We start from the raw sequence: 57,671 nt of genomic DNA on the forward strand, positions 1-57,671 counted from the left end.
ACAAACAATTCGTAAAATGCTTCTACCAAAAGGTTTGACGCTTTCCCGCGCTGCATTTTCCAATGTTTTTCATAACAGGTTGTATGCGGGCAGTATTGTGATTAAAGCGGACAAGGCAGAAGCGGAAATCGTGGTCAAGGGGGTACATGAAGGTTTGGTGTCAGAAGAGTTGTTTGCGAAGGTTCAAGTGGTAGCCCGGGGAGAAAAGGAAAGCCACGGTAAACCGAAAACCGCTAAAGAGGAATTGCCATTGCGTGGGTTTTTAGAATGCCCAGTATGCGGAGGTAATTTGACGGGCAGTGCTTCCCGCTCCCGAAACGGTGTAAAGCATTTTTATTATCACTGTCAAAAGGGATGCCCGACACGGTTTAGGGCGGATGTTGCCAATGATGCGTTTGATGAGTGGCTTGCAACTGTGAGCCTTAAACCGGAACATACAGAAAACTATATACAATTGTTTGAGTCGATGTTTATGAAAGATGATGATGAAAGGAAAAAGCATCTTGCGCGTATTACTAATGAAATCGCAAAAACAGAAGACTCTTTGGTAAAGCTTGGTCGGCTGTATGTTGAAGGCAAAGTGGACGATACCGATTATGAAAACCTCAAGTCTTCTTATAAGGACGAGATCGCCAAGTTGAGGTTGGAGAAAGAAGAGCATGAAATTGACGTTTCTGAAACGATTAAAGGTATGGAGTTTGCGTTTTCTGTATTGAGCAATCTGCAAAATTTATGGAGGGAACTTGACCTTGAAGGCAAGCGAATATTGATTGGTTCGATAATTAACGGAAAGCTACTTTTTGATGGTTCTGAGTATCGAACCAAACCAGAGGGCTTATTTATAAAAGAAATGGCTGCCATTGCTGACAGCCATTCTTGTTCAGTAGCGGGAGCTGGACTCGAACCAACGACCCCCGGGTTATGAGCCCGGTGAGCTACCACTGCTCCATCCCGCAATATTAAATGGAGTGCAAAAGTATAACTAATTACCGACCTTTGCAACTTTACTTTAAAAAAAATGTCACATGACACACAAAGCAGGGTTTATTAGTATCATTGGAAAGCCCAATGTGGGCAAGAGTACATTGATGAATGCGCTGATTGGCGAGAAGCTCTCCATCATCACTCCCAAGGCGCAAACAACGCGTCACAGCATTATGGGCATCATCAATACCGATGATTACCAAGTAGTGTTTAACGACACCCCGGGAATTATTGACCCGCAGTACGGTTTGCAAAAAAGCATGATGCGCTTTGTGGACGAAAGTCTTGAAGGGGCTGATGTAGTTTTATACATTGCTGAAGTAGGTGAAAAAGAAATTCCTGCTGAGGCTTTGCAGCGCTTACAAAAAACAGCTTCGCCGGTAGTATTGGCCCTGAACAAGATTGATACGCTTGGCCAAGAAGAGATTGTACAAAAGACTGAGTATTGGAAGGGGCTGTTTGGCTTCAGCTCAATCGTACCAATCTCTGCGCTTAATAAATTTAATACCCAAGCATTGCTTGAAGAACTGGTGCGTTACCTACCCGTTTGTCCCCCTTACTACCCTAAAGACCAACTGACAGATAAACCTGAAAAGTTTTTTGCCGCCGAAATTTTGCGCGAAAAAATATTTTTCAGGTATAAGAAAGAAATCCCCTACTCTACTGAGGTTGTTATTGAGCAATTTAAAGACGAGCCCGAGCTATTACGCATTAGCGCAGTGATAATGGTAGAACGCGACTCACAAAAGGGCATTTTAATAGGTGAAAAGGGACTTGCGCTTAAAAACACAGGAACGGCAGCCCGCAAAGAAATGGAGAACTTTTTTGGTAAGAAGGTGTTTTTGGAAATGTTTGTGAAAGTGAAGGAAAAATGGCGCGACACTAAAAGTGCTTTGAAAGAATTTGGATATGATGATTAACATTCAACAAAAAAGCCACCCTGCAAGCAGGGTGGCTTTTCGTTTATATAGTGTTACTATTACTTTAAATACACTTTGCTTATTTGCATTCCTGCACTACCTGCCACTTTCACAACGTAATATCCGGGCACTGTTTGCAACTCAGGTAACATTGCTGTTTGGCCTGCGTGAGCATCAATAACACCCTTATATACTGTTTTACCTAACAAGTCGATTACTTCTACAGCAAGAGTTTCGGTAGTTGTAGTACCTATACTAATGGTCGTCCCGTTTGAACCTATAAAGAAATCCGCAGCCGCTGATTCCTCAACCGCAGTTGTACTTTTCTTGCGGATGTGCAACACAAAACGTTCAGCAATATCACCGGTTTCAATATCAAACGTAAAGGCACCTTTTGCTATATCGTATAGTTTTCCGCTTAGTTTATCCTCAAGATAAACCTCAACACCCCTTTCTATATTTTCCAAAGCAGCTGTCAGTTGATGTTTTCCTGTACTTGCTGTCGAAACAGCTATTGGTAGGTCAATACCCTTTTCAGGAATATCACTCCATACATCTCTGTTCAACCTTTTATCGTCAGAAACAATATAGATGCTTGGGGCAGAGGGGTCATTCATTTTCTTAAACCCATCCAATGCATCAAACCCATTTTGGGCTGCACTATCAGTAAAAAATTTTGCCTTATCGGTAACACCTGTTTTCAGGTTTTTAAGACTTAATTCAACGAAATTTTCTACTGAAACTGTTTTATCAAAAAAGTTTGACCCAATAGCCACATTTCTGCTGCTGTTAGGCAAGGTTACGCTTACATTGTTTGATGAAACTTTGATAGTAAAGGCGGTGAAAGGAGGCACTACACCATCGTTTATATTATCATAAGCAGTGTAGGTGCCTGTATTTTGATCATAAAAATAAGCCGCCGTTCCTTGTATGTTTGCTATTGAACCATCCCAATAAAAGCCTGTAGGCCACGGATTGCGTATTATATGCCAACCTGATGTATCGTTGTTACTGCCTGTGCTTGTTAATCCTGATAATGTATAGTTTGAAGTACCTTGATAAGTACCTGTAATATCTATAGTAAGCGGCAAATTTGAGTTGCGCAGATAAACTGCAAAACCGCCAGCATCCATACTTTGAGATAAACCACTGGCTGCAGTCCAATGCGGTGCCGAACCTGACTCATCAAACCTGAACACATTAGCATAATTTGGATCGGGTGTGCTAAAATACAACGGCACATCATCGTTTATTTGCGCCAATGTTGCGCCGCTCACAGGTGAGCAAATAGACCTCCAACCGGCACCACCGCCTCCTATGTAATACTCACAGGTGATGTTGCCTGATATAGCTCCGTTTAAGCTGCCACCGGCTCCTATCTGACCGTAACTGGTTGCCGAACTTGCTCCTAAAGTAAGTAAACTATTGGTGGTTAACGTTGTGCTGCTCGACACTCTAAGAATGCCTTCAAACTCAAACGCTGTGCCGTATAAGTTTGCTGTACCCGATTTGTAAAACTCAAGGTCGCCATTGCTGCTTCCTAAACCATTGCCGTAATTGTAAAAATCGCCGTATACTGAAACTAAGTTACCTGAGGTAACAGTTAAATTATAACCGCTATCCACCCTTAGGCTGCGACAAGTAAATGATCCGGGAGCGGTGTTAGATTGAATAATTACATCCATAGTTGATGAAACCGTACCTCCCCACGAACTACCGTTCCAACTCAGTCTTAAAGGAATTGCAGTTGTTTGCGGAGTATTTCCTATTGTCCAGTTAGCTTTGTTATTTATCACAGTTTTATCAAGACTAAGAATATTACTTGTCATGACTATATTCTCTCTTTTAACCAAACTCGAATCCATTCGGATTGCACTCACGCCACTCACCAAAGAGTCGGGCAATTCAGATTGAAACAACCCGGATGCAGAGGCGGTCCCGTCCCAATTAGCGTCAGAGGTTAATCCGGTAATGTAATTTAGATGAATGCCTGCCAAATATCTTGTAACCGTCAACCTGTATGTTGAAGAAGTATCGATGCTGGTAATACCCTGAAAAGCGAACACTTGATCAGTTCCACCGTTATGGTTTAAGGATAGCGCAGTACCGGTTACAATGGTTCCGGTAGAGGCATTTGCCAAACCACCAGCATTTGAAGCTGCGGCAGTTGAACTCCAAAATTTTATTATTGTGCCTGCGGGCAACGCACTTGATGCTTCCCATATAAACACATACTCGTTTTTATTGCTGGTTAATATATTATACCCGTTTGCATCCTTATAGCATCCGTCAGTAAAGCCAATTTGTGTGCCTGATGTAATACCTTTAAGCAATACGATTGCAAAAGTATCAGCAGTGCTGTTATTCATCTGGCAGCTAACAAAGGCAACATCACCGGCATACAACGATGTTTGCGCTTTAACGCCGAAGGAAAAAAAGGTTAAAAATGTGGTTATTGCCCAAAATGACAATTTTTTTAACGAGTAGGTGTTGATATTCATTTTTAGCGATAATTAAAAATTTAAAATTACTGCTTATAAATTTTTAATCACTTTTTCACTTCTAACACACCATGTTAACAACACAAATACTGATTACTATATAGTACAATATAACTCATACTAAAAATATTTTTTAAAATAATTTACTAAAAAATAATAAATTTTTATACTGCAGCAGCCTCACGCAGACGCTCATAGTTGCGCTTCACCTCACCTGATATAGGCACTGCATTGCCCTCATCATCAATACGTACAAAAGTAATATGAGTAGTACATACCACAACTTCCTCGCCACCGTAAAAATTACGTTTCCGCGCCTCAATTTTCATGGTTACAGAAGTATTACCAATTGACAATACATCGCCATAAATCAATATTTGATATCCAAGTTTTACAGGACGTTTAAACACTACTTCATCGATTTTGACGGTAACCATATTTGGGGTATTACATACATCGGCAGCCATTGATGCTGCGGCTTCGTCTATCCACGACAGCATATTCCCTCCGAATAAATTACCGTGAATACCGAGGTCACGGGTCATACAGATTTTTTGCGTTATCAGTTTCATTTTTGTACTAATTTTAAATGTGATTGTTGGAAAAATGACCCTTAGCGAGATGCAACAATGCCCATAGCAGGCATATTTGCTGTGCTTATCGTTTTTTTGAGGGCCGGCTGAAAAAGTGAGTTATCAGCAACAATGCGCACAATGCCAACAGCACACTGCACGATGGGCCGCATGGCGTTTTCGTGAGTTTAGATGATATGTATTGCTGTTGTTAAGCATTTATAAATGCGTTGCTTTTTCTTATAAAAGAGCTGCAAAGCTAAGCACAAGTTTTTATATAATGAAAGAACCGGCAATTAAATTCTGTTAACACAACAAAAAAGGGAGTGTTTTGCGACACCCCCTTCGTCGTTAAAATTATGGAACGGAAACAACTTATAACTCAATTGTAATGAATGGATCCCATTGGAAATAACCAATTACTGTACCTTGTTGGTTTAGCACTTGGAACGACCATGAGTATTGTACACTATTGCAAGCTTGCAAAGCAGTAGTTTGCCATGCTGAACTGGTGTAGGCAATAGGTGTAGCAGTGGTTGGATTTGTAGGGTTATTGATATACAAGTTTACGGCAAGCGGGAGACAAATGGGTTGTGTTACATAAGTACCGATTGCCGCAGATTGGAAATTGTACAAAATAGAACTAAACTCAACACCGGCACCGGGGTTGGTAATTGTCCAACGGATGTTATCACCCACATCGCACTGGATGGTAAGTTCTGATTGGGCTTGCTCGTTTACAACATAGCAATCTTCAGTAATCATAAACACATACACATCTGATTGTGAATATGAGCCCAATGAGGTAGGAGCATTTAATGAGCCGGCAGGCAATTGGCCATTGGCAACTTTGGCAGCTAACGTGGCTGCATCAACAACGCATAGAATATCGATAGTATTAGACATAACTTTAAATTTTTGATAGTTAGTTCTTACTCGTAAGGCTTTTCAGAATCCGCCCCAACAGTTACTTGGTTGGTCAAGCCCGTGTTTTTTAGAAATGGTACGGCAACATTTAATTGAATTACGTGCACATAAACAGGGGGTCAGCCTTTTTCAAACCCAACTTGTATTTATTATAATCAAATGCAAGTTGGAGTAAATACATCCGTTAAAAAACAGTAGTTGTTACTGTATTGATAAACAGATACTTTTACGGGTAAGCCCTACTAACAAATAAGTGTTACGATGTTATGCAGTTACGCAGTTATCGTGTTATTTTTGTTACGCACCGCACAAGGGCTTGCGGGGTTTTGTCTGTATAGCAGACGGTTACGGGTTTCAAAGAACTTTTAGATACGTAGTAATTGGAAACGGACATAAATGAAGAAGTCCCGATTTCTCGGGACTTCCATAACTTTTTTATACGAAGGTGATAATTGAAATACAGCCCATCTGTGTGTGAAATTTGTAGGCACAACTCATAATGCAATTTACTTTTTCTAAGTTACAAACTAGCGTATTTGCCCCGCGCTCTCGCAAGTCTGTCGCGCAGGCTGTGCGGCAGCGACTTGTGAGAATATGTAAAATAAGTTTGTAACTTATTCATTCTTTTAAAGTAAAACAATATGCTCCCGATTTCTCGGGACTTCCATAACCTTTTTATACAAAGGTGATAATTGGGACAATACCGTTCGCTGGTAACCGCCTGTATGTAAAACGCTTTTAGCTGTTCGGCTGCATCCCATAGGTACTTTCGGTCAGTATCGCTTTGGGTAATGCTGCTGTTTACATTAAAATTAAAATACTGTAGTAAGTGCGGTAAGGTTATACCGTCTTAAACAAACCAATATTTTATTATCCACCAATGGCGTCTTTTATACTTTAACTCATATGATTCCCATTCTTTTGGAAGTTTACTATTTTGCTTAAAACTCTTATAAACAAGATTTGGGTCATAAAGCGTAATAATACTATTTCCCGATAACATTTTTAGATTCAAAATAAAATCAGAGTAAGACTTTGTCCGAAAGAGCCTTTTAGTACTTATATCAAAAATACACCACCCAGTATATTTAACTATAATACCGTTCGTTTCTGAACAATGAAGTAAAATATAATTTTGAACAAGGCCTATAGAATCAATTCCATTTATATCAGACAAGAGATTATTTGTATATTTTTCTTGTATAAACCAATTATCATCATTCTTAAGAGAATTTAGAACAATTGGCTCAATTAATGGTATTTGTTTCAAATCACCATCAGAAGAATACTCATAAAAACCCTTAAAAAATAGGGTGTATAAAATAAAACCAATTGAACATATAATAATTAAAGTCTTAAGTATTTTCATTTTAAACTTATTTTACATATACGGAATATGAGGCATCAAATTCAACACGCGTTTACATATTAGAATTTCCTCTAAACTGTGAATAATAAACCGTTCCCGTGACAGCACAACAAATATTACAGCCCCCCGCTCTCGCAAGTCTGTCGCGCAGGCTGTGTGGCAGCGAATTGTGAGAGCGGGGGACTTCCATAACCTTTTATACAAAGGTGATAATTTGGAATATAGCTTATCAACCTGCACCTTTTTGACATATCTCCATAATATTTATTACATGATTACCATAATGAGGCCAAATTTGTTTGAACAGAGTAGAATCCGTATCATATCTCCTTCTTTGAAGTCCTCTTAAAACTCTACCATTTTCCGTTTCTTGTAAAGAACAACACTCCGCTGCATAACCTATCAAAATGGATATAATATCAAAGTAGTTATCCTGAATATAACTTATCTCCAACCTCCTAAAAGTGCTATCATAAGTTCTCGCATCCCTTACAAATTTATTACCATAATAAATCCAATCAGATTCACAATTCTTATTAATATACTCCTTTACCTCCAACAGAGCTTTACAATTCTTGTGTTGTTTAAAAGCCTCCCTAATGTCACTTTTAGAATATACATTAGAAAAAAACTCATACAGTCCAGCATCCAGGTTAACTGAGTCTCTCGGTTTTCTTAAGCCAAAAATCTTAAAATATTTATAGTTACTTTTATCAAAATCTTCGTAAATGTTTATTGCAATGAGATCTCTCAATACGAAAAACGATGTTATATTTTCGCTTCTCAGATAATCTAAATAAATAAATGTCTTTAGCGTATCCCCATTTTCTTCGAACCGATAACTTTCACTATACCTGCTGATTGTTTTTGATATTTCTTCGATTTCTGCATTTGACTTCCAGTTACATCCGATGAAAATAATCAGAAAAATAATTAACACTTGCTTTCTTAAATAAACCATCATCGCTTTTTTATTAAACTAAATAATACTCCCCATACCTCTCGCAAGTCTGTCGAGCAGGCTGTGCGGCAGCGACTTGTGAGAATATGTAAAATAAGTTTGCAACTTATTCATTCTTTTAAAGTAAAACAATATGCTCCCGATTTCTCGGGACTTCCATAACTTTTTTATACAAAGGTGACAATTTGGAACACGACCCTACCCTCTATTCAATTTCTAAACTATATTCAATGTTCAACTTTCGAAGAATATATAAAATCAAAAGAACATTATTTGCGGAGGCAAATTTTTCAATTTTATTTATTTCACAAATTCCATTTAAGTAATTTACTTTAACATCTATTTCCCATCGAAAGTATGGTGCCCAAGATGACTCTGAAACATCGGATATTCTACGAAAAAGAAAAACTATTGAATCATAACCCTCAGCACTAATTCTTGTTTTTATAATTTTCTCATGGGTATTTATTACAAAAACAATATCTCTAAAGTGCCAGATTAGCTCTTTGACAAAATACCACAAAAAATACATTAATATAAGGACACATAAAACAGAAATAAATAAATTTATTCTATATATAACAACCAAATACAATGAAAATGCAATAAAAATCAAACTACCGGCTAACAAAATCATTGAAATAAGAAATTTATGCTTTCTTTTGGTAAACGTCATTAACGTCTCCTGGAATTGAATTTTTGTATCAGGCATTTTTACTTCCATATCAATCCGTTTTAAGTTTTTCTTTTACCTGGTTTTATTTAGATCTGTATGGAAGTTATCTAACGCTTTTATTACTGAACCTCCCCCCGCTCTCGCAAGTCTGTCTCGTAGGCTGTTTGGCAGCGAATTGTGATAGCGGGGGACTTCCATACCTTTTATACAAAGGTGATAATTTGGAATATAGCTTATCAACCTGCACCTTTTTGACATATCTCCATAATATTTATTACATGATTACCATAATGAGGCCAAATTTGTTTGAACAGAGTAGAATCCGTATCATATCTCCTTCTTTGAAGTCCTCTTAAAACTCTACCATTTTCCGTTTCTTGTAAAGAACAACACTCCGCTGCATAACCTATCAAAATGGATATAATATCAAAGTAGTTATCCTGAATATAACTTATCTCCAACCTCCTAAAAGTGCTATCATAAGTTCTCGCATCCCTTACAAATTTATTACCATAATAAATCCAATCAGATTCACAATTCTTATTAATATACTCCTTTACCTCCAACAGAGCTTTACAATTCTTGTGTTGTTTAAAAGCCTCCCTAATGTCACTTTTAGAATATACATTAGAAAAAAACTCATACAGTCCAGCATCCAGGTTAACTGAGTCTCTCGGTTTTCTTAAGCCAAAAATCTTAAAATATTTATAGTTACTTTTATCAAAATCTTCGTAAATGTTTATTGCAATGAGATCTCTCAATACGAAAAACGATGTTATATTTTCGCTTCTCAGATAATCTAAATAAATAAATGTCTTTAGCGTATCCCCATTTTCTTCGAACCGATAACTTTCACTATACCTGCTGATTGTTTTTGATATTTCTTCGATTTCTGCATTTGACTTCCAGTTACATCCGATGAAAATAATCAGAAAAATAATTAACACTTGCTTTCTTAAATAAACCATCATCGCTTTTTTATTAAACTAAATAATACTCCCCGTACCTCTCGCAAGTCTGTCGCGCAGGCTGTGCAGCAGCGACTTGAGGGAATACATCTATACAGCCCATCTGTATTGTGAAATTTGTAGGTACGGATCATATAATGCAAATCACTTTTTCTAAGTTACAAACTTAGTGTATTTGCCCTATGAGTCTCTGTCGCAGTAGACTGAGCTACCGGCTTGCGAGGGCGAAAGAAATTATCCAGCGATACCACCTCTGAAAGAGATGGGAAATATCTTTTTATTGTTGACATTACTTAATTAAATTTTTTACTTAACCTTAGTACCATAAAGAGGGGGCTTTTGCAGGAACTCTTTCCATAATAGTAAAACACTCTTAAACTCTTGAAGAGTATAACTTTCGTAGGGGCCACTACTATAATCTTTATCATCCCATATTTTACACCCGTAGGGTCTATCTCACAACTTACAAAATCTATTGAAAGCAGGGGGCTTACAAGGGGGGATATTATTTATGCTTTCATCAACCAAAATAATTAGCTCATCTACATCCTCAATTAAAGGAAGCATGCTCAAGAGTGTGGTAATTCGCCTTTCGCCGTCAGCATATTTTATAATAGTATTATTGGGGTTAATAGTACTTTTAAATTTGATACCAAGTTGTACTATAATATTACTCATGTTTTTAATCATGAAGATTCTATAAAAAATTATTGTTACATTTTTTGGAAATTCAACGGGGGTGTTTTCAAAAAATTAATCCACTCCTCCAAAATTCTCTTGTAATCATTGATAGGAATTGTATATACATCATTAATCGTTACGTTTGTTGTAGTAATTTCAACTGATGTGTCATTAAAACTAATCTCCCTTTGATATGCTTGATTCGTTAAGGCTCTATCGATTTCTTTAAGTACTTGCATGAAATGTCCCTCATCAAATGATCCACTAAGATGATAAGCTATGTCAGCAGCGAGGGTTGCGTCAGGAGCGAAGCATTGCTTATAATTTTTACCATTTGTAATAACATTACTAAAAGCTAAATTGTATTGTTTGATAATTGTGTTCATATTTTATTTATAAACGACATCCACTCTAAAACAATTTTTTCGAAATCATCCGTAGGTAATTGTTCATCTGGAAAAGACCAAGAACCCCCTTTATCTGTATATACAAATTTTGTATTATTGATGTCAATGTAGGCTATAATACCAGTGTCGGATGATATTTGAATATATATCTTCGCAATAGTTATTGTATTAGTTTTAACTGAATCAATTTGATTAATAATAAATTCTTGAATGTCATCTCCGAGTATATAATCACTCAAAAACTGACACAAAGTGGGTTTTAATTTGCTTTCACAAAAACTAAAATTTATGCCGCTGACAATTTTTTTATAAAAATTAACTTGATACTGTTTTAATATATTACTCATAAATTTCCTATTGATTAAAGTTTGGAAGCAATGGATATGACATAATGTCTTCAACACCATTAACATATAGTATTTTAAATATGCAAAATGCCCCCGCTCTCGCAAGTCTGTCGCGCAGGCTGTGCGGCAGCGACTTGGGAGAATCAACACAATAAGTTACAAACTTATTCTTTCCGTGTAAAGTAAAATTTTGTTTGAAGAGATGTTGTTAAAACGCTGCACCAGCACAAATAAAAAAGCCTTTCGAGAATTTCTTCTGAAAGGCTTGTCTTTGTTTGTGGTACCAGCCGGGATCGAACCAGCGACACAAGGATTTTCAGTCCTTTGCTCTACCAACTGAGCTATGGTACCTTTTTTTGGGGAGTGCAAATGTAAGTGTTTTTTCAAAGTTGCAAAACATTTTTTTGCTTACTGCTTTTTTATCATCTTTGAAGTCGGTACCAACCGCGTAAATCCTTATGCAAATTGTTTCGCAACTTATTTTTGCCCTTGCCCTTGGTGCAGCTATATATACGTTTTGGCGCAACGTAAGTAAAATACGCCGCAACATTTTATTGGGCAAACCATTAGACCGCACTGATAATCAGCGGGAAAGAATTACCACTATGCTTAAGGTGGCCTTTGGCCAAAGCAAAATGGTAACCCGTCCCTTGGCAGGCATCATGCACTTGTTTGTTTACATAGGCTTTGTGCTGATAAACATTGAAGTGCTAGAAATTATCATCGATGGGCTTGCAGGTACTCACCGTGTTTTAATGGAACCCTTCGGTGCCGTGTACACAGCTGCCATTGCCTTCTTCGAGATTTTAGGCGCATTGGTATTGATTGGCTGCGTGGTATTTCTTATCCGCAGGTATAGCGGCAAAGTACCCCGCTTGAATATGCGCGAGCTTGACGGATGGCCGTTTAAAGATGCCACTTACATATTAGCAATTGAGATTGTATTAATGCTGGCTTTGTTTGTAATGAATGCTGCTGACACCCATTTTCAGGCACACAGCTCAATGCCCATAAGCGGACTAATAGCCCCGCTATTTGCCAATATGGATGCCGGAACAGCTGCCGGAATTGAGCGCGCCGCATGGTGGTTTCACATTTTAGGAATATTTGTTTTCTTAAACTATCTGCCCTACTCAAAACACTTTCACATTATACTGGCATTCCCAAACACCTACTTTTCACAACTTACTCCAAAGGGTCAATTCACCAACATGGAATCAGTAACTACCGAAGTTAAACTGATGATGGACCCTTCGGCGGCACCTCCTGATAATTACGAACCTCCTACAAGTTTTGGTGTAAAGGACGTTACCGACCTGCATTGGAAAAATCTGATGGATGCCTATAGCTGCACCGAGTGCGGACGTTGCACATCAGTTTGTCCGGCAAATGTTACAGGTAAATTGCTTTCTCCACGCAAGGTGATGATGGACACTCGCGACCGCTTGGAAGAGGTAGGCAAAAACATTGATAAAAACGGGCAGTTTGAAGACGATGGTAAAAACCTGCACAGTTATATCAGCGAAGAGGAACTTTGGGCTTGCACCACTTGCAATGCTTGTGCTGAGGCTTGCCCCGTAAACATTAACCCTGTTGAGATTATTTACGGTATGCGCCAGTATTTAGTGATGGAAAAATCACAAGCGCCTACCGAACTGAACGGTATGTTTACCAATCTTGAAAACAACGGTGCTCCTTGGCAGTTCTCACCATCTGACAGAGCTAACTGGACACAGGAAGTATAAACATGAAAGCTCAACTGTATATATTATCAGTACTCTGTGCTTTTGTTTTCTTTTCATGCAAGAAAGAAAACGAAAACGCCACAGTTTGGTATTATTACAGCGAGTTAGATTGCAACCTTACTCCATTTATAGTTTCCAATGATTCATTGCAGAATTTTGAAAACTGTAAAGGTTTCTTACAAAACAACGGCATAGAGGTTTTAAACGGCTATCCGCGCAACCACGGCCCGGGGCGTGCAATACTTGCCTGCGGTGGCCCGCGCCATTTTGGGTTTACCCATTATGTGCTGATACATAAAAAAGATATTGACAAAGCGGTTTCATTAAAGCTACAGCCAATGGCTGAGAGCGATTTATAATAGAGATATGAGCGAACCAATACAAGTGAAAACGATGGCCGAAATGGCCGCAATGGGCCAAGCACCCGAAGTATTGTTTTGGGTGGGTTGTGCCGGAAGTTTTGACGAGCGTGCCCAAAAAGTAACCAAGGCATTTGCCAAACTGCTGCACCATGCAGGTGTAAAGTTTGCAATACTTGGCCAAGAAGAAACCTGCACTGGCGACCCTGCCAAACGTGCCGGTAACGAGTTTTTGTTTCAAATGCAGGCAATGACCAATATTGCTACGCTTGAGGCTTACGGAGTGAAAAAAATTGTTACTGCATGTCCGCATTGTTTCAATACCCTTAAAAACGAATACCCTTCGTTGGGCGGAAACTACGAGGTAATGCACCATACATCGTTTTTGCAAGCCCTTATTAATGAAGGCAGACTTACTATTGAAGGCGGTTTGTACAAGGGCAAAAAAGTTACTTACCACGACAGCTGTTACCTTGGCCGTGCCAACGGCATATACGAAGCTCCGCGCAGTTTGCTGGAGAAACTGGATGCCGAACTGATAGAAATGAAACGTTGCCGAACCAACGGTCTTTGCTGTGGTGCAGGCGGCGCACAGATGTTTAAAGAAGCAGAAAACGGCAATAAAGAGGTGAATATTGAGCGAACGGAAGATGTATTAGAAACCAAAGCAAGCGTAGTTGCTTCTGCTTGTCCGTTTTGTATGACAATGCTTCGTGATGGCGTGAAACACGCTGAAAAAGAAGCTGATATACAGGTATTAGATATTGCCGAACTGATTGCACAAGCAAAAGATTTATAAAATCTTTTTAGGCGGCAACACCGTAAGTATCATCATTACTTATGAGAGTGAGCCACCACATACCGAATTTTCTTTTACTTGTTTTAAAAAACAGTATCCTCTGCTTTTGTGCAGTGTTTTCTGCTTGCAGTGATGGTGACAGTAACTATGTTATCCCCCAAACCACAGATACATTGGTAAAAAAACCTGTTGCTGATGCTGCACAACTGCAAATGGAACCGATAAACGCATCAGCACTGAAACCAAAGCCTACCCCGGATTCATTACAAGGTTTTATAAAGTATATTATCCCTAAAGGGGCGCAATTCAGCCAACAGAACACGCCTACTTTGGTAAACGAAGACAGTTTGGTGTTTGAGGTAATTTTTGACAGCTCTGCCATTTACACAACGGTTGAGCCTGAAAACCAAGCCGACATTAACAAACTATTCGGGTTTAGCGATTGCAGCACACTGCATCATGAAAACAGTGCCCGCTTTGGCTGGAGGTATTACCAAAACAAGCTCGAGCTGCTTGCCTATTGTTACAGCAATGCAGCATTGGCTTTTAAGTCCGTAAGCAGTATTCAAATCAATAAAAAATATACCTGCACCATAGTTGCTAAAGCAACTGAGTATGTTTTTTACCTTGAGGGAAAGAATCCGATAAGTATGCAGCGCGGATGTGCTGAAGGATTGCAGTTCCGTTTGTACCCTTATTTTGGCGGCACAGAAGCTGCCCCACACGAGGTTTCTATTCTTATAAAAAAAATCCACTAAGTAATGGGTTGCATCTAAAAAGAACCCATAACACTTATAGAGTTTCCACACTACTTGGCCATATTGCCATCAAGGATGATAATAGTGAGTATCAACATTAGTCTGAATATAAAACTTAGGACTTTAAGAGTAACGTTCCGAATGGTTTAAAACCATTCGGAACGAACCATTACAAAAGATTCGGCTTTATGCCCGTGGGTGTGGTAGTTATGAGCGTGTCGCTATTGAGTCAGCACCTCCCCTATTTGCTGAGCAAATTAATGCTTGCACCCCTCCTGTTTAATACTCACGCAAATCTATTCAATCACCAATTTTTTGCTATATACCTCGTTGGTGCCAATCACTTGTATTGTGCAATAGTAAACGGCAGCAGGCAACTGTATCGCCATTTCATTAACAACACCTGTTTCAAAAGCTACCTTTTTACCCAACACATCATATACAGACACATTAAGTATATGTCCCAAGGGATTACTAAAACCCAGCGCATTTGAAGTTACGGGATTGGGGAAAATGTCAACCGTTGGGTTTGCCACAGCAGTTACACCAGTATTATTGTTACTTTTTAACAAAATCTCACCACTTAGTGTTCCAATCAGTGTCTTACCATTACGTGCCGACAATGAAAATGCCGACAAACCGGAAGGGAAAGAAGTATCTGCATTCCATGTCAAACCCCTGTTAGTAGTAATTAATGGCTTTGTGAATGTTAACCCTACCACATATCCGATATTAACTGTAGGAAAGCTGATAGCTGTCGCCAAGGCTCCGCTGGGACCTGCCACCACCGGATACCAGTTACTACCACTATCAATAGTTTTCAAAATTTCGGAGCCGTCGTATGTTAGCGCAAACCCAACTGATGCACTCGTAAACAATATATCTGCTATTGTATTTCCATTGCTAAGTGCCGACATATTTACCGGCTGCCAGTTTTGGCCTCCGTCAACTGTTTTCCTAATCTCTGTAGCTCCTGAAAACCCAACTGAATCATTAATAAAAAACAACGCTGTTGATGCCGCCAAAGAAGGGGTTGAAACAGCATTCCATGTTTGTCCGCCATCATTTGTAGCTGCAAACGAATTTCCCGAGCCAACTCCCCCTGTAGCATACCCAATATTTGCCGAAGTAAAAAACACGTTTGATACACCCTGGCTCATCGCAGATGATGAAACATCAGTCCAGTTTTGGCCGCCATCCGTTGTTTTTAATAAGTTAGGATTGCCTGTAATATCCGTACGACCGATAAACCCTGTATTAGCATCCAAAAAATGTACAACCTCAAAATTAGGGTCAGTAACCGATATATTCGGTGTCATATCCGTCCATGTATTTCCCCCATTGGTACTTTTCAAAAAAGTACTGTCGCCAACAGCATAAACAACTAAATCGTTTACAAACTGAATATCGTAAATAGCTTGGTTGCCTGTGTAAACAACGTTCCACTGACCAAAAGACATGATAGTGAGCAAAAGCCCGCAAAGCAGTAATGTGTATTTCATAGTTCAAAAAAAATGTACCATAGCAGACCGCTCAATATCACGTAGTGTTGCAGCTTGTTGTAAAAAGACACTAATATGACACACTAAATACTACCAACAGCTTTAGTACCTTTGTATCATTATGCATCATTTTCCTCCGCAATCAAAAGTTTGGGTATATATGGCCGACAGGCTTTTTACTGATGCCGAAACCCAAGCCCTTACAAACGCTATAGCCGATTTTACAGCCCAGTGGACGGCCCACAACATGCAACTGAAAGCTACCGGACAAGTATATTTTAACCGTTTTATTGTACTACTGGTTGATGAAACCCAAGCAGGTGCCAGCGGCTGCTCAATTGATAAGTCGGTTCATTTTATAAAGCAGATTGAAGAAAAACTAGGCGTATCATTATTTAACAGGCAATTGATAGCTTACAAAAAAGGAGAAGACATTAATACCTTTTTATTGGGCGAAGTTGATAAATACGTGGCAAACGGCGAACTGACACCCGAAACGGTGTTTTTTAACAACACAGTAACCACCAAACAACAGTTTGATGAGCAATGGCAGCAACCCATTGCCCAAAGTTGGATGAAACGCTACCTACCCACCCAAACCACATAACCCTGAAACGCACCGGATTTTATATACTACTGGTTGCCCTGCACCTTGCATTATTTTGGCAGGTGAAAGACTTCCCATTTTTGGGAGACAGTATTCCCAGCAACCTGTTTGCCGCTGAGAATATTTACAATCACCATTTCGGGACAGTGTGGAACATTCCCGAGGCCGACCCCGGTCACGGCACATTATACCCCGCATTCATTGCCTTAATGTGGCTTATCTTCGGTAAAAGCTTATGGGTAACCCATTTAGTACAAATTGTGGTAGGATTGGCTACTTGCCTTATCGGCTATAAAATAGCCCGCAAAAACTGGGGTGAGAGTACCTCGCAGTTTGCAGTATTGTTGTTTAGCATATCACCGTTATACGTTGGGCAATTGATAGGCGCATCGTTACAGTTACCGCTCACGCTGGCTGCCCTTTCTGCCTTTTACTTTTGGCAGCAAAAAAAACACCTTGCATACGCCATAAGCCTTTGCCTAATGATGCTTTGCCATTTACAGGCTGCATTTTTGCTGTTATTCTTATTCATTCACGATGCCGCATTTTTCTACATCGAAAACGGCTATAAGCTTTACCTGCGTTGGTTTTTTATGCGCTGGTGGATATACGCGCTACCCTTTGCTGTATTTTTAATTTGGGGCATACTGCACCAACAACACAGCGGCTGGGCATTTAGTTCTCCCAACTACTTGCGCGAAGCCCCCTCGTTTAAAGGGTTAGTGTACAACATAGGCATTATGGGCTGGAGAGTTATTGATTTTGGCTACCTGATACCTTTTGCCGTTGTAATTGCTTTCATCATCAAGCGGCGCAAAAAAATATACTTGGGTGATGCCAAAGTCCAAGCCCTTATCTCTTATGTGTTAATGTTGCTAATTGTAGGTGGCGGCATTTGTATTGTATTTGCCCACCCGCCTATACACCGCTACTTTTTGCCAACAACCTTACTGCTACTAATACTATTTGCAGCCATTTTAGAAGAGATGAAGCCCTTATCGGCCAAAATTTGGGCAACCGTAGCGGCAATTGCTTTAGTGGCAGGCAACTTTATGTATTACCCCGGCAAGTGCATGGGCGATGCAAACCTTGCCTATTTACCTCTATTTAAATTAGAAGAAAAAATCGCGGCTGATTTCCCAAAAAATACTGTCTTTTATACCTACGCTCCATTAAGTTATCCTAGCTCCATCCGTTATATGGACAGCGCCAAAGGCCCTGTATTTAAAGGCCTGTATAATAAACCATTGGATAGTGCAACCTATGTTTTGCAAAGCTGTATGAATTGTGAATTTAGTGCCCGAGAAAAAGAAATACTTAAAACATGGCACGGAACATCGTACACAGCAGGAAATGTATTTGTAAACATTTATGCAAACCCCGCTAAAGTGCCACAAAAACCAAAAGGCTGGCAATTACGCCAACCTTCAGCTGCTGAGATTTGGTTGCAGGATGCTAAAGAAAATTTACAGTAACATTTCCCAATGCCTTAACTTTTTTTAACTACCTAACTGTTATGGTGATCCATAAACAGCACCTCTTCACACCCGTGCAAACCCGTATATCAACAGTTACAAAATTCCAAAAAACTATTGAATATTATTTATTAAAAATTGCAAACGGGGCATTTATTTTTTGCAGTTTATGCAATTATTTATTTGCTCCACAATTAAGTAGTGCATTATAATAGTTTGTGTATTTTTGAAACTAATGGAAGGCGATAAAAAAATACTGCGCTTTTGGTATGCCTATCTGGTGTTCTTTTTTGGGTTTGCCTTGCTAAACCTTGACCGAATACCTGTTGCGTGGCTGGATGAAACCTTCGGGCTTGACCCGGCTGTGAATTTGGTACGTGAGGGCAGCTACACATCAAAAATATGGGCACACCCCGGCACCGAAGAAGTGTTTTTGGCCTATATGCCCTTTATACAGCTATACAACGCCGCTTTTTTGACCTTTTTACCTGCTGAAATTTTTTGGGTACGTCTTCCCTATTTATTGGCTTTTGCCATTGCCCTGTTTTACTTAGTCAAAATTTACCGTGGCCCCATGCAACTGGGACTTTTATTCTCCCTCGGGTTGGCTTTCGTTTTTATGAACGACAAAGGCGTGTATGAATCCATGCGCAGTTTCCGCAGTGAGGTATTAGAGCTGATGCTAATGGCACCGGCCATCTATTTTTTCCTGCAAAATAAAAGACCGGTATGGGTGTCCTTCTTACTTAGCATGGTTTTTTTAACGCACCCCTCGTTATGGGTATGGGTTGGGGTATTAATGCTTTACTTGTTTTTTACGGTGGATGCCAAAAACAAAGTGTTTATCAGTACAGTATTTGCACTCCCAATTCTTGCTTTTTTAACCTACGCTGATTTTGATTTTGCAACGCTAAAATCGCAACTGATTGACCACGGCGGCGAGCACATGGCCAAAGGAAATGTATTTGTAGCACACATTTGGGAACGTTACTGGCCGTATTATAAACTACAACCGTGGATGGTAATATTACCCGTTTTTATAACCATTTACTGTGTTTATATTATTTACAAAGATAAAAGCATCAAACAACGCCCTTTAGAGGTCGCTTTTCTGCTCACCTCGGTGTACTGGTTGTTTATCCTTGCACCCAATTACCGGTACAACACCCCCAATATCTTACTAATGTTTGTGCTGTTGCCCCGCCCGTTACTACTGATTAAGCAACGTTATTTTGATACCATAGAAGCCCCAAAAAGGCTTAAACTTATACCGATAGTATATTTACTTACCGCACCAATTTTGGTGCTCGCCGAAGTACCCATGCTGGGACGTAATACGTTAGCCTTGGTACAACGCGAGGAGCGCAACCCCGATAAGGCTATCAACTGGTTGGAGAGTCAGTTTGATGAAACCAAAAAAATACTGCTGGTTGAAAATTCAATAGCGCATTACTACTCGTTACAACACCCCAATGTTGACTTCGCGCTGGTGTACTCCGTATATAAATATGACTTTGCCGCTTACGACGAGGTGTATTTGGTAACGGTGAATGATTATCCGTTTAAAGGTGCCGAATTAAAAGCCGAGTATTTGCCCCACAAAGGCACTTTGTTTGGCCGCGAGGTCGGCAGCAGTGCAGTAACCTATTACGGCCTTAAAGTGTATAAAATTAACTCTGCGGCTGAATTTAAGGGCTTGCAAAAGGGGTATGAACAATATGCCAATCAGTAAATAGTATATGGCCGACGATTTACAAGATATTACCCAATCTCTAACGCCTTATTTTGCACTGCAAGAAGGCGGATATACTTACGATGCCCTTGTGAAAAGGATTGCCGAAGAAGTGCAATACCTGATTGATTATGACCTGAACAAGCTTTGGAATTTGCTGTACCGTATTGATGTATCAGAAAAAAAGGTAAAGGAGGTGATTGAAACTACCCCCTTTAACCAACATTCGCTGCTAATTGCTCAACTAATACTAAAGCGTCAGCAGGAAAAAGTTATATCGCGCAAGAATTATAAAACCAATACCTAACCTATTCTACCCACAGTTTGGTAGTATAGCTGGTTGATCCGTTACGCACGGTAGCTAAATAAATACCGCTTGATAAGGCTGAAACATCCAGCACTGCTGTTTGTCCGTTAAGCGGTTGTATCAAAATCTCTTTTCCTGTAATATCAGTTACTACAATGCTCCCTTCTACAACAGGCTCGCTAAATGCAGCATGGTATTGCTTGCCCGCAACATCATACCCCCATGTACCTGCAAATGTTTCAATGTCATCAACATTGGTTATTTGGCCTTGCATATCTGCATAGTTTGCCTGATATACTTCTTTGGTTGCATCATTTTGTACAAACGCCACTACGCGCAGTTGCGAAAGTGATTTTACGTTTAAAGTAGCTATATCTAATTCAAGGCTGTCTTGTCCGCCAAGTTGTTTATTAACCAAATTAGCACCCGAAGTAGTAGGAAAAATTGAACGCATTACATTCTTATATACGCTTTCAGCATTGCGACCGGGTGAAGCTAAATATGCTGTTTTCGGCACTCCCCTTTCAAGCAAAACAACATAAGCTTTTGCATCTGTTGCAGAGTTATCCATTGCAGAGGTAAAAACTACACGACCATTAAACCTGCCATTAATTATTCGAAGGTTCTTAATTTCAATTTGGTATTGCGGGGCGACGGCTATACGTTGGTTAATTCTTGAGGCCAATGAGCTCAGGAGTACGCTGGTTGAACCGTTGTAAGAACCGCCGTCGATTACTGATGTCGGGGTACCCGCTACGTTGTATTTCCCCGAACGTGAAAGGGCATCCGTGGGGCTTTCGTAATGCAGAGAATCGTGGGTGTATGGAAAGGGTATGTGATAGGTAATCACCACTGCATTTGCAGGATTTTGGTCAGCAAAGTCATACACTTGCGGACTGTATGCGGCACAAGTAGGGCAACTGGCGTTCGAAAACTGTTCAATCAATACTCTTCGTTGCTGCGCCGATGACGAAAGGCACAAAAGAATTGCGGATGCTATTAAAAATATCTTTTTCATCTGTTTATTATTTAGCGTTAAAAAGGGTTTTGATAACAGGTATCTGATGGCGGTTTATCCATGCTACCACTGCGCAGCAAACAAATACTACAACGGCATAGCCAAACAACAAACCGCCGTCGCCTTGCACTTCAATCCCTAATTTGGTAAGGTGAAAAAAGATAGCCCCTGATATCACCCCTAACCCCATCAATGAGCCCAACCATGAGGTAGCCGGAATAAGCAATAATATTGAGGCTATTAACTCCCCTACACCGCTTCCAATACGACCAACAGGCTCTATACCAAGGGTAGAGAATATATATACCGACTCAGGTGCGGCAGTAAACTTAAAATACAGGGTTTGCAGCATAATTATAGCTGCTACCAAACGGCAAACCCACAAAACAATTACAGTAGTTTTATTCATAGCTTTATTTTTTTAGTGTTGCTGTCCAATTGTTATCAGCCTTGGTTTTCAGGTTCTTTTCGTCTTTGTCCCAGCTCTTTTTAGTATTGGTTAAATAGGCATTGTAAAACAGGTACAGTTTACCGTCCACCAATTTGTAGGTTTCAGGGTCAACCTCCACCTTGCTGCCATCATTCCCCATTGCGTATGCACACCAACCGCCGTATTGGGGCTCGTATTTTTCAGGATTCTTTTTAAACAAATCTAAATACACCCCATTCCCAAAGTAATAAGTAATGCCTTTGTGCGTGTAGCTTTTGTCCTTTGTTCCTTTTTTGGGCGCACCGTAAAAATAGCTTACAGGGTCGTACCCCTCGATAGCAAGGTTACTCTTGTGGTTAAAGTGCTTTTTACGCGCAGCTTCGTCTTGCATTGGGTTTACTAGCAGCCCTGCGGTAAACAGAAATAGCAATACCGTTTTCATAGTGTTACTGAATTATAACACAAAGGTAGAAGCTCATTTAAGAGCCGTTTGTCAGCTATGTGACAAACCAATGAAATTATTTAAGTAATTCTATCGAAGGGATTAAAACCTCTCTGCGGCGCACATCTAAAAGGTTTTGCTCCTTTAGCTCGCCTAAAATGCGTGCGGTGGTTTGCCGTGCCAAGCCGTTTAGGGCAGCAATTTCTTGTTGGGTGAGGTAGTTTTTAAGCACTATGTTTTGGGTGATTCCTTTTGCTTCCTCCTCGGCCCATTCTTTAAAAAACTGAACCAATCGGGTGCGGGCATCTTTAAACAACAGCGATGAATAGCGACGGCTTACCGTCATTTGTTGCTTACCCACCTGTTTTGAGTAATTAACCGCCAAGGTAGGGCGGGTTTTAAGCATGGCTTCAAACTCCGATACATTAAAGTTACACAACACCGTATCATTGCCCATAGCCATTGCAAAGCCGTGACTGCTGTTATTTTCTTCTAAACCAAGCTGCCCGAAAATGTCGTTCTCTTTCAGTACGTCCAGCAATATCTCATTGCCGTCATCGTCGTAATAACCCAGTTTCACATTGCCCCGTTTCACAAAATACACCTTGCGCACTTCATCCTCGGGAAAATAAATAAACTCGTGTTTGGTACAGGTTTTAAACGCCACCAGCCACTCTAACTGTTTATAGTCGTCGTCAGTAAGAGCATCAAAAATGGTGTGGTTGCGTAAATACCAGTATTTAACAGATTCCATCAATGGGTTTTATTATGGTAAAGATAGCAAACCTGCCCATTGGTAAAAAGTAAAGTATTAGGACAACTCCCTATTAAACAGGATATACGTGTCTTTCAGAGTGGTATGACGAGCGAACCATCGGACCGCTTTCAACGTAGTTGAAACCTTTGCTCAATCCCACTTCTTTGTAGTATGCAAACTTATCAGGGTGAACAAATTCCACCACATCCAAGTGCATTTTAGTAGGTTGCAGGTATTGGCCAAGCGTTAGCACATCACATCCGTGGGCTACAAGGTCGTCCATAATTTCAAATACCTCGTCATCAGTCTCGCCCAAGCCCAGCATTATACCGCTTTTGGTACGTATGCCTAAGTCTTTGGTACGGCGGGTTTGCTCAAGGCTGCGCTCGTATTTAGCCTGTGGGCGCACTTTGCGGTACAAACGTTTCACCGTTTCCATATTGTGCGAAATCACTTCGGGGCGTTCATTAGCCACCAATTCAAGCAATTCCCAGCGGGCTTTAAAATCAGGTATCAGGGTTTCAAGCGTAGTTTCGGGGCTTTCTTCTTTTACTAAACGGATAGTATCCGCCCACACAGTTGCACCCAAATCTTTCAACTCATCACGGTTTACCGAGGTAATAACAGCGTGCTTAACGCCCATCAATTTTATAGCATCCGCCACACGACGGGGTTCGTCAAGGTCGTATTCAGTCGGCCTGCCTGTAGCTACCGCACAAAACGAGCAACTGCGGGTGCATATATTGCCCAATATCATAAACGTAGCTGTACCCTCGCCCCAGCACTCACCCATATTCGGGCAATTGCCACTTTCGCAAATGGTATGCAGCTTGTTTTCATCCACCAGCTTGCGCACTTTGCGGTAATTTTCGCCTGTGGGCAATTTCACCTTCAGCCATTCAGGCTTTTTGGTGCGGGGGGTATCGCTAACTATAGGAAGTTCTATCACAATAAAGTCCTTTTGATTGGGTTTAAGAAGAACAAGTGTTTACCACTTGCTGCCAAAAACTGCGCAAATATAAAACGAAGGGAAGAAATATTTGTTTTCGGTATGCAGCATCAAAGGCAAACGTTTGGGAAAAGCATCCACATACACGCCTACTTCAATGGCTTTTATTTCATCAGTAAAATCACCCCAATCGAAGTTAAACCCTGCTTTAGCAAAGCCGCCCATCCTAAACGTGAGCTCGTTGAACCCTTTTGAGAAGGGCGAGTTACCAATCACATCGTCTTGATTTATTTCTGCATCGGCAGTAACTTTTTTAGTTACCACAAAGTTGTTGTTGTTTACATCGGTTACAAGCAAATCAAGGTAAACGGGTTTTAGCACAGAGAACACAGGCCCTACTGCAACATTGAAGCTGATTGAGGCTGTATTCTTAAGTTTTTTTTCTGACAACATGAACTTGTTGCCATAACCAAAACGACCGATATACGCTGAATTGGCTTTGCCGTATGTGTATGGACTTGTATTGGTGATGCCTGTATTGAAAATACGGATTTCTTTAGGGTGTCTTATCGAAAGAAATTCAGCTTCAAGGTATTCAACACGTCCTTCGGAAATGTAACGGCCAAAGCGTAAATCAAGTCCCACACCGCGGGGATGTGCCATCAGCCCGAAAGAAAACTCACGATTGTATTCATTCTCAGTAATCAGCTGGGCTGAGCCTTGTTGTGGTAAATACACAGCAGCCACGCCAAAAAGTACGACACGGATTATAACTCTATACCACCACATTGATTTATCTTTGTTAAAAAATTGACGGGTGCCGAACGGCTACTCTTCATTCAAAAATAACGAAAAAAGTGCCAAAAATGTTTACTGCTGAAATAAAATACTTGGGCGATTTAAGAACCGAAGCCACACACCTTGCTTCGGGCAAAACTTTTATTACCGATGCACCCGTTGACAACCACGGAAGAGGCGAGGCTTTTTCTCCTACTGATACGGTAACTGCCGCACTTGGCAGTTGCATGTTAACGCTGATGGGTATTGCTGCCAATACACATGAAATTGACATGAGCGGCACAAAAATAGAAGTGAAAAAACACATGGCTTCTGACCCCCGACGCATTATAAAAATTGACGTGGTGATTACTTTTACAGGTAAAAACTATACAGATAAGCAGAAGGCAATCTTAGAACACACGGCCATTACCTGCCCTGTTGCCAAAAGCCTGAACCCAGAAATTGAACAAGCTGTTGAGTTTGTTTACCAATAAACGTAGCAGCTAATCCAAACAAAAACGCACCCAAATTGCTGTTGCAAACGGGTGCGTTTTATATTACTGCGCAAATGCACAGTACAAAAAGTAGGTGTTTTAGTTGTGTACGTGACCAAACTCTATAGCGTGGTGAAAGTTTTCAGCCACTTTTACTGCGTTTGCTCCGGGCACATGAATCATATTGAAGGTAGCCACTTTAATTGTTTCGTGCTCACCGTCAAATAGTTTTTGCATATTTACCAGCATATGAATTTTTGAGGTAGCGCTGCTCTTTACTTGCAAATTGGTAGCGCCAAACGCATGACTGTTTTGTTGTATGGTATTATTAGCCCCTGAAAAGCCGCCCACATGGTATGAAAAACTTCCGTTGGAAGCCTGTGGCGAAGTACCCTCAAACTTCATAAAAATGTAGCCTGAGTTCCAGCTCCAAAACATGCCGTTAGCAGGGTCTAAAGCACCTGTTTGCGCACCCGAAACGTTACGAATACTATCTACCCCTATTGTATAGCTCACGCCCTTGTAATCACCGGCAGGAACATCGGCAATGGTTAGCAAGGTTCCGTTGGTTTTAGCCACATCCACCAAGTAATAACTTTCAGGAGCAACCCAATACGAACCGTCGGTTTTTTGAAGTTTAAAATTAGTGATGTAATACCTTACATTGGTAAATGTTAGTTGCTCTGACGATTGCGTAGTAAACGTCGTATTTAATGCAAACTCCGCCGTGCCGAATTTATGGTCAAACTCAACGGTAACAGCACCCTTTTGCTCTGTTGGAGCGGGGTTGGTATTTTTATTATCGTCTTTCTTACAAGAACTTATAAATGTTAGCAACGCCAGTGCGATTGCAAATCCTGATAATTTTTTCATCGGTAATAGAATGTAATGTATAATTTTTTGCCGGCTTAATTGTAGTAGCACATGCTGTGCGGCATTGGCATCTGCTAATAGCGATTATGAATACATTACATCCTCGGGCGGCTGAAAGAAATCTGAATTACAGGTTGCGACTGAAAGAGGTGCCTCCAAATCATGCAATTCTGTGCAATCTGAAGGTGGAACGGCTACCTGAAAACAATTGATTAGTATGAATACTGAGATTTTTAGTTGCTGCCTCAAAGGCATTTCTTTACCGTTTGTTGTGGGTTTTTCAACCTCATTTAGCTCTTCGTTCAAACGGCAACTGCCTTCGCAATCTAACGCTGCGTTGTCTTTATTTTCACAAAGCACCGTAGCATAATAGGTTTTATTAATTAAATAATTTCCTACTATACCCAAACGCATAGTAAACGGAAACGCAAGGGCTAAAAGCAACAATATGGCAGTAACCTGTCTCAATCTATTAAAATAGATACTGCGAAAAACGGTAAAGTTGCCTTTAAAAAGAGTTTATTTTTTGTGCAAAGAGATTTGCTCTTGCAACTCAGAAAAATTGATGCCCATGTGCGATTCTTCATACACACATTCGCCATCAACAATCAATAATAATTGGGGTGATTCATGGTTTATTTTAAACCGCTCGGCAATAGCCGCTGAGATATCTCTATAACTTAATAAGTCTAAGTAGTAATACTCTTCACCTTTCTCCGCTTCGTTACTATCCATCCGGTTTTTAGCTACAGCACTAATATTGCAACGTGTGCTGTGCTTAAAGATAACAACAGGAACCTTGTGACTTTGGGTACTGATTAACTCCAACTCATCAGGCTGGGTAATGTTTTTCCAACTAAGGGGCATTATTTTCCTACTACAGTGCTAATTTTGTACGATGGGCATTGGTCTTTATGACAAGAACTCAACACACCCAAACCCGCAATTACCAGCAAAATAACAAGTACCTTCTTCATATATTTAATGTTTAAACTCCAGTGTATCTTTAGCATCCTCAAATTCTATGCAAAATTACAAAAAAATATGTGAACTTCTAAGCAGTGAGGATTGTAAACCTTATGTAAATAAACTGATTAACAAAAACCCGGCGCAAATTGTTCTTCAATACAGCGGCAAAATACCTTGTGATGTTGCTGCACTGGCAGAGCTGATTAAGCTATACCAAAAAGCAGCCGACAAGTTACCGTTGTGGGTTGATAGCCGCTGCGCCCTTTCGCAACGCAGCTATGAACAATCCACTTCGCAATTAGTGGCTCTTTATAAATCAACGTTTATAAAGGGTAAAAAATTGCTCATTTTGGGTGGTGGGTTAGGAGTTGACGAGTGGGCCTTGTCCCAAACCTTTGCACAGTTAACTACTATTGATAATGACGAGGCATTAAACCAAATTGTTGCTTTCAACTATCCAAAACTTGCAATAAAAAACGTCAAACGCATTACCCAAACTGCCGAAGAGTATTTGTATGAAAGTGATGAACCCTTTGACTGCATTTATACTGACCCCGACCGAAGGGATGAAAAAGGGGAGCGAAAAATTACTTTGCAGCAATCAACCCCTGATATTATTGCGTTACTGCCCAAATTATGGGACCGAACACAAACACTGATAGTAAAAGCCTCGCCCCTATTAGATATTAATACGGCTGTATTGCAGCTTGGCAATGTGCGTGAAGTACGGGTAATTGCAGTAAAAAACGAGGTAAAGGAAATACTAATTACCGCTGAAAAAGGGTTTACGGGTATAGCAAAAACAGTGGCCGTAAACCACAACGGCAGTGCGTGGCAAGAATACACAACAACTCAGGTCAAAAACCCATTACCTGAAACGGCACCTCCTGACTGTTTCTTTGAGCCAAATACAGCTATTATAAAGGCAGGCCTGCACCAATCGTACGCTGCTGAACTTGGCTTAGGAACCATCGACCCGAAAACGGCTTATTACACAGGCACTACCCCTATTGAAGACTTTATGGGGCGTCAGTTTAGTATTATCAACGCTGTCCCTTTTGCCAAAAGCGGTATCGCTGCTTATATAAAACAACACGGATTGCAAAAAGCCAATGTGGCCAAACGCAATTTCAGACTATCGGTGGATGAGATAAAAAAGTTGTTCAAAATTAAGGACGGAGGTAATGAGTATTTATTTTTCACCCAACAGGGCACTAAAGGGATACTGTATCATTGCAGGCCTGTATAACACTGCAAATCTGCTTAGTTGACGAACCCATTCAGACACTAAAAAACTTACTTTTTTCTGTTTTAACTACCCAACAAGCATACTATTGAATAGTTGATAAACTGTGGGGTAACTTTCAACGATAAATAAGTTTATTTGTCGGGGTAGTTTTATGATTGAAAAGTTTTTTTATCCGGTAAAGGTAGATGTGCCCGACGACCGTCGTCGGTTTTCTGGAAATATTGTTCAGCACAAAGATAAATTTCCCGACACCTCAGGCTTTAAAATAGCACTGTTTGGGGTGTACGATGCCCGTTTGGGCGGACCGGCACAACAAAATGCCGAAACAGCATTCACCGAACAGCGAAACGAACTATATAGCTTGTACTTTAAGTTTCCGGGACTGAGTATTGTTGATTTAGGCAATATTATTCCGGGCGAATCGGCTGATGATACATTGTATGCAGTTAGGACAGTGGTGAACGAACTAGCCACGCAAAATGTAGTATCGGTAATATTGGGCAACCACCAATTAGCAGGTGTTGGTCAATATGCAGGCTTTGATAACCTTACCAAGTTTACCGAGGTAACTGTTTTTGATAACAAAGTATCCATTAACGAAGAGGACTTGGTATACCGCATCGTATCGCATGAACCTAATCATCTTTTCAATCTTAACCACATGGGCTACCAAACCTATTTGTGCGATGAAGAAGCACTGATGGCGTTTGAAAAAATGTACTTTGATACCGTGCGCTTGGGTGTATTGCGTGGAAACCCGGATATTACTGAACCCAGCCTGCGCAACTCAAAAGTATGTGTGTTTGATTTGGCCTGTGTGAAATATGCCGATGCATTGGGCAGCCCCGGCTCAACGCCAAACGGTATCAGTGCTGAAGAAGCTTGCCAAATTGCCCGCTATGCTGGCATTAGCCCGCGTTTGCAAAGCATTGGTTTTTACGGTTTACCTACTTCACAAGTAAGCTCGGCACAACTAATCGCCCAAATGATTTGGTACTTTGCCGAAGGAGTATCGCTGCGCAAAGACGAAGACCCTGTGAAAGAACAGGAGAAGTTTTTGCAATACCGTACCGCCCTTAACGAAGGCCAACACGAGATTGTTTTTTACAAAAGTAAAACCACTGCCCGCTGGTGGATGGAAATACCGCACCCCAAAAACCACAAAGAAAACACCTTCCCAATTGTGGTGCCTTGCAGCTATGCCGATTACCAAGTAGCCTGCAACAATGAGATGCCAGACCGCTGGTGGCGTGTATTCCAAAAATACACCTAACGAAGGGAAAACAACCCCTTCTTATTTTCTATTCCCTAGCCGCCATTCCCTCAAATTACAACAGAGGATAATTTGAGCGTTTGAATAGCTAACTTCACTCTTAACCTTATTACAAAAAAGGATGAGCGAACCTGTGCGCGTGTTGGATATTGGATAATATGCGTGCTTATATACTTACCTCAAAACCATTTGCATACACCACTTGTTTAGAATTAGTATAAAGTAAAGTGTAAAAAGCATTTATCCTTACTTTAGTTTATTTTTGCGGCTTCTAAAAACCTTATAATTATGGTATTCGACCTCGACCTGATAAAGAAAACCTATGCCCAAATGCCTGAAAAGATTAGTGCTGCGCGCAGTGCTTTGGGAAGGCCACTTACCCTTACAGAAAAAATACTGTACTCGCACCTTTGGGACGGTGCTGCTACCACTGCTTACGAGCGTGGAAAATCGTATGTAGATTTTGCTCCTGACCGTGTAGCTATGCAAGATGCTACCGCACAGATGGCATTGCTACAATTTATGCAAGCAGGCCGCGATAAGGTGGCGGTTCCTTCTACCGTTCACTGTGACCACTTGATTCAAGCAAAAACAGGAGCTATTGAAGATTTGCAAACTGCTATCGACACTAACAAAGAGGTGTACGATTTCCTTTCTTCTGTATCAAACAAGTATGGTATCGGTTTTTGGAAACCCGGTGCCGGTATTATCCACCAAGTAGTACTTGAAAACTACGCTTTCCCGGGCGCAATGATGATTGGTACCGATAGCCACACTGTAAACGCAGGTGGTTTGGGTATGGTTGCCATTGGTGTGGGTGGTGCTGATGCTTGCGACGTTATGGCTGGCTTACCTTGGGAGCTTAAATTCCCTAAATTAATAGGTGTGAAACTTACCGGAAAAATGAGCGGCTGGACCAGTGCCAAAGACGTTATTTTGAAGGTAGCAGGCATACTTACCGTAAAAGGCGGCACAGGTGCCATAGTAGAATATTTTGGCGAAGGTGCTTCAAACATATCTTGTACCGGTAAAGGCACTATTTGTAACATGGGCGCTGAAATTGGTGCTACCACTTCAATATTCGGTTACGATAAAGCAATGGGCGATTACCTGCGCGGTACAGCCCGTGCCGAAGTTGCCGACCTTGCCGATGCGATTGCCGAACACCTTACCGGTGATGCTGAGGTATATGCAAATCCTGAGAAATACTTTGATCAAGTAATAGAAATTAATCTTAGCGAGTTAGAGCCTCATGTAAATGGCCCCTTTACTCCTGATTTGGCTTGGCCGCTTAGCAAATTTGCGGCTGCCGTTAAAGAAAACAACTGGCCCGCTACCCTTGAGGTAGGTTTGATAGGCAGTTGCACCAACTCTTCGTACGAAGATATTACCCGTGCAGCATCAGTTGCCCAACAAGCCATTGATAAAAACCTTAAAACAAAAGCTGAGTTTACTATTACCCCCGGTTCTGAAATGGTGCGCTACACCGTTGAACGCGACGGGTATTTGAACACTTTTGACCAAATGGGTGGTGTTGTGTTGGCAAACGCCTGTGGCCCTTGTATTGGCCAATGGGCACGCCACACCAGCGACCCTAACCGTAAAAACTCAATCATTACCTCGTTTAACCGCAACTTTGCAAAACGTAACGACGGTAACCCAAATACTCACGCATTTGTAGCTTCACCTGAAATTGTAACTGCGTTTGCTATTGCCGGCGACCTTACCTTTAACCCAATTACCGATACTCTTACCAACGAAAAAGGTGAGCAAGTGAAGTTGGATGAACCTAAAGGTATTGAATTACCCGCTAAAGGTTTTGATGTTGAGGATGCTGGTTACCAAGCACCTGCCGCTGACGGTAGCAGTGTGAAAGTAATTGTTGACCCTGCGAGCAACCGTTTACAATTGCTTGACCCGTTTGCTGCATGGGAAGGTACTGACTTAAAAGACCTTTACCTGTTGATTAAAGCAAAAGGCAAGTGTACCACCGACCACATCAGTATGGCAGGTCCTTGGTTAAAATTCCGCGGACACTTAGATAACATTTCAAACAATATGTTGATTGGTGCTATCAACTACTTTAATGACAGTGCTGATAACGTTAAAAACCAACTTACCGGTGAATACGGCCCTGTGCCTGCTACCCAGCGTGCATACAAAGCCGCAGGAATTGGCAGCATAGTGGTGGGCGACGAAAACTACGGTGAAGGTTCATCACGTGAGCACGCCGCAATGGAGCCTCGTCACTTGGGTGTTCGCGTAATATTGGTAAAATCATTTGCCCGTATCCACGAAACCAACCTTAAAAAACAAGGTATGTTGGCACTTACCTTTGCCAACAAAGAGGATTACGAAAAAATTCAGGAAAACGATAAAATTGATATCGTAGGTCTTACTACATTTAGCCCCGGCAAACCATTAACAGTGGTATTGAAACACGCCGACGGCAGTGTGGATGAAATTACCGTAAACCACACCTACAACGACCAACAAATTGAGTGGTTTAAAGCCGGTGGTGCCCTAAACATCATCCGCAAACAAGCCAACGGTTAATCCGTTATGCAGGCTTCAAATTAAAAACACCTAATATTATCAAAAGGGGCGGCATCAAAAATTGATACCGCCCCTTTTCACATATAAAATCAAATCGCCCACTTATTGTGAAATCAACCCCACTTATGAAATTGAATATTTAGTTGCGCAAAAACCTTAGTTACTTAGTGTAAAAGTATCTAATTATGAAAAATCTAATACTATTAATTACGAAAGCAACATTTTTGATTTACTTCTTTTTAGGGCTGTCTACACAAATATTAGCCAACTTACCTCCAAACATCTATATATCAAGCTGCTATCAGCAAGTAACCAACTCTGGCAACCGAATAACCCCTTTTAAATTTCTCAACGGAAGTGCCATCAAAATAACTACTATTCCTGCTAACGCAACTACATACTTTTTTGCGTATGAAATTGTAAATGGTCAAGCTGTTTCAAACCCTTTCATCATACCTTATGGTGTTGATTACTTATTACAATATGACAAAACGTTTTCTATTGTAGTTCCTCCCGAGTATGTAAACCCTGGTGGCCCGGGAGGGGAAATTGACCCTATGATAATAAGTACAGTTTCTTTTACTCCTACTTTCAGCCCTGCCGACGGAACGGGATGTTTCACATTTAACACATCACGCCTTTATAATTTTAATCCCAATTTAGACGGACTATGCATTAATCCTGCTGTATCCATAAGAAATCCTTCTTCAAACACAGTTTCACAGGTACAGTATACTGGAAACAATCAACTTCAGTTCTTCATTCCTGATGATGGATTTTGTGATATTCCCTTGGGGCAAGGCATTGTAGGAATACGTTGTAGAACTATGGACTTTGAAATTGAAATTCAACCCTGTGACCTTAATAACCCAAACTGCCCAACACTCTTTTATACATTTCCTACAACTGTTTGTTGCGAATGCGAGCCTTGGCAGCCATCACAAAGAACGGAATTAGAAACTAACGAACTAAATGAAGGTAAAATGAGTGAAACATATAACAACATAGTTAATGATGTTTTAATTTATCCTAATCCGTTTGTCGATGAAATAATTGTAATTACTGAACAAAGCGTAAAACAACTTTGTATAAAAGATTTAACAGGTAAAGAGTTAATCACAGCAATCGGCAATAAAATTGAAACAAACAACCTAAATAAAGGTATCTATTTGTTAGAAATACGTACACCCGACGATACTTTAGTTCAGAAAAGAATCATTAAGTAAATATTGAGTTTTCTTAAAAGCAGGCCGATGGCCTGCTTTTTTTATTTCTATCCCCGCCGATTATCGGCAGTATCGTCCACTTATTGCCATAACTGCCCACTTATTACTTGGTAATAGTATATCGTTTTGCCGCACCATAGGTTTGCATAATTCTGCTAAAACCATAATAAACCTATGGTATAACGTAGCAACCTTATTGGCTTGCTGCCTTATTTGCTGGCCTGCTTACTTTTGTAAGCAGGCTTTTTGTATCTTTCGTCCTCAATATGCAAACAGGAGACATAAAAGACTATGCCCGCATAGCAGGCTGGTCAATACTTTCAGTAATAAAATTTGCCGTAGTTGGTTTAGCCGTCAATTGGATATACGGCGTAATAAAAGTAGGCTGGTACATTAAACTGTTCGAAACCGGCGGCTGGCACATTGCCCTTTCAGCACTAATGGTAGTGTTATTGTTTGCTGCTTTCCCGGCAATTTACTTTTACTTAGGTTACCTAAGCGGTATGGGTCTGGCCATTAGTAAGGCTATCGAAAAAAACCAAGGATTTCTTACCGGAATATTAGGCAAAGTAGCCCACAGCAAATTAGGCTTGTTAGTTACAGACAAAGGCTCATCCATTGCCGCAAGTTCAGGCGAGTTGAGGTTGGTACGTTTTATCGTAAAACTATCAGGCTACAAAACCGAATGGGAGCAACTGATACAGGTAAATAAACAAGGTACCGACGAAGAAAAAACTGCCGCTATAGATAATTTGGTTGAAAAAATTGTGACCCGATTACCTGAAAACATATCAGATAAATTCATCTTCAGTTTACGCAATATCCTGCTGATAAACCTGATTATAGGCATTGGGATAGAAATACTATCGCATTACTACCCCGCTGCCGTTTAGTATTTAGTTCAGACTCCAGCCTAAACAAATAGAAAAGTATTCGTTTTTAATATCATTGCTACCCATTACCGTTTTAGCAATACTGCTTAAGCCTTGGCTCATGCGAAACTCTAACGAGTACAAACCCGCGGCTGAGGTTTCTACCTCAACACCAGCACCATATACCAAAGCGGTTTCCATCACCTTCAAGCCATTTATCTTTTGTCCGCTCATATCCTTGTTAGTGCTGTTTTTATAATCAATATCATAAGCACCACTCAGGTTAAAGTTAAAACTGGGGCCGCCAAAAATCTTACCGTAAAATCCTTTAGCCCCGTAACGCAGTTTTGCCATCACAGGCACTTCTGCATACAGTAAGCGGTATGTTTCTTCATAATCCTCATCAGGATTAAAAATGTTGCCTTGCAAAGTTCCGGTAGCACTGGTTCCTTTTGAAACCACCAAACCATTTACCGTTAGTCCAAAATAATTGGTAAACTGATAAGTGCCGGCCACTCCTCCTCCTATCATTAGGAGATTAGATTGATTTGCCAACGATGAACTGTTAAAAGATGCCTGCCCTATACCGAACAAGCCGCCGTAATAGAATCCCTTTTGTGCTTTCAGCCCAAGGCTTAAACACAATACCGCAAATGCTGCTACTATATTTCTCATACGTTTTTCAGGTATTGGTATATCATAAATATACGAATTTTTTTTGAATTCAGGTTTGTTACATTGCTCTGCCATTTGCAGCAATTCATCGCCAATAAGTGTCGATTAATAGAAACCAGCCTGCCAATTTTACCGTTTTGCACAGTTGGTTTTTTTTTTGTTGATTACACTTTGAAAAATCACCCTTAAAAATAATAATATGGATTTTGGTAAAGAGTTCCGCAAGTATGCCACCAAACATAGGGGCATCAACAGTTTGCATACCGACAAGTATATAAATTCGGTTGAAAACATGACCCGAACAGTAATTGAAGAACGTCCTGTAAACTTTCGCGAGATTGACGTTTTCTCACGTTTGATGGCCGATAGGATTGTGTTTTTGGGAACTGGTATCGACGATTATATAGCAAACATAATTATCGCCCAATTCCTGTTTTTGGAATCTATGGATGCGAAACGCGACATACAAATGTACGTGAACAGCCCGGGCGGTTCGGTATACGCAGGATTAGGCATTTATGATACAATGCAGTTTATAAAACCTGATGTAGCCACTATTTGTACAGGTATGGCGGCCAGCATGGGCGCTGTATTGTTGTGCGCAGGCGCAGCAGGCAAACGCAGCGGATTGGAACACAGCCGTGTGATGATACACCAACCAATGGGCGGTGCACAAGGCCAAGAGAGCGATATTGAGATTACTGCCCGCGAGATTAAAAAATTGAAAAAAGAGCTGTACGATATTATTGCCAACCACAGTGGACAACCCTTTGATAAGGTTGAAAAAGATGCTGACCGCGATTACTGGATGATTGCAGGCGAAGCAAAACAATATGGTATGATTGACGAGGTGCTTACCCGCAAACGCTAAACAATTAATTTATCTAAACATTAAAACTATGGATCTTGGCAAAGAATTTAATAAGTATGCTACCAAGCATTTGGGCATAAGCAGCTTAAGCACTCACCGCTTCACTAGTTCTATACAGAACATGACGCGCACGGTGATTGAGGAACGTCCTGTAAACTTCCGTGAGATTGACGTTTTCTCTCGCTTGATGGCTGATAGAATTGTGTTTTTGGGTACTGAAGTGGATGATGAAATTGCAAACATTATTGTAGCCCAATTTCTGTTCCTTGAGTCTATGGACCCAAAACGCGATATACAAATGTACATCAACAGCCCCGGAGGCTCAGTATTTGCAGGTTTAGGCATTTACGACACTATGCAATTTATTAAACCCGATGTTGCTACTATTTGCACAGGCATGGCAGCCAGCTTTGGTGCTGTATTACTATGTGCCGGAGCAGCTGGCAAGCGTAGTGCGTTACGCCATAGCAGAGTAATGATTCACCAACCTCACGGTGGTGCACAAGGTCAGCAAAGTGATATTGAAATAACTGCAAACCTTTATAGGAAACTAAAAGGTGAATTGTACGAAATCATTTCACGCCACTCGGGCCAAACCGTTGAAAAAGTTGAAGCCGACGGCGACCGTGATTACTGGATGAAGGCCGATGAAGCCAAAGAATACGGTATGATTGACGAGGTACTCGTTAACAAATAATAATTCTCCCGTTATAACTCAAAAAAGGCAGGAAAACCACCTGCCTTTTTTGTTGTTGTAATACTGGCTCAAATACCATAAATTCATATTAAATTTGTAGTTGAAAACGGAGCTTTTACAACTACCCACATTTAGGAACTGCTTTTGCAGTAAAGCTCACTAAAGTCACACTTCTTGAAAAACAAAAAAGATACCACCTACTGTTCATTTTGCGGTCGCCCGGCAAGCGAAGCCGCCCTACTAGTCTCTGGCCAGGAAGCACAAATTTGTGATGCCTGTATTGTTGAAGCCGGAAGCATTGTAGAGCAACAACTGGGCTTTACTCCCAAAACTGAAGAGAAAAAGGATAAAAAGGAAAAGAGCGCATTTAGCAAAACATCTAAAAGCCTTCTTACTCCTGCTGAAATAAAGCAACACCTTGACGAATACGTTATCGGACAAGACGAAGCCAAGAAAGTACTGTCGGTAGCGGTGTATAACCACTACAAACGCATTAACAGCAAGGTTAATGACAACGGTGTTGAGCTTGAAAAATCAAATATATTGTTGGTAGGTGAAACAGGTACAGGTAAAACCTTGCTTGCCCGCACCCTTGCCAAAGTGCTTGACGTTCCTTTCTGCATAGCTGACGCTACGGTATTTACCGAAGCCGGTTATGTGGGAGAAGATGTAGAAAGCACTATATCGCGCTTGTTACAAGCTGCCGATTATAATGTAGAAGCTGCACAACGCGGTATTATATACATTGATGAAATTGATAAAATAAGCCGCAAAGGCGACAACCCTTCCATCACTCGTGATGTGAGCGGTGAAGGTGTGCAACAAGGTTTATTAAAGTTGCTTGAAGGCACTGTAGCCAACATACCCCCACAAGGTGGACGTAAGCACCCTGAACAAAAGTTTTTGCAGGTAGATACCAGCAACATTTTATTTATTTGCGGAGGTGCTTTTGAAGGCATACAATCCATCATCAGCCGCCGTATTGATACACAGGCAATCGGGTTTAAGTCAAAAGGTGATGAGGCTGAAAACGACCAAAATAACCTGCTTAAATACGTTGCGCCAGCTGATTTAAAAAGCTACGGTCTTATTCCTGAAATCATTGGCCGCTTGCCCGTACTAACGTTCTTAAATCCGTTAGACAAGCCAGCATTGAAACGTATTTTGTTGGAGCCTAAGAATGCTTTGGTAAAACAATATGAAAAACTGTTTGAAATTGAAGGTGCCAGCTTGATTTTTGAACCAGAGGTAATCGATTATATTGTTGACAAGGCTTACGATTACAAAGTAGGCGCTCGTGGCTTACGTTCAATTTGTGAAGCAATTATGCTGGATTGGATGTACGATGCCCCATCTAAAAAACTGAAAGAAATTACAGTTGATTTAGAATACGCCAAAGCTAAACTTGAGAAGCTAAACCTAAAAGCTGCTTAATTCTCTCCATTTTCCTGTAAGCCAAGCATTTGGCTATCAACATTATTTTGTTCTTGCTAACAATACAAGGCAACGCAGTTGTGCATTAAATATTGTGCACATCGGTTGCCAGAATATAAAATTCATATATATTTGAATCAGTTCAAGTAGAAAAGTTACTCTTTCGTATTAGGCAGGCTCTTAGCATTATTTTGCAGTGCGCTAAACAATACTAATGAGGCCTTTGTAAATGATGGTTTATATTTTGGCAGTATTCCATTGATCTTTAAATAACTCCCCTTAACAAAGCATTTGTTTGTTGCATTTTTCAGACTGCAGCACCGCAATATTCTTTTGCCTGAATTACGTTGTATGGTAATAACCAGCCGGAGATAAGGTTTGGGGTGGGTTGTTTTGACTTGACGCTGACGTTTATTATAAATTAACTATATAAATAACTATAAACCGACTATGATTATTAGTGCGCTACCCGTTAAAAGATTGTATTTAGGCATAGCTACCATAAGTATTGACTGAAGTAATAAATAATTATAACTACGAATGAAGGCCCGGCTGCTTGAGGCTTGTACGCCGCAGGAACTTGATGCTTTTTATAATTCGACATTATTTAGGGACTACATTTCCAGTACCTATGATTACTTACCGCTGAATATTGAATACAAAAAAGAGTATTGCGGTGGAGAAGGCGATTATAAGAACACTTCAGTAATAATATTTGAAGGCGATGAACCCATTGTCTCACTTATTTCTTACTCAATAGGAACTCTATTTTCTTTTTTTAACGAACCGGTAACCATAATTAGCTCCGTTTTTGAAAATCGTGATAAGGAGGCAAGGGCTTTATCGCTACTTTTTAGTACGCTAAAAGAAATTGCCAAAAAAAATAACTACACGTCCATTTTATTTAGCAACAATACCCATTTACTGTCTACCTTTTTTAGCAAGCTAACTCAAACAGATTTGAGGTTTGAGGCCTACTTAGACCTTACTGAGTCAAAAGAAATCATTAAATCAAGCGTACGAAAAAGCTATAAATCGCTTATCAATTGGAGTGAAAAAAACATGATTACTGAGGTTGTTTCGCATGACAACCCCAGCTATGAAAAGTTTATGAGCTTCAGGGATTTCCACCGCCATGTATCAGGCCGTATTACGCGCAGCGACAAAACGTGGGAACTGCAATACGAATCGTTACTGAATAATCAAGCCTACTTAATGTTGGGCTACTATAATAATAAATTGGCGTCGGGTACACTGGTAACGCATGGCAAAAAAACTGCGTATTATTGTGTAGGTGTATATGACCGCGAATTGATGGCCGCTGATGTAGGATTGGCTCACAACAATTTGTTGCAAACCATGTATCATGCAAAGGATATCGGGCTAAAAGAGTTTAATTTAGGGAATTTGCCTCTTAACAACACTGATGCTAAAGAGGCAAATATTTTTTATTTTAAAACCGGGTTTACAAAGTTTATGCGCACCCATACCATATTTACAGCTACTTTTTAAACATGGAAAATACAATTTCGAGTACACAACAATGGTATGAGAAATCATACACGCAAGCTGGTTTTAAGGCACAACGCTTATACCCTAACGAAGAACTGCTGCGCTTTATGGGACGTAATTTTTTTAAAATCCCATTTAACGAACGTAAAAACATAAAAATTCTTGAAGCTGGTTGCGGCTCATGCAGTAATTTGTGGATGATTGGCAAGGAAAACTTTGCCGCATACGGAATTGATTTGAGTGCTGCATCTATTGAATTGGGCAAACAAATGCTGGACAAATGGGGTTCATCTGCTAAACTTACCGTTGGCTCAATGACTGAAATGCCCTACGAAGCCAACTATTTTGATGCGGTTGTAGATGTTTTCTCAAGCAATTGCCTAGCCGTTGCTGATTTTGAAAACTTTCTTGCACATGTGTCCAGAGTATTGAAAACCGGCGGAAAAGTATTCAGCTATACCCCATCAGCAACATCAGAAGCATTCACTAACTATGCGCCTGCTGAAAAGATTGACGATTATACAATTACAGGTATTTACAGAGAAACTGCCCCATACCACGGGAATTACTACCCCTTTAGGTTTGAAACCCCTGAACACCTTACTACATTGTACAATAAACACGGACTTGAAATAACTGCTATGGAACTGATAACACGCACCTATAACAATATGGGCGAGCCTTTCCAGCAGATTTCACTGGAAGCCGTTAAGAAATAAACCGTTTAGAATATTTTAGGAACGCCCTTGCCTTGGTAATCGCAAATGTTTTTGTTGAGCCCTGCAAGGTCGTTTCTGCATTTGCTTAAATTGAAGAGAATGATGTTTATCTCGTGGGTGAAGAAATTACCGCTAGATACCCCTTTAAAGTTCGTATCAAAGCTATAAGTCATCCGTAATGAGGTTTCTTTTGACAAGTCAAACTCATACCCCGCAAAAAACACTACCGCATCGGTTTGTTTGAAATAGTAGTTAACGGGATTTATACGGTACGATGCGCCGCCAAACACCTTACGGTTAAGATACATAGCATTGATATCAAACACCTTGTGATTGCTCAACTGCAAGTTTTGCCCCAAATAACGGAACCCGGGAATAATGTAGTTATACTTACTCAACGGGATTAAAACGCCGCCGTGTACAGTTAGTTTTTTAGGCATAATCCCATTTACCAAAAGTCCTTCCTGCGGCTTAAAAATATGGTGTATGGCCGCACCCAAGTGCATACTCATATCCATGCGTTTGCTAATGTATAAACGTTGGCGCCACAAAAATCCTGCGGCAAAATCAACATTATTTACAGGCTTAATATCAGGGTTCACCTGTGCCGATTTAGGTAAAACAACCCCCATTACAGGGTCAAGCTGGTCGCCAAACACCAACTTATCCCAATCAATACTTCGGCTGATGAATGTGGTTTGCAGGGCAAAACTAATAGCCCCCGCAGTATGATCTTTACGCCTGCGTGAAAAACTAAACGGGTTGTGTACAGCAAACACAAAGCCGCCCTCAGTAGATTTAAGCCTGCCATCACCCTCGGTATTACTCATAGCAACCAAACCCAACCCAATACGCGGAAACGCACAAGGCTTAAAATCATAAGTAGCCGTAGTGGTTACATAATGACGGGGCAAGGTACGCCACATATTACGGTGGGTAAGTGCCACGCGATGCCCTTCATCCACACCAACAAAGGCAGGGTTCAAGTAAACGCGATTATTAAATATCTGCGAAAACGCAGGGTCTTGCCCGTAAGCAAATCCCCCAAGTAATACTCCTATAAACAGTATATAAAACCTTTTCACCTTATTAATCAACGTATCAGCGTTACTGTACCCTCCCTATGGTACTTACCGTTAGGGCCTTTTTGACCGGGCCAAATTGAACCATCCAAAAATTCTGCTTCTGCCTTCCACACATACACATCCTGCGGACAGGGTGCTCCATCGGTAAATCCATCCCAGCCCACAGCAGGCTTAGTATCAATCAAATCAGTGGTTTCCCACAGCAATTTACCCCATGCATCGTAAATACCCAACCGGTATGTTTTTAATGATATACCTACCGGTAAGAACGTGCGAACATCGGGCCCACCCGCACCCGGAGTGAAGGCATTGGGCACAAACAATCCTTTAAAGAATGGTAACTCAATAAAGGTTTGTGCGGTATCGCGGCAACCGTCAATAGTGGTAATGTATTGTGTAATTAAATAATTACCTGTAAACGTGTACCTGTGTGTAGGACTGGGCTGTGTGCTGGTATTACCGTCGCCAAAATCCCACAAATAAGTATTGGCATTTACCGATTGGTCTATAAAGGTTGCTTCTCCGTAGTTGGGTGAGTTACTGTTGGCAAAAGTATAGGTAAACGCCGCCGAAGGAACCGGATAAACAGTTACCCCCGTACCTACAAATACTGAATCAGAACAAGCACCTCCACTGGTTACTTTCAGCTTCACAGGGAATGTACCTGCTGTGGTATAAGTATGTGCCGGGTTTTGTTGGGTAGATGTATTACCATCGCCAAAATCCCACAAATAGGTAGTGGCAAATTGTGAGTTTGAACTAAAATTCACCTCCACTGGCGGACACCCGTCAGCTGTATCAAGGCTGGCTGTGGGAATAGGTCTGCGGAATACTTCAAACACGGCACTGGCAGTATCTTGACAGCCAAACTGGTTGTTTGCCCTAAGAACGGTGGTATAAGTACCAAAATTGGTATACGTTACCGACGGGTTGGTATTTGCTGAGGTAAGGGTATTTCCAAAATCCCAGAAATAGCCTGTTGCTCCTGTTGAGCCATTGGTAAAGTTGACCACCGAAGGCACATCGCAGAAGGTGCTGGTTTGTGTAAACGCAGCCACAGGGACAGGATGCACCTGTATCAAGCGGTCGGTAGAATCTTCGCAACCTCTTGCGTTACGCACAATCATGCGTGCCGTATAAACCCCTGTTGTAGTATAGGTATGAGTTGGGTTAATTACCGACGAGCCGTTGCCATCGCCAAACTTCCACGTTACAAATACTGAACCCGCGCTGCCATCGCTAAAGTTTACCCTATGTGGCGGGCAGCCTTGTGTGCTGTCAGCCGTTAATACGGGCACCGGTGGAGCATGAATGGTAATTGTATCCTGGAACTGGTTGGTGCAGCCGTTAATCGCCGATACAACAAACAATCGCACGGTATAGGTACCCGAATTGGGGTAACTGTACACAGGGTTGTTCAATACCGATGTATCACCGTTGCCAAAATCCCAACGGAAACCTGATATGTTAGTGGCTTGGCTTTGGAACTGTATGCCCTGCCCCTTACACTGGGTAGAAGGCACTTTGGTAAATGAAACCGCAGGCGGAGGCAAAACAGTAACGGTTAATTGGCTGGTATCTTGGGTACAATTATTTGCAATAAACTGTCTTACAATGTATGTACCGGGTGTATTAAAGGTATGCGAAGGATTACGGTTAGCCGATGTATTACCATCACCGAAATCGTAACTTAAACTGGTTGCACCTACCGAGAAATCGGTTACTTGAATGGTATGCGGTACGCAACCCACCAAACTATCAATACCAAAGAATGAACGGGCATTTTTAGGTTGTACAGTTACACGGCGTGATACAGTATCAAATCCGCACTTATTCTCAACACGCAGTCTTATCGTGAATGTACGTATTACCGAATCAGTAGTATAGGTGTGTGGTGGCGGGTTTTGTGCCGTACTGGTATCACCGTCGCCGAAATCCCAATAATACCTGTCGGGGAATGCCGTACTGGTATTGGTTATGGTAAATGTTTTAGGTGTACACCCGTTGTTTACATCTGTACCAAAGTTTGCCAGCGGTTTGGGGAATACACGCACAAGGCGAGTAACCAAACGGGTAGCACAAATATTGGTAGCACGCAAAGCAACGGTGTAAGCTGTATCAGCCAACAAGCTCTGCGGATAGGTAACAGGGGGTGGGGTAAATTGGGTGCTGGTAGTACCGTTTCCAAAATCCCAATCGTAGCTGGTAAACTCACCCGTACTGTTGTTTACAAAGTTCACTTGCAACGGAGCACAGCCTGTATCAGGCAAGGTAACCAATGCAGGGTTTGGCGGGCCTATGATGTGCACAATCATGGCAGCTGAATCTTCGCAACCATACACCGTTCTTGCCACTAATACTACACGGTAATAGCCGGGAGTAGTGTAATTATTGCGCCCTACCGAACCTGTAGATGTTTTACCGTCGCCGTAGTTCCAAACGTAGGTAGATGCGCCCACCGTACTGTTGTTATAGAATACATCGCGGTTAATACACTCTAACGTATCACCACTAAAGGCAACTATTGGCAATGGATGCACAGTAACAGGTTTAATAACACTATCACGGCAACCCCTGTCAGAGGTTACTATCAGTTTAGAAGTATAATTTCCGTTAGACGAATACAAGTTGCGGGGATGCTGCGAAGTGGAGCCATTACCATCTCCAAACGTCCATACCCAGTTGGTTAATGTACCCAATGCCACTGTTGACGAATCGGTGAAACGTGAACTGTCGCGGAAGCAAGCAGTAGTTACACCAAAGTTAGCCACTGGCTTGGGATGGATAACAATAGGTTTGGCAATGGTATCGCGGCAACCCCTATCCGTCACTACAATCTGCGTAACGTTATAAGTGCCAAAATTAAAATACGTATGTGCAGGATTTTGTGTTGATGAACCGTTGCCATCCCCAAATGCCCAGTTGCGCGCCGTGATACTACCTACTCCAACTTTTGAAGTATCGGTAAAGTTGCTTGCAAAACCGTAGCAGTTATCTTGGGTGCTAAATCCTGCAACAGGTTTAGGATACACCGTTACCGTTGTAGAAATGGTATCGCTGCCGCAATGGTTAGTGGCGCGCATAAACACCTTATAAGTACTGATGGTACTACCCGTAACAAAGGTTTCGGCAGGTGGATTCTGAGCGGTGCTGGTATTACCGTTGCCAAAATCCCAGAAGAAAGTTTGCGGGAAAGCAGTAGTTGCATTGGTAACCGTAAACACCGCGGGGCTACAACCTGCGGTTTGGTTGATGGTAAAATTAGCCACCGGTTTAGGGAATACCGTAATAGTATCTGTTACCGAACGTGTACCGCATATATTAGTAGCATTTAGCGTAACAAAATACAGCGAATCTATGGTGCGGCTTTGGGTATAGGTGGCCGTTGGCGGAGTAAACAAGGTACTGGTAGTGCCGTTACCCAAGTTCCAATTATAAGTGGTGTGTATGCCTACACTGTTGTTCACAAAGTTCACATTCAGCGGGGCACAACCGGTATCAGGCAACAACGTAAATGCAGGGGCAGGCGGGCTGATAATGCGAACTACCAATGCGGTAGAATCTTCACAACCATATACAGTGCGACCTACCAACACCACACGGTAATAACCGGGGTTTGCAAATGTATTGCTACCCACAGGCCCTGTTGAGGTATTGCCATCGCCATAATTCCAAACATAAGAAGCTACACCCGTTGACGTATTTGAATAATACACCGTACGACCGAAACACTCTACCGTATCACCCGTAAAGGCCATAATAGGCAACGGATGTACTGTTACAGGTTTGATAATACTGTCGCGGCAACCTTGGTTTGAGGTTACAATCAGTTTTGCATTGTAGTTGCCATTAGCTGCATACAAGTTTTTAGGATTGCGCAGGTTCGAACCGTTGCCGTCACCAAACGTCCATACCCAATTGGTAAGTGTGCCCAATGCAACTGTTGATGAATCTATAAATGATGAACTATCGCGGAAACAAGCTGCATTAACACCAAAGTTAGCAACAGGTTTAGGATGGATAACAATCGGTTTGGTTGTGGTATCTCGACAACCCCTATCCGTTACCACAATTTGGGTAACATTATAAGTACCGTGTGTAAAGTAGGTATGCGTTGCATTTTGTGCCGATGAGCTGTTACCATCGCCAAACGCCCAATTGCGTGTAGTGATGCTTCCCACTCCTACTTTAGAAGTATCGGTAAAGTTGCTCACAAAACCGTAGCAATTATCTTGGGTGATGAAGCCCGCAACAGGCTTAGGATAAACCGTTACCGTGGTTGAAACCGTATCGCTGCCACAATGGTTGGTGGCACGCATAAACACTTTGTAAGTGCTAATGGTGCTGCCCGTAACAAAGGTTTCAGCAGGTGGATTCTGGGCAGTACTGGTATCTCCGTTGCCAAAATCCCAGAAAAAGGTTTGTGGGAAGGCAGTGGTATTGTTGGTAACCGTAAACACAGCCGGACTACATCCTGCGGTTTGGTTAATAGTAAAGTTAGCCACCGGTTTGGGGAACACCGTAACCGTATCGGTTACTGAACGGGTTGCACAAATATTGGTAGCCCTTAATGTCACAAAGTACAATGAATCGATGGTGCGGCTTTGAATGTAAGTAGCCGTTGGCGGAGTAAACAAGGTGCTTGCCGTGCCGTTGCCAAAATCCCAATCGTAGCTGGTGTACAAACCTGTACTGTTGTTTACAAAGTTCACGTTCAACGGTGCGCAACCTGTATCGGGTACGAGCGTAAAGGCTGCTGTTGGCGGGCCTATAATACGAACCACCATTGCTGTCGAGTCTTCGCAACCATATACAGTGCGACCTACTAATACAATGCGGTAATAACCGGGTGCAGCAAACGTATTGCTACCTACCGAGCCTGTCGAGGTATTACCATCGCCATAGTTCCATACGTAGGTGGCTGCCCCTGTTGAATTATTTGTGTAGAATACCGTGCGGTTAAAACACTCTACCGTATCGCCCGTAAAGGCAATACTTGGCAGCGGATTCACCGTTACAGCTTTAAAGTTACTGTCAGAACAACCCAAATCAGAAACCACAATCAGTTTTGCAGTGTACGTTCCTGCATTGCTGTATAAATTTCTTGGGTTGGTGATTGAAGAACCGTTACCGTCGCCAAACGTCCAAGTTCTGCTCACTATGCTGCCTGAAGCCACAGTAGTTGAATCGGTAAACACCGTGCTGTCAAGATAACAAGCGGTGGTGGCACCAAACCTTGCGGCCGGTTTGGGGTAGATAGTAATAGGTTTAGTAATTGTATCGCGGCAGCCCCTGTCGCTTATTGCAATCTGGCGCACATTGTACGTACCGTGGTTAATATAAGTATTGGTGGGACTTTGTGCCGATGAGAAATTACCGTCGCCAAACGTCCAGCTCCAATTGGTTACACTGCCCGAGCCTACCCATGCACTGTCTGTAAAGTTACTGGTAAAACCAAAACAGTTGTTGGGAGCTGTAAATGCCGCGTGAGGAGTTGGGTATATGGTAAGATTGCGTGAGATTGTATCAGTACCGCAATGGTTAAAGGCGGTTAACCTAACCCTGTAAATGCTCACGCTATCCACCGTGGTATACACCGGTGATGTTGGGTTGGTTGCTGTGCTGGTAGTACCATTGCCTAAATCCCATATAAAGTTATCAGGAAAAGCAGTGGTGGTATTGGTAATGGTGAAGGTAGCCGGTGTGCAACCGTTGTTTACGTTAAAGGCGAAATTAGCAACGGGTTTGGGGAACACTCTTACCGAATCAACAGCTTGGGTAGTACCGCAAATGTTGGTGGCACTTAGTGTAATATAATAGGTAGAATCGTTTCGCTGGCTTTGGAAATACGTTACAGTATCAGGATTGAACAAGGCGCTTGATTGACCGTTGCCAAAGTTCCAATCGTAGCTTATGTGCAAACCGGTGGTTGCATTGGTAAACACCACTTTTAGCGGTGCACAACCTGTATCGGGTGCAAGGGTAAAGGCAGGCACGGGTGCCCCTATAATGCGTATGGTTCTTGCCGTAGAATCTACACAACCATAGGCAGTAGTAGCCACCAACACCACCCTGTACACACCGGGATTGGCATACGTGTTGCTTCCTACCGAGCTTGTTGAGGTATTACCGTCGCCGTAGTTCCAAACATAAGAGGCCGCGCCCGAAGTGGTATTGCTAAAGAACACATTGCGATTCACACAGGCCAAGGTATCCCCCGTAAACACAACCGTAGGCAGCGGGTTCACCGTAACAGCCTTAAATACACTGTCGCGGCAACCTTGGTTAGAGGTAACAATCAGTTTGGTAATATACACCCCGTCGGTAGCATAGGTATGGATTGGATTGGTTAGCACAGAGGTTGCACTGTCGCCAAAATCCCACGCACGGCTAATCAGACTACCCGTTGCTATGGTAGATGAATCGGTAAATTGTGAACTGTTTGGATAACAAACCGTGGTTACCCCAAAGTTGGCTGTTGGTTTGGGGTGAATTACAATAGGTTTGATCACTGTATCCTTGCAACCCCTATCGGTGGTTACAATCTGGCGAACGTTATAAGTACCGTGGGTAAAATACGTGCGGCTGGCATTCTTAGCCGAAGAAGTAAATCCATCGCCGAAGGCCCAAGCCCAGCTTACCACTGAACCGCTGCTCACTTTGGCAGTATCGGTAAAGGTGCTTGCAAAACCAAAGCAGTTGTTTTGCGAACTGTAGCCTGCCTGTGGTTTGGGATGCACGGTAATGCTTTGGCTTAATGAATCCCTACAACCGAAATTGGTAGTAACTATCAATTTAGCCGTGTAAGTACCTGCTACATATACTTTTGAGGGATTTTGCTGGGTAGATGTAGTACCATCTCCAAACGTCCAGCTAAAACCTGAATTACTACCCTGGTTAACGGTTGAACTATCGCTGAACATTGTAGGTTCGGGGTAACATACCGTAGTAGCTCCCCAATTAACAACAGGCAAGGGTTTCACGGCAATCTTCAACACGTTGCTAACCGTTGTGCACGAGCCTGATATTATCCTGCGGCGGTAATAGGTGGTATCAAATAACGCATCGGGCTGGTAATTGATGGTATTACTGGTGCCGATGGCCGTGCCCCAAGTGATGCTGTTGTTGGATTGCTGCCACAAATAAGTAAACGTGCCGTTACCACCGCCCGTAGCACCGCTGCCTAGTTGGGCAGGAGTTTGAGCGTAGCAAATGGTTTGGCTGCTGTTAATAGTATTATTAGTAATGGCAGGCGTTACGTGTATTTTTATGGGTGCTGATGTATCGGTGCAAGGCCCTGAGTTTACAACACGCCTGTACCAAGTAGTTACTGACAATGCAGGTGGGCCAAACCTATCCGCCGTTGCACCGCTGATATTTACCCAAGTTAAAGAGTCGGTACTGCGTTGCCATTGGTAGGTAAAGGTATTGTCGCCACCGCTAACTGTGCTGCCGGCTTGGCGTAAAGTATCAGGTGTACTGCCTTCGCAAATAAACTGCGGGGTATTAATTACGTTGTTTAAAATATCGGGCTTAACAGTTACCTGTTTTTCGGTTGAGTCTTTACACCCTTTATCAGAAGTGGTAACCAAACGGATGGTAAAAGTACCGTCGTTGGCATACGTATGCACAGGACTGTTTTGACTGCTGGTGTCCGCGGCATTCAGCAAATCAAATTTCCAGAAGTTATTAATAGTGCCGCTGCCAATGGTACTGCCGTTGGTAAAGGTGAAGACGTTAGGGCCAAAGCACTGCAATGTATCGTTAATAGTAAATGCAGGATTGGGTTTTGGGTACACATACACTGTTTTAGTAACCGAATCGGCGCACCCGAACACTGATGTTACCCGCAACTTCACAGGGTAAGTACCTGCAACCGTATATACCTTGGTAGGACTAGTTTGTACGCTGGTATCACCGTTGCCAAACGTCCAACGGTAGGTTAAACCCACCGCAGGGGTAATATTGCTGGTGTTGGTAAACGTAAAGCTGTTACCGTTGATACACTGGTCGGTATCGTTAATGTTAAACGCTTGTGCGGGTTTGGCGTACACTACAGTGGGTCTTGTGGCAGTATCGCGGCACCCGAAATTGGTAATGGCTATCAAACGTACCGTATAATTTCCGCTGGCGGTATATACTTTAGTCGGGCTGGTTTGGTTAGAACTATCCGCTGCCGATTGGCCGAAATTCCAGTTGTAGGTATTGCTGCCGCTGGCTACCGATGAGCCGTTGGTAAACACAAAGCTATTCCCGTTCAAGCACTGGTCACTATCGTTCATAGTAAACGCAGCCACAGGATTGGGGTGTACAAACACCGTTTTGGTAATACTATCTTGGCAGGCACTATCCGTAGTTACAATCAGTTTCACCTGATAATTACCCACGGCACTGTAAGTATGGCTGGCAGTAACTGCTGAGGCAGTGGCTCCGTCGCTCAAATCCCAGTTATATCCTGTAATGCTACCCGTTGCAACGGTTGAGGTGCTTGCATCAAAGCTGGTTAAATCGTCAAAGCAAGTATCGTTATGTTGGTAGGCCGCTACAGGTTTAGGGAGAATGTTTATCGGGCGGGTAGTACTGTCTTTACAGCCTTCGCCGGTAGTAACTATTAACTTAGGTGTGTATGCACCCGCTGCCGTAAAGTTGTTGGTTGCTGAAATGCCTGTATCGGTATTGCCGTCGCCGTAAATCCATTCGCTTTGTACAATACTTCCCACTGAAACAGTTGAAGAAGAAGTGAAGTTTGCATTGAACCCGAAACATACCGATGCAGTAGTATAAGCTGCCACGGGTTTGGGATGCACGGTAACTTTTACCACGTTGCTAATGGTAGGACAAGCCCCTGACGACACCCTACGACGGAAGAACCTTGTTTGGGTAAGTACTCCAGACTGGTAAGAAGTATCGGTTGCACCTCCAATGTTGCTCCAACTGGCTGAATCGGTGCTGATTTGCCATTGGTAATTATAAACTCCAAGACCACCTGTGGGCAGTGAACCTGCAAATTGTGCAGGAGCAAACCCTTCGCAAATAGTTTGGTTGGCGGTAATGGTGTTATTTCCGATAGACGGAGTAACAAATATCTTAACGGGTGCCGATGTATCTTCACAAGGGCCTGAAGTTACAATACGCCTGTACCAAGTAGTTACTGACAATGCTGAAGGAGCATACAAAGTATCGGTTGCACCGCCAATAGATGTCCAGTTGGCTGAGTCGGTGGTTTGTTCCCAACGGTAGCCAAAGGTATTATCGCCACCGCTAACAGGGCCGCTCAACGGCACCAAGGTATCGGGCGTTTCACCCTGACACAAGAACTGGTCAGTAGCAATATCGTTATTAATAATGTCGGGCTTAATCGTAACCTGATTTTCTACCGAGTCTTTACAGCCTTTATCAGAGGTAGCAGTTAAACGGATGGTATAAGTACCATCGGTAGCATACGATTTTGTGGGGCTGGTTTGTGATGAAGTATCGTTGGCAGTCAGTACATCAAAACGCCAAAAATGCGTCATCGTGCCACTGTTAATCACACTTTGGTTAGTAAACGTATATAGGTTGGGGCCAAAGCATTGCAAGCTGTCGTTAATATTAAAATCAGGCGACGGCTTGGGATACACATATACGTTTTGGGTAACACTGTCAGAACAGCCGTTTATTGATGTAACCACTAGCTTTACGGCAAACGTATCATCGTATGCATACGTTTTTGTGGGGCTGGTTTGAGTGCTGGTAGCACCATCGTCAAACGTCCACAAATAACTCAAGCCTACCGCAGGGGTAATATTACTGGTATTGGTAAATACAAAACTGTTACCGTTCAAACACTGATCGGTATCATTAATGGTAAACGCCTGTGCGGGTTTAGCATACACCGTCATGGGCTTGGTAACTGTATCGCGGCAACCGATGTTTGAAACAGCCACCAACCCTACATTGTAAGTGCCGTTGGCCGCATATACCTTGCTTGTATTAGTTTGAGACGATGTATCAGTTGCACTTTCGCCAAAATTCCAGCCGTAGGTAACCGTACCCGATGCAATACTGGTGGCATTGGTAAACACAAAGTTGTTGCCGTTTACGCACTGGTCAGTATCGTTGGTGGTAAAATCAGCCACCGGATTTGGGTACACAATTACCGATTGTGTAATACTGTCTCTACAAGCACTATCGGTAGTAACTACCAGTTTCACGTTGTAAGTATTAACCAACGTATAGGTTTTATTGGTAGTAACCCCACTGCCGGTGGTTGCGTCGCCAAAATTCCAACTGTAATTGGTAATGCTGCCCGTTGCAACAGCAGATGCAGAAGCATTAAAGCTGTGTTGGTAAGTATGGCAAGTATCGTTATACACAAACGAAGCCACTGGTTTTGGATGTACCCACAAGGTACGGGTAGTACTGTCTACACAACCTGAGTCGCTGGTTACAATCAATTTCGCTGTATAGCTGCCAACTGCGCCGTAAGCATTCTGCGGACCTGTAGTGCCGCTGGCGGTATTTCCGTCGCCAAACGTCCAGTTATATTGGGTGATAGCACCTGTTGCAATGGTTGACGTAGAAGTAAATGTTGCGTTTAAACCAAAGCACACCGAAGGTGCAGTAAACGAGGCCGCAGGTTTGGGATTAACGTTTACTTTAATCGGGTTGCTGATTACCGTACAAGAGTTTGAAGTAGCCAAACGTCTGTACCATGTAGTTTGGTTAAGTACCCCTGCTTGGAAATTGGTATCGGTTCCGCTTGTAATGTTTGACCATGAAGCAGAGTCAAGGCTAAACTGCCATTGGTACACAAACACACCGTTACCGCCTGTAGGGACAGTGCCGTTAAACTGTGACGGAGTGTATCCTGCACATTGGCTTTGGTTAGCGGTGATAATGTTATTGCCGATACCGGGTGTAACGGTAATTTTTATGGGGGCAGAAGTATCAGAGCAAGGCCCTGAAACAGCAACACGCCTGTACCATGTGGTAGCAAACAAAGCCGGAGGAGCATAGCTGGTTCCGGTTGCGCTGCCTATGTTACTCCAGCTAATTGAGTCGGTGCTTTGTTGCCATTGGTAGGTAAAACTACCGTCGCCGCCATTAATGGCAACGCCTGTATGTCGTAATGTATCGGGTATCGAGCCTGAACAGATGTTTTGCGCCGAAGCGATGGTATTGTTAGTAATATCAGGCCTTACGATAATATTTCTTTGGATAGAATCTTTACAGCCCTTGTCTGATGTGGCCGTCAAGCGCACGGCCAAATTACCCGATGCAGTGTAGGTTTTGGTAACGTTAGTTTGGGTGCTGGTATCCAAGGCATCCAGCAAATTCAATTTCCAAAAATAGGTTTGCGTACCGCTGGCAATGGTGCTGCTGTTTGAATATACAAACACGTTGCCGTTGTAGCACTGCAAAGTATCGTCGATGGTAAAGGCAGGATTGGGTTTAGGGTACACATACACCGTTTTCTCAATACTATCCGCACACCCATTTACTGAAGTTACTACCAAACGAACGGTATAGGTACCCTCTGCGTTATATGATTTTGTAGGATTGGTTTGGGTAGAGGTGCTACCGTCGCCAAACCTCCAAACGTAGGACAAGCCCACTACCGGGTTTACAGTGCTGCCATTGGTGAATATAAAACTGTTACCGTTCAAACATTGGTCGGTATCATTAATACTGTATGCAGGAGTAGGTTTTGCATACACTATTACGGGGTTAGTTACCGAATCGATACACCCGAAGTTTGAAGTAGCTATTAGTTTCACACTGTAGTTACCATTTACAGCATACGTTTTTGAAGTACTGGTTTGGGTGCTGGTATCGTTTGCTCCTTCTCCCAAATTCCATAAATAAGTGCTGCTGCCGCTGGCTATACTGGTGCTGTTGGTGTAGGTAAAGCTATTACCGTTTACGCATTGGTCGCTATCGTTAGTAGTAAAGTTAGGTACAGGACGAGGGTGAACTACCACTGCTTGGGTAATACTATCCCTGCAAGAATTATCAGTGGTTACAATTAGTTTTACGTTGTAACTGCCGTGCGCCGCATAGGTTTTGGTGGTTGTAACGCCGCTACCGGTGGTAGCATCGCCGAAATTCCATCCGTAATTGGTAATACTTCCCGCTCCTACGCTTGATGCAGAGGCATTAAACCCGTTGCCGAAACCCAAACAGGTATCGTTAGATACAAAAGAGGCCGTAGGCTTGTGGTGAACATTAATGGTTCGGGTGGTGCTATCGGTACAACTGCTGTCAGATACTGCAATCAGTTTTATAGTATAACTGCCTACCGAAGCATACGTGTGGCTTTGACTGCTGCCTGTGCCTCCGTTACCGTCGCCGTACGTCCAAGTATATTGGGCAATACTGCCCGTTGCAATGGTTGAAGTGGATGTGTAATTGGCTGCTAACCCTAAACAAACACTGGCCGTTGTAAACGAAACCGTAGGCTTAGGATTCACCAGCACTTTAACCACATTGCTGGGCTGTGTGCACACACCCGAAGTAACCAACCTGCGGAAATAGGTAGTTTGGGTTAATACGCCTGAAGTATAATCTATCGATTGTGCACCTACTATATTGTTCCAAGTGTTAGAGTCGGTACTGATTTGCCATTGGTAAGTAAAACTTCCCAAACCGCCTGCGGGGGTGCTGCCGTTAAATTGTGAAGGTGTAAAGCCCGCACATACAATTTGGTTGGCAGTAATGGTATTGTTAGTAATGGCAGGGGTAACCGTAATTTTAACAGGCACTGAGGTATCGGCACAATCGCCCGATGTTACCACACGGCGGTACCAACGGTTGGCTGTTAAAGCAGGTGGTTGGTAGTTAACCCCGGTAGCTCCTACAATATTCGTCCATACGGCTGAATCGGTGCTTTCTTGCCATTGGTAGGTAAATGCTCCGCTACCACCGCTTACGGATGCACCCGATTGCACAAGGCTATCCGGTGTTGAGCCTGAGCAAAGTCCTTGGTTGGATGCAACTACGTTGTTATTAATAATGGGGGTAGCCGTTACCTGATGCTGGGTTGAATCTTTACACCCTTTATCCGAAGTTGCAGTAAGTCTTACAATATAAGTACCCGATGCAGGGTAGTTTTTAGTGGGATTGGTGAGGTTAGATGTATCGGTTGTACCTGTGGGTACATTAAACTTCCACAGATACGTATTGCTGCCCGAAGCTATCGTTGTTCCGTTGGTAAATACAAACGAGTGGCCGGGGTAACATTGTATGCTATCATTAATAGTGTAAGCCGCTACCGGTTGAGGATACACATACACTGGCGTTGAAACCGAATCTTTACACCCCCCTGCGTTAATGGTAACCACCAACTTCACTATAAAGGTATCAGCCGTTGCATACGATTTTGAGGGTGCTGCAATGGTTGAACTGCTGCCGTCACCAAACGTCCATTGGCGGCTATACAATCCGCCTACTACCGATGTATCAGTAAAAATAAAGTTGTTACCGTTGATACATTGGTCGGTATCGTTAATATTGAAACCGGCCAAGGGCTCAGCAAACACGGTCATATTTGCCGATACCGAATCTTTACATCCCTGATCAGAAGTACCAATCAGCTTTACAGGAAACACCCCGTTGCTTGCATAGCTTTTAGTAGGGTTATTTAGTATCGATGTATCGGCCGGGTCTGAACTGAATTGCCATTTGTAGCTAACTGTCCCGCTGCTTATTGACGAGCCGTTGGTAAATACAAAGCTATTCCCGGTGAAACACTGTTCGCTGTCGTTTACGTTAAACGCCATATCTGGTTTGGGGAACAGGTAAACGTTTTTAGAAACTGAATCACGGCAACCGAAGTTTGAAGTAACAATCAGTTTCACCGCAAACGTATCGGCGGTAGTATATACTTTGGTAGGGCTGGTAGCAACCGATGTATCAGACGCTGTATTGCTGAATATCCATTTGTACGAAACCGTTCCCGACTGTATGCTTGATGTGTTGGTAAACGTTACACTGTTTCCGTTTAAGCACTGCATACTGTCGTTTATAGTAAAATCAGGTTCCGGAGCAGGACGGATGTACACATTGCGGGTAACCGAATCCCTGCAACCATTGTCTGACGTTACCACCAGCTTCACCGCAAACACACCCGTGGTATCGTACACAAAGGTTGGGTTAGCAAGTATCGAAGTATCTCCGGCCCTTTCAGTAAAACGCCAGTGATAAGTATTGCTGCCGCTGGCTATGGTAGAAGTATTGGTAAATAAAAAACTGTTACCATTTAAGCATTGGTCGCTATCATTAATGGTAAATAAAGGCGTTGGCTGTGGGAATGTAATTACTTGCTTGGTAATAGAATCAACACAACCAAAAGCACTGGCAACTAACAACTGTACATTAAAGGTATCGGCAGTTGAGTAGCTTTTAGTAGGGTTTTGGGCTGATGAACCCGTACCGTCGCCAAACGTCCATGTATAGGTAGTAATGGTTCCGCTGCTAATGGTTGAGGCATCGGTAAACGCAAAACTATGCCCCACTAAACACTGGGCACTGTCATTAATGGTAAAGTTTGCGTCAGGCAGTGGTCGCACCGTTATGGTTTGTGTGGTCGAATCGCTGCCGCACTCGTTTGTTATCTTTACCTTTATAGTATATGTTCCCGGAGTTGAGAGATAGATTGACGGATTATACGATGTAGAATCCCCTGACACATAAGTGTAGCTTCCTCCTGTTACCGTCCATTGGTAAGTAATACTGTCACCAAAATTCTCGTTGTAAATTACCCTATGCAGCAGGTTGGAAGCCAGCGTATCAAACGCCACTGTATCAGGCCCGCAAAATGCAACCGCACCGGGTAGTGTAACGTCGGGCACATCCCTTATTACCAAGGTATCAACTACCGTATCTTGGTCGCATCGGTTGCTGCCTATCAGTGTTACATAATAGGTGCCCGCAGTATTAAACTGAAAAGTAGGGGTTGGAGAAGTTAGGCTGCCTGATGTTACAGTATAACCGCTGTTGGGATTAATTATCCATTGGTAAGTGAGGTTATCACCTGTTGAGTTATTATTGGTAGTAATTATACTGTTTGCACAACCGCTGGTTGGATTTATATTCAATGTAAAATCAGCCAAGGGCGGCCTCATTATCCGCAAAATCCTGCGTATTGTATCATCCCCGCACACACTAAGCCCCGCTTGGGCAATGTTTCCTACTATCAGTTCTACTGTAAATGTTCCCGTATCTGTAAAATCTACTTGTAAAACCTGACTACCCCAGTTAGCAGGGTTGTTGTTCCAGTTACCGTGGTTACCGAAATAACCCGAATTCAACGTCCAGCCCGTTGCGGGGTAAATATTCCACAAACGGCGTGGGGTTTGGTTACAGCCGCTGTTTGATGACACACTACCTGTATCCGATACGTCCTCAATCGTAACTAAATCATTCAAACAAGCCGTATCATCATCTGGGTCAAAATCAATCTCAGCTTCGGGTTTGGTTGAAATATAAATAGGTCTGATAGTAGCACTGTTGGTACCGCAAGGGTTGGTAACCGACATTTCTGCTTGAAAAGCATTAGGAAAACCGGGGGTAGCAGTTCCGCACGAGGGAGTTAAAAAGGTTTTGCTTACACTGGGTGGCGGCGGGTGCGTAAACACCATGGGTGCCGTACCATCATTAAAGGTTAGCGTATATATTGAACCGGGTGCGTTATTACCAATACCCGTTGCTTTGCTGGTATCGATGGTAAAGGTAAGGCCGTAGGGGCGGCATCCTGAGGTACTACCTGAGTTACCGATGCTTACCCCGGGGTTACCACCGTTAAACACACTATAGGTACTTGTATCCTTACACCCTGCACCGTCTGTTGTGATAACAGTCATTGTAAACGCTCCCGATGTGGCGTACACGTGCGTTATCGTATCAAAAGATGACCCGAAATTTTGACTATTACCATCACCCCAATTGATTGAATACGAGTTATTGGTCGACATAGTAGTCGATACGTTATCAATCTGCAATGAAAAAGGAGACGATGAAACGTTACACTGAACAAACTTGGGGATGTTGTTAAAATCGTCGATGGCCGAGTTGGGGCGGCGACGTACATACACGGTTTTGGTAATAGTGTCCCTGCAATTACCGGGGGTAGTTGCAATCAACCGAACATTGTACGAAACAATCGCCGAAGTTCCTGTTACATCATAAGTGGTGGAAGGGTTAGTAGCCGTTGA

43 protein-coding genes and 2 tRNA genes (1 of these 45 running past the window's edge) are annotated in these 57,671 nt (G+C 42.2%); 21 read left to right on the top strand and 24 right to left on the bottom strand.

Annotated elements, in window-relative coordinates:
- Positions 1-16 precede the first annotated feature (16 nt).
- Positions 17-925: a hypothetical protein gene (locus tag F9K23_12970; GenBank protein ID KAB2914754.1), complete on the top strand. Its 909-nt coding sequence runs from the start codon at positions 17-19 to the stop codon at positions 923-925.
- Here the strand turns inward: F9K23_12970 and F9K23_12975 are convergent.
- Positions 885-956 (bottom strand) — tRNA-Met (locus tag F9K23_12975). The two genes, F9K23_12970 and F9K23_12975, sit on opposite strands and share 41 nt — an antisense overlap.
- A gap of 69 nt (positions 957-1,025) precedes the next feature.
- On the opposite strand from F9K23_12975, the gene F9K23_12980 reads away from it, so the two are divergent.
- Positions 1,026-1,904: a GTPase Era gene (locus tag F9K23_12980; GenBank protein KAB2914637.1), complete on the top strand. Its 879-nt coding sequence runs from the start codon at positions 1,026-1,028 to the stop codon at positions 1,902-1,904.
- A gap of 59 nt (positions 1,905-1,963) precedes the next feature.
- On the opposite strand, the gene F9K23_12985 is transcribed toward F9K23_12980, so the two are convergent.
- The 10 genes from F9K23_12985 to F9K23_13030 all read right to left on the bottom strand — a co-directional run bounded on the left by F9K23_12985 (position 1,964) and on the right by F9K23_13030 (position 11,664).
- Positions 1,964-4,405, bottom strand: coding sequence for a hypothetical protein (locus F9K23_12985; GenBank protein ID KAB2914638.1), 2,442 nt, complete (start codon positions 4,403-4,405; stop codon positions 1,964-1,966).
- Between the two features lie 164 nt (positions 4,406-4,569).
- Complete coding sequence (locus tag F9K23_12990) at positions 4,570-4,977, bottom strand: acyl-CoA thioesterase (protein KAB2914639.1); 408 nt, start codon at positions 4,975-4,977, stop codon at positions 4,570-4,572.
- A 375-nt stretch (positions 4,978-5,352) separates the two neighbouring features.
- A complete protein-coding gene (locus F9K23_12995; GenBank protein ID KAB2914640.1) occupies positions 5,353-5,883 on the bottom strand; it encodes a hypothetical protein in 531 nt (176 codons plus the stop codon).
- Between the two features lie 871 nt (positions 5,884-6,754).
- Complete coding sequence (locus F9K23_13000; protein KAB2914641.1) at positions 6,755-7,273, bottom strand: hypothetical protein; 519 nt, start codon at positions 7,271-7,273, stop codon at positions 6,755-6,757.
- Positions 7,274-7,502: 229 nt separating this feature from the next.
- Positions 7,503-8,237 carry a hypothetical protein gene (locus tag F9K23_13005; protein ID KAB2914642.1) on the bottom strand — a complete coding sequence of 245 codons (735 nt, stop codon included), beginning with the start codon at positions 8,235-8,237 and terminating at the stop codon, positions 7,503-7,505.
- A gap of 202 nt (positions 8,238-8,439) precedes the next feature.
- Positions 8,440-8,958, bottom strand: a complete 519-nt coding sequence (locus F9K23_13010; GenBank protein KAB2914643.1) for a hypothetical protein — start codon at positions 8,956-8,958, stop codon at positions 8,440-8,442.
- A 188-nt stretch (positions 8,959-9,146) separates the two neighbouring features.
- Positions 9,147-9,881, bottom strand: coding sequence for a hypothetical protein (locus F9K23_13015; GenBank protein KAB2914644.1), 735 nt, complete (start codon positions 9,879-9,881; stop codon positions 9,147-9,149).
- Between the two features lie 710 nt (positions 9,882-10,591).
- Positions 10,592-10,945 (bottom strand): hypothetical protein, encoded by a 354-nt coding sequence (locus F9K23_13020; GenBank protein KAB2914645.1) that lies wholly within the window; start codon positions 10,943-10,945, stop codon positions 10,592-10,594.
- Positions 10,942-11,313, bottom strand: a complete 372-nt coding sequence (locus F9K23_13025) for a hypothetical protein (GenBank protein ID KAB2914646.1) — start codon at positions 11,311-11,313, stop codon at positions 10,942-10,944. The genes F9K23_13020 and F9K23_13025 overlap by 4 nt, the downstream gene beginning before the upstream one ends.
- Before the next feature lie 278 nt (positions 11,314-11,591).
- Positions 11,592-11,664, bottom strand: a tRNA-Phe gene (locus F9K23_13030).
- Between the two features lie 107 nt (positions 11,665-11,771).
- Between F9K23_13030 and F9K23_13035 the strand changes: the two genes are divergently transcribed.
- The 4 genes from F9K23_13035 to F9K23_13050 all read left to right on the top strand — a co-directional run bounded on the left by F9K23_13035 (position 11,772) and on the right by F9K23_13050 (position 14,974).
- Positions 11,772-13,058 carry a 4Fe-4S dicluster domain-containing protein gene (locus F9K23_13035; protein ID KAB2914647.1) on the top strand — a complete coding sequence of 429 codons (1,287 nt, stop codon included), beginning with the start codon at positions 11,772-11,774 and terminating at the stop codon, positions 13,056-13,058.
- A 2-nt stretch (positions 13,059-13,060) separates the two neighbouring features.
- Positions 13,061-13,417, top strand: a complete 357-nt coding sequence (locus F9K23_13040) for a hypothetical protein (GenBank protein ID KAB2914648.1) — start codon at positions 13,061-13,063, stop codon at positions 13,415-13,417.
- Between the two features lie 7 nt (positions 13,418-13,424).
- Positions 13,425-14,216: a (Fe-S)-binding protein gene (locus tag F9K23_13045; GenBank protein ID KAB2914649.1), complete on the top strand. Its 792-nt coding sequence runs from the start codon at positions 13,425-13,427 to the stop codon at positions 14,214-14,216.
- 113 nt (positions 14,217-14,329) lie between these two features.
- Positions 14,330-14,974 carry a hypothetical protein gene (locus F9K23_13050; GenBank protein ID KAB2914650.1) on the top strand — a complete coding sequence of 215 codons (645 nt, stop codon included), beginning with the start codon at positions 14,330-14,332 and terminating at the stop codon, positions 14,972-14,974.
- Between the two features lie 296 nt (positions 14,975-15,270).
- On the opposite strand, the gene F9K23_13055 is transcribed toward F9K23_13050, so the two are convergent.
- Complete coding sequence (locus F9K23_13055; GenBank protein ID KAB2914651.1) at positions 15,271-16,476, bottom strand: T9SS type A sorting domain-containing protein; 1,206 nt, start codon at positions 16,474-16,476, stop codon at positions 15,271-15,273.
- Between the two features lie 121 nt (positions 16,477-16,597).
- On the opposite strand from F9K23_13055, the gene F9K23_13060 reads away from it, so the two are divergent.
- From F9K23_13060 to F9K23_13075, 4 genes are all read left to right on the top strand, one after another.
- Positions 16,598-17,083, top strand: coding sequence for an ABC transporter ATPase (locus F9K23_13060; GenBank protein KAB2914652.1), 486 nt, complete (start codon positions 16,598-16,600; stop codon positions 17,081-17,083).
- Positions 17,023-18,558 carry a glycosyltransferase family 39 protein gene (locus tag F9K23_13065; GenBank protein ID KAB2914653.1) on the top strand — a complete coding sequence of 512 codons (1,536 nt, stop codon included), beginning with the start codon at positions 17,023-17,025 and terminating at the stop codon, positions 18,556-18,558. The genes F9K23_13060 and F9K23_13065 overlap by 61 nt, the downstream gene beginning before the upstream one ends.
- A 235-nt stretch (positions 18,559-18,793) precedes the next feature.
- Positions 18,794-20,290, top strand: a complete 1,497-nt coding sequence (locus F9K23_13070; GenBank protein KAB2914654.1) for a hypothetical protein — start codon at positions 18,794-18,796, stop codon at positions 20,288-20,290.
- A 7-nt stretch (positions 20,291-20,297) separates the two neighbouring features.
- The gene (locus tag F9K23_13075) at positions 20,298-20,597 is read left to right on the top strand and encodes a hypothetical protein (protein ID KAB2914655.1); all 300 of its coding nucleotides are present in this window, start codon (positions 20,298-20,300) and stop codon (positions 20,595-20,597) included.
- Position 20,598: 1 nt separating this feature from the next.
- Here F9K23_13075 and F9K23_13080 read toward each other — a convergent pair whose 3' ends face one another.
- The 6 genes from F9K23_13080 to F9K23_13105 all read right to left on the bottom strand — a co-directional run bounded on the left by F9K23_13080 (position 20,599) and on the right by F9K23_13105 (position 24,982).
- Complete coding sequence (locus F9K23_13080) at positions 20,599-21,615, bottom strand: T9SS type A sorting domain-containing protein (protein ID KAB2914656.1); 1,017 nt, start codon at positions 21,613-21,615, stop codon at positions 20,599-20,601.
- A gap of 7 nt (positions 21,616-21,622) precedes the next feature.
- On the bottom strand, positions 21,623-22,024 hold the full coding sequence (locus F9K23_13085) for a DoxX family protein (protein KAB2914657.1): 402 nt from the start codon (positions 22,022-22,024) through the stop codon (positions 21,623-21,625).
- Positions 22,025-22,028: 4 nt separating this feature from the next.
- The gene (locus tag F9K23_13090; GenBank protein KAB2914658.1) at positions 22,029-22,487 is read right to left on the bottom strand and encodes a YHS domain protein; all 459 of its coding nucleotides are present in this window, start codon (positions 22,485-22,487) and stop codon (positions 22,029-22,031) included.
- A gap of 76 nt (positions 22,488-22,563) precedes the next feature.
- Entirely contained in the window at positions 22,564-23,241 is a 678-nt protein-coding gene (locus F9K23_13095; protein ID KAB2914659.1) for a Crp/Fnr family transcriptional regulator, read from the bottom strand.
- 73 nt (positions 23,242-23,314) lie between these two features.
- The gene (gene lipA / locus F9K23_13100; protein KAB2914660.1) at positions 23,315-24,193 is read right to left on the bottom strand and encodes a lipoyl synthase; all 879 of its coding nucleotides are present in this window, start codon (positions 24,191-24,193) and stop codon (positions 23,315-23,317) included.
- Positions 24,194-24,232: 39 nt separating this feature from the next.
- Positions 24,233-24,982, bottom strand: a complete 750-nt coding sequence (locus F9K23_13105) for a hypothetical protein (protein KAB2914661.1) — start codon at positions 24,980-24,982, stop codon at positions 24,233-24,235.
- Positions 24,983-25,059: 77 nt separating this feature from the next.
- Here F9K23_13105 and F9K23_13110 point away from each other — a divergent pair, with 77 nt between their 5' ends.
- On the top strand, positions 25,060-25,467 hold the full coding sequence (locus F9K23_13110; GenBank protein ID KAB2914662.1) for an OsmC family protein: 408 nt from the start codon (positions 25,060-25,062) through the stop codon (positions 25,465-25,467).
- 99 nt (positions 25,468-25,566) lie between these two features.
- Here the strand turns inward: F9K23_13110 and F9K23_13115 are convergent, their stop codons facing one another.
- The 3 genes from F9K23_13115 to ytxJ all read right to left on the bottom strand — a co-directional run bounded on the left by F9K23_13115 (position 25,567) and on the right by ytxJ (position 27,207).
- Entirely contained in the window at positions 25,567-26,340 is a 774-nt protein-coding gene (locus F9K23_13115; GenBank protein ID KAB2914663.1) for a hypothetical protein, read from the bottom strand.
- 84 nt (positions 26,341-26,424) lie between these two features.
- Positions 26,425-26,808 carry a hypothetical protein gene (locus F9K23_13120; GenBank protein KAB2914664.1) on the bottom strand — a complete coding sequence of 128 codons (384 nt, stop codon included), beginning with the start codon at positions 26,806-26,808 and terminating at the stop codon, positions 26,425-26,427.
- Between the two features lie 51 nt (positions 26,809-26,859).
- A complete protein-coding gene (gene ytxJ, locus F9K23_13125) occupies positions 26,860-27,207 on the bottom strand; it encodes a bacillithiol system redox-active protein YtxJ (protein ID KAB2914665.1) in 348 nt (115 codons plus the stop codon).
- Between the two features lie 157 nt (positions 27,208-27,364).
- Between ytxJ and F9K23_13130 the strand changes: the two genes are divergently transcribed.
- The 5 genes from F9K23_13130 to F9K23_13150 all read left to right on the top strand — a co-directional run bounded on the left by F9K23_13130 (position 27,365) and on the right by F9K23_13150 (position 34,506).
- Positions 27,365-28,558, top strand: coding sequence for a hypothetical protein (locus F9K23_13130; protein ID KAB2914666.1), 1,194 nt, complete (start codon positions 27,365-27,367; stop codon positions 28,556-28,558).
- Between the two features lie 151 nt (positions 28,559-28,709).
- A complete protein-coding gene (locus F9K23_13135) occupies positions 28,710-29,831 on the top strand; it encodes an arginase (protein KAB2914667.1) in 1,122 nt (373 codons plus the stop codon).
- 288 nt (positions 29,832-30,119) lie between these two features.
- Positions 30,120-32,387 (top strand): aconitate hydratase, encoded by a 2,268-nt coding sequence (locus F9K23_13140; protein KAB2914668.1) that lies wholly within the window; start codon positions 30,120-30,122, stop codon positions 32,385-32,387.
- A gap of 185 nt (positions 32,388-32,572) precedes the next feature.
- Positions 32,573-33,613: a T9SS type A sorting domain-containing protein gene (locus tag F9K23_13145; GenBank protein KAB2914669.1), complete on the top strand. Its 1,041-nt coding sequence runs from the start codon at positions 32,573-32,575 to the stop codon at positions 33,611-33,613.
- Between the two features lie 266 nt (positions 33,614-33,879).
- Positions 33,880-34,506: a hypothetical protein gene (locus F9K23_13150; GenBank protein KAB2914670.1), complete on the top strand. Its 627-nt coding sequence runs from the start codon at positions 33,880-33,882 to the stop codon at positions 34,504-34,506.
- A 3-nt stretch (positions 34,507-34,509) separates the two neighbouring features.
- Here F9K23_13150 and F9K23_13155 read toward each other — a convergent pair whose 3' ends face one another.
- A complete protein-coding gene (locus F9K23_13155; protein KAB2914671.1) occupies positions 34,510-35,235 on the bottom strand; it encodes a PorT family protein in 726 nt (241 codons plus the stop codon).
- Positions 35,236-35,359: 124 nt separating this feature from the next.
- Between F9K23_13155 and clpP the strand changes: the two genes are divergently transcribed.
- The 5 genes from clpP to F9K23_13180 all read left to right on the top strand — a co-directional run bounded on the left by clpP (position 35,360) and on the right by F9K23_13180 (position 40,393).
- The gene (gene clpP, locus F9K23_13160; GenBank protein KAB2914672.1) at positions 35,360-36,031 is read left to right on the top strand and encodes an ATP-dependent Clp endopeptidase proteolytic subunit ClpP; all 672 of its coding nucleotides are present in this window, start codon (positions 35,360-35,362) and stop codon (positions 36,029-36,031) included.
- Positions 36,032-36,059: 28 nt separating this feature from the next.
- Complete coding sequence (locus tag F9K23_13165) at positions 36,060-36,728, top strand: ATP-dependent Clp protease proteolytic subunit (GenBank protein KAB2914673.1); 669 nt, start codon at positions 36,060-36,062, stop codon at positions 36,726-36,728.
- Between the two features lie 174 nt (positions 36,729-36,902).
- On the top strand, positions 36,903-38,162 hold the full coding sequence (gene clpX / locus F9K23_13170) for an ATP-dependent Clp protease ATP-binding subunit ClpX (protein ID KAB2914674.1): 1,260 nt from the start codon (positions 36,903-36,905) through the stop codon (positions 38,160-38,162).
- Positions 38,163-38,702: 540 nt separating this feature from the next.
- The gene (locus F9K23_13175; GenBank protein ID KAB2914675.1) at positions 38,703-39,674 is read left to right on the top strand and encodes a hypothetical protein; all 972 of its coding nucleotides are present in this window, start codon (positions 38,703-38,705) and stop codon (positions 39,672-39,674) included.
- 2 nt (positions 39,675-39,676) lie between these two features.
- The gene (locus tag F9K23_13180) at positions 39,677-40,393 is read left to right on the top strand and encodes a class I SAM-dependent methyltransferase (protein KAB2914676.1); all 717 of its coding nucleotides are present in this window, start codon (positions 39,677-39,679) and stop codon (positions 40,391-40,393) included.
- 5 nt (positions 40,394-40,398) lie between these two features.
- Here F9K23_13180 and F9K23_13185 read toward each other — a convergent pair whose 3' ends face one another.
- Both F9K23_13185 and F9K23_13190 read right to left on the bottom strand, forming a co-directional pair.
- Positions 40,399-41,490 carry a type IX secretion system membrane protein PorP/SprF gene (locus F9K23_13185; GenBank protein ID KAB2914677.1) on the bottom strand — a complete coding sequence of 364 codons (1,092 nt, stop codon included), beginning with the start codon at positions 41,488-41,490 and terminating at the stop codon, positions 40,399-40,401.
- Positions 41,487-57,671 carry the 3' portion of a PKD domain-containing protein gene (locus F9K23_13190; GenBank protein ID KAB2914678.1) on the bottom strand. Its footprint extends 681 nt past the window's final position, so only the last 16,185 of its 16,866 coding nucleotides appear in the window; its start codon lies off the right edge, out of view; its stop codon occupies positions 41,487-41,489. Before F9K23_13190 ends, F9K23_13185 begins: the two co-directional genes overlap by 4 nt.

Source organism: Bacteroidota bacterium (assembly GCA_008933805.1).
Classification (GTDB): Bacteria; Bacteroidota; Bacteroidia; order UBA8524; family UBA8524; genus SB11.

What these genes read in the sequence shown, in the direction of transcription:
- F9K23_13110 (KAB2914662.1), top strand. Translation starts at nt 25,060, where the DNA reads ATGTTTACTGCTGAAATAAAATACTTGGGCGATTTAAGAACCGAAGCC.
- ytxJ (KAB2914665.1), bottom strand. Translation starts at nt 27,207, where the DNA reads ATGCCCCTTAGTTGGAAAAACATTACCCAGCCTGATGAGTTGGAGTTA.
- F9K23_13130 (KAB2914666.1), top strand. Translation starts at nt 27,365, where the DNA reads ATGCAAAATTACAAAAAAATATGTGAACTTCTAAGCAGTGAGGATTGT.
- F9K23_12995 (KAB2914640.1), bottom strand. Translation starts at nt 5,883, where the DNA reads ATGTCTAATACTATCGATATTCTATGCGTTGTTGATGCAGCCACGTTA.
- F9K23_13040 (KAB2914648.1), top strand. Translation starts at nt 13,061, where the DNA reads ATGAAAGCTCAACTGTATATATTATCAGTACTCTGTGCTTTTGTTTTC.
- F9K23_13135 (KAB2914667.1), top strand. Translation starts at nt 28,710, where the DNA reads ATGATTGAAAAGTTTTTTTATCCGGTAAAGGTAGATGTGCCCGACGAC.
- F9K23_13090 (KAB2914658.1), bottom strand. Translation starts at nt 22,487, where the DNA reads ATGAAAACGGTATTGCTATTTCTGTTTACCGCAGGGCTGCTAGTAAAC.
- F9K23_13035 (KAB2914647.1), top strand. Translation starts at nt 11,772, where the DNA reads ATGCAAATTGTTTCGCAACTTATTTTTGCCCTTGCCCTTGGTGCAGCT.
- F9K23_13115 (KAB2914663.1), bottom strand. Translation starts at nt 26,340, where the DNA reads ATGAAAAAATTATCAGGATTTGCAATCGCACTGGCGTTGCTAACATTT.
- F9K23_13015 (KAB2914644.1), bottom strand. Translation starts at nt 9,881, where the DNA reads ATGATGGTTTATTTAAGAAAGCAAGTGTTAATTATTTTTCTGATTATT.
- F9K23_13075 (KAB2914655.1), top strand. Translation starts at nt 20,298, where the DNA reads ATGGCCGACGATTTACAAGATATTACCCAATCTCTAACGCCTTATTTT.
- clpP (KAB2914672.1), top strand. Translation starts at nt 35,360, where the DNA reads ATGGATTTTGGTAAAGAGTTCCGCAAGTATGCCACCAAACATAGGGGC.
- F9K23_13140 (KAB2914668.1), top strand. Translation starts at nt 30,120, where the DNA reads ATGGTATTCGACCTCGACCTGATAAAGAAAACCTATGCCCAAATGCCT.
- F9K23_13070 (KAB2914654.1), top strand. Translation starts at nt 18,794, where the DNA reads ATGGAAGGCGATAAAAAAATACTGCGCTTTTGGTATGCCTATCTGGTG.
- F9K23_13175 (KAB2914675.1), top strand. Translation starts at nt 38,703, where the DNA reads ATGAAGGCCCGGCTGCTTGAGGCTTGTACGCCGCAGGAACTTGATGCT.
- F9K23_13060 (KAB2914652.1), top strand. Translation starts at nt 16,598, where the DNA reads ATGCATCATTTTCCTCCGCAATCAAAAGTTTGGGTATATATGGCCGAC.
- F9K23_13095 (KAB2914659.1), bottom strand. Translation starts at nt 23,241, where the DNA reads ATGGAATCTGTTAAATACTGGTATTTACGCAACCACACCATTTTTGAT.
- F9K23_13005 (KAB2914642.1), bottom strand. Translation starts at nt 8,237, where the DNA reads ATGATGGTTTATTTAAGAAAGCAAGTGTTAATTATTTTTCTGATTATT.
- F9K23_13020 (KAB2914645.1), bottom strand. Translation starts at nt 10,945, where the DNA reads ATGAACACAATTATCAAACAATACAATTTAGCTTTTAGTAATGTTATT.
- F9K23_13155 (KAB2914671.1), bottom strand. Translation starts at nt 35,235, where the DNA reads ATGGCAGAGCAATGTAACAAACCTGAATTCAAAAAAAATTCGTATATT.
- F9K23_13045 (KAB2914649.1), top strand. Translation starts at nt 13,425, where the DNA reads ATGAGCGAACCAATACAAGTGAAAACGATGGCCGAAATGGCCGCAATG.
- F9K23_13150 (KAB2914670.1), top strand. Translation starts at nt 33,880, where the DNA reads ATGCAAACAGGAGACATAAAAGACTATGCCCGCATAGCAGGCTGGTCA.
- F9K23_12990 (KAB2914639.1), bottom strand. Translation starts at nt 4,977, where the DNA reads ATGAAACTGATAACGCAAAAAATCTGTATGACCCGTGACCTCGGTATT.
- F9K23_13080 (KAB2914656.1), bottom strand. Translation starts at nt 21,615, where the DNA reads ATGAAAAAGATATTTTTAATAGCATCCGCAATTCTTTTGTGCCTTTCG.
- F9K23_13000 (KAB2914641.1), bottom strand. Translation starts at nt 7,273, where the DNA reads ATGAAAATACTTAAGACTTTAATTATTATATGTTCAATTGGTTTTATT.
- F9K23_13165 (KAB2914673.1), top strand. Translation starts at nt 36,060, where the DNA reads ATGGATCTTGGCAAAGAATTTAATAAGTATGCTACCAAGCATTTGGGC.
- F9K23_13145 (KAB2914669.1), top strand. Translation starts at nt 32,573, where the DNA reads ATGAAAAATCTAATACTATTAATTACGAAAGCAACATTTTTGATTTAC.
- F9K23_13065 (KAB2914653.1), top strand. Translation starts at nt 17,023, where the DNA reads ATGGCAGCAACCCATTGCCCAAAGTTGGATGAAACGCTACCTACCCAC.
- F9K23_13085 (KAB2914657.1), bottom strand. Translation starts at nt 22,024, where the DNA reads ATGAATAAAACTACTGTAATTGTTTTGTGGGTTTGCCGTTTGGTAGCA.
- F9K23_12970 (KAB2914754.1), top strand. Translation starts at nt 17, where the DNA reads ATGCTTCTACCAAAAGGTTTGACGCTTTCCCGCGCTGCATTTTCCAAT.
- F9K23_13105 (KAB2914661.1), bottom strand. Translation starts at nt 24,982, where the DNA reads ATGTGGTGGTATAGAGTTATAATCCGTGTCGTACTTTTTGGCGTGGCT.
- F9K23_12985 (KAB2914638.1), bottom strand. Translation starts at nt 4,405, where the DNA reads ATGAATATCAACACCTACTCGTTAAAAAAATTGTCATTTTGGGCAATA.
- F9K23_12980 (KAB2914637.1), top strand. Translation starts at nt 1,026, where the DNA reads ATGACACACAAAGCAGGGTTTATTAGTATCATTGGAAAGCCCAATGTG.
- F9K23_13025 (KAB2914646.1), bottom strand. Translation starts at nt 11,313, where the DNA reads ATGAGTAATATATTAAAACAGTATCAAGTTAATTTTTATAAAAAAATT.
- F9K23_13055 (KAB2914651.1), bottom strand. Translation starts at nt 16,476, where the DNA reads ATGAAATACACATTACTGCTTTGCGGGCTTTTGCTCACTATCATGTCT.
- F9K23_13180 (KAB2914676.1), top strand. Translation starts at nt 39,677, where the DNA reads ATGGAAAATACAATTTCGAGTACACAACAATGGTATGAGAAATCATAC.
- F9K23_13010 (KAB2914643.1), bottom strand. Translation starts at nt 8,958, where the DNA reads ATGGAAGTAAAAATGCCTGATACAAAAATTCAATTCCAGGAGACGTTA.